Origin of the sequence: Bacillus sp. SJS (genome assembly GCF_000732485.2) — a bacterium.
Classification (GTDB): Bacteria; Bacillota; Bacilli; order Bacillales; family Bacillaceae; genus Metabacillus_B; species Metabacillus_B sediminis.
In genome coordinates, this window is the sequence record NZ_JAQV02000025.1 from 1 (window position 1) to 56239 (window position 56239).

Sequence of the window (56239 nt, forward strand, 5' to 3'; positions counted from 1 at the left end):
GCATTGACAAATAAGCGATAATTGACCTATACTTTTACTCACGGTTGAGCTCCTTTTCGTAGAGTTGGGAACAAGTATGGTCCCTTCTACATTAGGAGCTTTTTTGCGTTCTGTAAAGGATCTTTCTGTTTATTATCCATAATTTTCAAGTGGTGCATCGCTAGTGTGCCTGTCCCCATGTTCTCTACTGCGTGAAAGCTTCGGCACCGCTTCTCCAAACCGTTGAGGGGCAAGGGATTGGGCCGTTTGTTCTCTGTCCCCGTTTGCGGTGAAGGAGCAGGGGACTGGCACGGTGCCTGTCCCCGAATTCTCTACTGTATGAAAGCTCCGGCACCAGAACTCAAAACTGTTGAGGGACATGGGATTGAGGCAGCCTCCCTCTGTCCCCTCATACGGTGAAGCAGCAGGGGTCAGGCGCCTGCCTTTGTCTGCAGTAAAGCAACCTGACTGACACCTGCTCGCAGCTCAAAATCCAAAAAAGCGGCGATCCCCCAAAGGACCGCCGCTTTCTTTTTTTTACTTCCTGTGCATTTTAAATTCCAGAAACAATTCGTTATAATGAGCCAGCATTTTTTTGCCGAGGTTATCGTACACTTCAAGCTTTTCTGTTGTTTCAGTATCGGGATAGAAGCGCTCATCACCGGAGATTTCTTCCGGCAAAATAGCGAGTCCTTTTTTATTCGGAGTGGAGTAGCCGACATATTCGACGTTTTGAGCGGCTACGTCCGGTTCAAGCATAAAGTTGATGAATTGATGGGCTGCTTCCCGGTTGGCTGCCGTTTTTGGAATGACCATGTTATCAAACCACAGGTTAGAGCCTTCTTCAGGAACAACGTAATCAAGCTTTTCATTTTCGCCCATGATTTCGGAGGCGTCTCCGGACCATACCACTCCGGCGGCGGCTTCTTCGTTGGCGAGAAGCATTTTGATTTCATCTCCTACGATCGCTTTGACGTTTGGAGTGATGGTATTCAGCTTCGCTTTTGCCTCCTGCAGATGTGCTTCATTCGTATCATTTAGAGAGTAGCCGAGGCTGTTCAACCCCATCCCCATCACTTCTCTCGCTCCATCTGCAAGAAGAATCTTATTTTTCATTTCCGGGTCCCACAAATCATTCCAACTCGTAATTTTCTTCCCATTCAGCATGTCAGGATTGTATACAATTCCAACGGTTCCCCAAAAGTAGGGGATCGAATATTGATTGCCCGGGTCAAAGGACAAATCCATGAATCTGGCATCAATATTTTTCAGATTCGGAAGCTTGGAATGGTCAAGCGGAATGAGCAGGCCGTCTTCTTTCATCTTGCTGATGGCATACTCAGAGGGCATGGCTACATCAAATGTAGTTCCCCCTTGAGAGATTTTCGTCATCATCGCTTCATTTGAATCGAAGGTTTGGTAAATGACTTTGATGCCTGTTTCTTTTTCAAAACGATCAATCAGCTCAGGATCTACGTAATCTCCCCAATTGTAGATGGTGAGTGTATTCCCGCCTGAATAGCCTTGGGAGCTGTTCAGCTGATTAATGGATACATACAAAATAACGGAAATGACAGCAATCGCGATAAAGGCGTTGAGCAGCTGTTTCATTTTCGGATTGCCACCCCTTTCACGCGGTTATTTCGCTGGGTAATAAAGTAATAGCCCACGACAAGCAGGATGGTCACAAGGAAAATCAGTGTGGACAGTGCATTAATCGTCAGGGAAATTCCTTGGCGTGCCAGCGAGTAAATTTCAACTGATAAAGTAGAGAACCCATTTCCCGTTACAAAGAACGTAACGGCAAAGTCATCAAGCGAGTAAGTCAGAGCCATAAAGAAGCCGGCAAAGATTCCCGGTGTGATGTATGGGAGGATTACTTTCGTGAGAACTTCCCATTTGCTTGCTCCAAGGTCTCTCGCTGCGTCCACAAGAGACGAGCTCATTTCCTCAAGCTTAGGCAGCACCATAATGACAACGATTGGTACGCTGAACGCAATGTGCGAAAGCAGCACCGAGGTGAAACCGAGCTTAATTCCAATCATCGTAAAAAGAATCAGGAAGGATGCGCCGATGATGACATCGGGACTGACAATCAGTACGTTGTTCATTGTAAGCAGCGTATTTTTCGTGCGTCTCTTTTTCACATACGTAATCGCTAATGCACCAAAAACTCCTAAAATTGTAGAAATGGCTGATGAAAGCAGGGCAATGATTAAGGTGTTAAGGACGATAATGAGCAGTCTTGTATCCTGAAAAACTTCCTTATACCAGTCTAGCGTGAATCCTTCAAATTCCCTCATGGTTCCCCCGCTGTTGAAGGAATAATACATCAGATAAAAGATTGGTGCATAAAGGATGGCGAAGACGAGAACTAGATAAAGATTGGAAAGCTTGCTGTTTTTTCTCATCTTGCGCTCCTCCTTTGGTTATTGGTTAGCAGGATAATGATCGCCATAGCGATGATCAGGAAGACCGCAATCGTTGCTCCCATTCCCCAGTCCTGTGTGACGAGGAAATGCTGCTCAATGGCAGTCCCAAGGGTAATGACCCGGTTTCCGGCAATCAAACGCGTGATCATAAACAGGGAAAGCGCCGGAATGAAAACGGCCTGACAGCCTGATTTCACACCAGAAACCGTAAGCGGAAAGATCACCTTTTTGAATGTCTCCCATTGAGAGGATCCAAGGTCTCTCGCTGCATCGATTAAAGAAGGATTCATTTCCTCAAGGGAGTTATAAATCGGCAAGATCATAAACGGTATGAAAATATAGACAGACACAAAGACAAAACTGAAGTCTGTGAATAGAATCTGCTGTCTTCCCGCTCCAAGCCATGCCAGCAGATTGTTCGCCGTACCGTATGTGCCGAAAATTCCAAGAAACGCGTAAGCTTTTAGCAAAAGATTAATCCAGGTCGGAAGGATGATCAGCAGCAGCCAGAGCTGTTTATGCTTCGTTTTCGTCAGTAAGTAAGCGGTCGGATAGGCAATCAGCAAGGAAAATGCTGTAATAAGGAATGCATACCAGAAGGAGCTCAGGGTCATCTGCATGTACACCGGTGTAAAGAACTTGGCATAGTTGGCGAGCGTCAGATTTCCTTCAATATCAAACAAAGAATAGTAAAATATGAGAACGATTGGTGCGGCTACGAAGAGCACCATCCAGAGTACGTACGGGATCAGATACAGATTGCGCGAATTAGTTTGCATGGCTTTCCCCAGCATAGGATTCCAGACGTTTATCGAATTCCTCTTCCGTTTCGTTAAATCTCATGACGTGGATCGCCTCCGGTTCAAAATCGAGCCCGATTTCATCTCCGACCGTTGCTTTTTTCGTAGAATGGACAAGCCACTCATTCCCTGCCTCATCATAGCAGCAGATTTCATAATGCACGCCTCTGAAAAGCTGGGAGTCTACCTTCACCTGAAGCTTTCCATTTTCCCTTTTTGCAATAACCAAATCTTCCGGCCTTACGATAATTTCTACAGACTCGCTTGGAAGAAACCCTTTATCCACGCACTCAAATTGCTGTCCGGCAAACTCCACTAAATAGTCTTTAACCATCGTTCCGGGAACAATGTTTGACTCGCCGATAAAGTCGGCAACAAACCGGTTAATCGGTTCATCGTAAATGTCTGTAGGGGTTCCGCTTTGCTGGATTTGCCCTTTATTCAATACGAAAATTTCATCAGACATAGCAAGTGCTTCTTCCTGGTCATGAGTAACAAAGATAAACGTTATACCGAGTCTGCGCTGCAGCTCTCTCAGCTCATACTGCATTTCCGTGCGAAGCTTTAGATCCAGTGCAGAAAGAGGCTCATCCAGTAAAATTACTTCAGGCTCATTGACGATCGCACGCGCAATCGCCACACGCTGCTTCTGCCCGCCGGACATTTCCGTGATTTCACGTGTTTCGTATCCTTCAAGATTGACAAAACGGAGTGCTTCTTTAACCTTCTCCTCAATCTGCCCTTTTTTCATTTTCTTAATGCGCAGGCCAAACGCAACGTTTTCAAAGACGTTTAAATGGGGAAACAATGCATAATCCTGGAAAACCGTATTCACCTGGCGCTTGTTGGCCGGTACATCATTGATTACTTTTCCGTTGAAATATATGCTTCCGTTTGACGGCTCCGTAAACCCGGCAATAAGACGGAGAATCGTCGTTTTTCCGCATCCTGATGGTCCAAGCAGCGTGTAGAATTTGCCGCGCTCGATTTCAAAGCTGACACTGTCCAGTACCGGTGCGGCTTCGTCATATTGCTTGGATACCCCTTCAAAACGGATAATGGTTTCGTTTTTCATAACAGCCTCCTGAATGATGATTTAAACAAACGTTTGATTATAAGTAGGAATTGGTAGCGACGAGGATAATCTCCGATGGTCCGTTGAAGTCATTTGTAATCTGGTGAGTATCTGCAGCAGAAAAATAAATTGATTGCCCTGCACTGGCACTGTAATATCTGGTGCCGATGCGAATAGCCACTCTTCCGCTCAAACAATACCCGTATGTTTCGGATGAGGAGGGTTCAAATTCTTTAAATTCCCCATTTTCCTTAAAAAGAAGACGGATCGGTTCCATTTCCTTCTCATTGGATTCAGGAACGAGCCAGTGAATTTCGTAGCCCTTCTCTTCATCTTTATACCCTGTTTGATCTTCTTCTGAATACACAACCTTCTGAATAGAATCTCCAGATTCAAAAAACTTTTCCGGGGTGCATCCCAGCACTTCCAGAATGCTGAAAAAGGTTTCCATAGACGGAGAGCTTAAATCCCGTTCAAGCTGAGATATGTAGCCTTTGCTTAAATCTGTGCGTTCGCCAAGTTCTTCCTGAGTCAGCCCGCTTTTCAGACGCAGATTTTTTATTTTTTTCCCTATTTGCATACATGACCCTTCATTCCTGTTTATAATAGGTAAACTTTCATGCGAAGAAGTTTTGTCTTACATTACTAAAAGTTTACTTTAAGCATTTTCAATTATAATACGGCCGCTCTGATTTTCAATACTAAAAGCTGAATTTCCATAAAAAAGCACACCGTTTGAAAACGGTGTGCGGAATACCATTATACTTTTTCCAAAAAATGCACGTCTCTCGTCTCAATGAGATCAGCGATTGCCTCGCGGTAAGCCTGATAGTGGGCGGATTGCATATGGGCATCAACTGCAGCCTGGTCCTTCCAGTTTTCATAAAAAACGAAGACTCCCGGATCCTCTTTTGAACGATGAAGATCATAGCTGATGCAGCCTTCCTCCGCTCTTGAAGGAGCGAGCGCCTTTTTCATTTCACCAAAGAGCTGTTCTTCTTTCCCGGGTTTCGCTTTCATAATGGCATTGATTGTAATTTGAGACATGTCCATTCCTCCTTTTTCTGTGCTTATACTATAGACCAAAACTTCCCTGAGGGATAAACATTTGCCTGCACATGCATATGTTTAGTCTCTCCCAAACAAGGTAATGCAATAATATAGCCAAACCACACTCACTAAAGAAGGAGTTTTACACATGAATCGCTTTACTATACCAAGAGACATCTTTTTTGGAGAGAATGCGTTAGAAAAACTGAAAGAGCTTGAAGGCAGAAAAGCAGCTATTGTCATCGGCGGCGGGTCTGTCAAAGAAAATGGACACCTTGATAAAATTCTATCTTACCTTTCTGAAAAAGACATTGAAACAAAGGTAATTGAAGGCATAACCGAGGAGCCGACAATCGAAACTGCACAGGAACAGGCCCAGCATCTCCGTGATTTTGAACCGGATTGGATTATCGGAGTGGGCGGCGGATCCCCTATGGATGCGGCAAAAGCCATGTGGATCTTTTATGAATATCCTGAGATTACATTTGAAGAGACCATCAAACTGTTCAATCTGCCTCCCCTTCGCAAGAAAGCTAAATTTATCGGCATTCCGACTACAAGCGGGACGGCTTCCGAGATTTCCAACCTATCGGTCATAACAGACGGGAAAACGGGAATTAAATATCCGATTGCAAGCTTTGAGCTGACACCGGATATCGCGATTATCGATCCGGTTATGGTAGAGGATCTACCTCAAAAGTTGATTGCATACAGCGGCATGGATGCTGTTACCCATAGTATTGAGTCATACGTAGCGAAGCCAAGAACGGTCTTTACAGATTCGCTTGCCATTGAAGCGGCGGAAATTCTAAAGGATCACCTTGTTTCTTCTTATAAAGGCAGCAAAGAATCGAGAGAACAAGTGCATTACGCACAGGCGATGGCAGGCATGGCCTTCTCCAATGCGGTGCTCGGAAACGTTCATAGCATGGCCCACAAGAGCGGTCCAGCGTTTGAAATACCTCATGGCTGTGCGAACGGTATCTATTTGCCGTATGTGATCCAGTTCAACCGCAACGTATCGGCTGACCGTTTTGCTGCTATTGCGAAGCGTCTTGGCTTGAAGGGCGAAAACAGCGAGGAGCTGACCGATTCACTTGTTGAGTGGGTACGCTCTTTGAACAAAGAAATGAATGTACCAAATTCCTTGAAGGAGTATGGAATTTCAGATGAGCTGTTTGAAAAGCATGTGGATGAAATGGCCAAAAACGCCATTGAAGACCCGTGCACATCAACGAATCCCCGTGAAACCTCCGAGGATGAGATGCGAAAATTATTCCATGCTGCCTACAACGGAGAAGATGTTACGTTTTAACCTGAATCCCAAGAGCCCCGGCTCTTGGGTTTTTTACTCTTCCTCTTTAAAAAGCTCAGCCAAGAGCCTTTCCCTGTTCTGGAGAAAATATTTAGTCAGACTGTAATGTTCCGTATTTTCATATTCTGTTTCTACAATCTCTCCCTCTTCAAATAACCGGATGGATGCACCGGGGTACCCAAGCAAAATGGGGGAATGGGTCGCAATAATAAACTGCGCACCCCCTTCCTTTGTCAGATCATATATCACTCTGAGAAGGGCAAGCTGCCTTTGCGGGGATAACGCTGCCTCCGGTTCATCGAGAAGATAAATGGCCCTTCCGTTCAGCCTGTTGGTAAACAGCGACAAAAAGGATTCTCCATGTGATTGGTGATGAAGGGATTTCCCGCCGTAGCTTTTAAATTCATCCTCATCTATTTCGTCAATATGGCTTGCAAACTGGTAAAAGGATTCGGCCCTGAAAAAAAACCCGTCCTGCGCTCTTGGGAGCCATGAAAGCTGTAGATGCTCTCCAAGATCCGAATTCGATGCATGAACCTCGTAGCGGTTATGGCGGCTGCCTCCTGCAGTGTGAAACCCGCATTGAAAGGCAATCGCTTCAAGCAGGGTTGATTTTCCTGAACCATTTTCTCCGCAGAAAAAAGTCACATCACTGTGAAACGAAAGTTCTGTTAAATTTTGTATTGCCGGTATGCTGAATGGGTAATAATCAGGCATAGCTCCGCTGATTGGCTTAAGCCGGATGCTTCGTAAAAACAAACCGTCCCCTCCTTTTTTGCTTCATTATATCGCAGGGGGAGCATTATTTTTTAGGAACTGGTCTTGTTTTTTCAATAATCGGGTAAAGAACCTTATAGGATAAGAGTGACAATAAAAAGAACTCATAGATAGAAAGAGGAGGAACCTGCATGTTTACATCCAGGCAAGAATTCATTGAGGAATGGAAACAAGAATCACAAGCGACTGAAAAAATCCTTCAGACACTGACAGATGAATCGCTTAGTCAGGAAATTGCACCGGGATACAATTATCTTGGCGGCCTTGGGTGGCATATCACAGTTGCCCTTCACACCATGCTTGCTCAAACCGGATTGAATTTCCAGCACCCTCCCCATGTTGAAACCATTCCTGAATCTGCATCAGAGATTGCATCTGATTACAGGAACACAAGTGACTCTATGCTTAAAGCAATCCAGGAACAATGGACGGAAGAAACGTTGAATGAAACTCGCGAATTTTTTGGAAATGAAGTACCTGTTCATGCTGTTCTGAGAACGCTGATCCAGCATCAGGCTCACCATCGCGGACAAATGACGGTATTGATGCGCCAGGCCGGGCTGAACGTACCGGGTGTATACGGCCCGAGCAAAGAGGAATGGGCGAACATGCACTCCTTGGGCTAAACCTTTAGGCTGACAGCAATACCTGTCAGCTTTTTTTCTTTCATCCGGAGGTTTGTGGTATTCTTTAGCCATACAATACAGGCGGTGATGAAGGTGAAGATTGTTGTGCTCTCCGATACCCATGTTCCTAAAAGAGCCAAATCCTTTCCGCCCCGGCTTTTAGTTGAACTTCAAACGGCTGATGCCATCATCCATGCCGGAGATCTTCTAAACACTGCTGCTTACCGCGAGTTGTGCACGTTCGGAACCGTTCATGCGGTATACGGAAACGCGGATGAGGAGGAGCTGAAACACCTGCTTCCCCGCCGTCTGCTCCTGGACATGAACAGCTTTAAAATCGGTGTTGTCCACGGCCATGAAGGAAAAGGGTCTTCAACTGAAAGGCGGGCTCTGAATGCCTTCAAAGACGAACATCTAGACTGTCTGATCTTTGGCCACTCTCATATTCCCGTCAAAAAACAGGACAAGGGGCTTCTCATCTTTAATCCGGGCTCCCCGACTGACAAAAGAAGGCAGCCCCGCTTCTCCTTCGGGCTCATCAACATTGGAGAGACGCTTCAGGCCGAACACGTTTTTTTCAAAAAAGGGTCATACTAAACACGTACATAATTCTGAGGAGGAGTACAAATGGAGACTTTTACAGTAGCATTTCATAAAGAAGACGAAACAGAGGACATGACGGTCTATAAGCTGTCTGAAGAGGATTTTGCAGCCAAAACGGAAGGCGGGACCCGCCATTTATTCGAGCTTGATACAAATGTAGGCTACTTTGTATTTTTCGATGCCGAGGATAAAAACCGCAACGAATCCTATCTTGTTCTGCAGTATGAGGAAAACGAGGAAGATCCGGTTGCATGCTATGGATTTGAATTGAAAGATTTCTACCAGTTTACAGCACTTTACTTAAATGACCTTGAATTCAGCGAAGAACAGCAGGCATCAGAAGGCGACGAGGAAGTGTACGGTCCCATTCATCACCTTGCCCACCTCATGTTCCATATCGCGGAAGCCGGAAATAAAACGGCATAAGAAAAAGGCTGCTGTCCGGCAGCCTTTTCTTATTCTTCTTCCTTTTCCTCAGGCAAATGCTCAAGGCAATAAGAGGCAACCATTGCTTCCTCTTCCTCATCCAAACCAAAGTCAAAGCTCTGTTCTGTCTCTTTTTCATAAAATTGATATTGAGTAATCCGCGCCTGCTCATTCTCCAGCAGGAAAATCACCCGCAAGTAAATTCCGTTCTCAGAATAAAGTTCATCATCCTCCGGAACATCCAAATCCAATAAAAATTCATAGCGGTCACCAGGCAAAATCCCAAACGGATCTTCAAGCAGTTCCGCTTCGTGGCTAGTAATTGTCAGCATCCTAACACCGTCCTTCCATTAATCACTTCACTCGGATTATACACAACTTGTTCCTTCAAAGAAATAAAACTGTGTAAGATAACGAAAAATCGGGAATGGACAAGTAGGTGCATCAAAAAGATGCATCCACATCGAAAGGAGCGATTCAGCTTGAGCACCAAACTAACCGAAATGGCAGCAGAGGTAGCAGGCAAATCATTCGATCCGGCCGAAAAGGAGAAAGAACATACAACAACTGGTCTTGAAGTGACACACGAGCAAATTGGCGATCATTATGCAGCAGGAACCATTGATCAAAGCATAAAAGCTAAAAACGGTGAATAAGAAAAAACGAGGGCTTCCGGCTCTCGTTTTTATATTTGAAATCGTAAGTTGTCTAAAAGGTCCTTAGGCTCCCTGTAGGATTGTCCATTATTGGGATCATGAACATCCTCAGTACTTTTCAGCAGATCAACCGCATCAGCATAGCGCAGCCATGTCTCAATACTTGAAACGACGATTCTTGCCTCTACTGTAATTAATTCAATCCCCAAAACTGAAATTCGCGCAAAAACATCGATGACAATTCCTTTATCCAATATGCGGTCCACGACTTCTACAAGGCTCGATCCATCCCTGCATTTTTCCAGCATCATCTTTACCCCCTCCTTATTTTTTACTGTGTTCTCCTAACGGGCTTTCCAATGACAAATCCGCTTACCTGATCAAGCCTGCCTCTCCAAAGTGCAGAAACGGGCGCTTTTTCCCCTTCGATGTACACATTTTTCAAATGAATGAACGCAGCGGTCCCATGGTCTCCCGCCCCTTTGCTTGCTTCATAAAAACGCTCACTCAATTTGGCCGAATGCTCATCGGTCCGCTGCTCAAATAAACTCCCAAATCCTTCTAAATAGTCGGTAGCCGAAATAAGACTCCCGGTTACTGCCTTGCCATCCACAGTTAATATCAAATCCAGCTCAAAATCGTGGCGATTGGCTGTAATCACAAGCGTTTCCAGAATGGAATCCCGTCTATAGGATTCCCGAGAATCGTCACCCATACGGACTGCCTCCCTTTAAATTAATCTCTTCAAATCAAGTGCATCAAGCAGGCCGGTATGCTCTTTCCTTGGCCGTTCTTCAATTGGGTCTGCCTTTGAGCTTAAATAAGGATCTCTCTCCCACCAGTCCAGTCCGATTTCCTTCGCTTTATCGACAGACGCCACAATCAGTCGGATTTTTATGGTCAGAAGCTCTACATCCGCGAGGTTAATCCGAATATCCCCGGCGATGACGACACCTTTATCAAGTATCCGTTCCAGTACATCGACAATTGAACTCGTTTGTTCAGACAGCACACCCTTGCCTCCCTTATACAGACTCATCATCCAGCAGCTTGCTCCACTGCCGTCTTTCCATGTCTTTAGCGCATTCATATCTTCTAATCCATTCTTCATACTGCTGCCTGTACTTATCTTCGTGAATTTCATTTTTTTCATGCCGGAGTTCAAGCATCAGCAGGTTTTTCTGGATGATTCCAACGTCATACAATTCTTTATCCGCTTCTTCCTTTACTTTTTCAGCAGCGAGCAGGAACAGCTTCAGCGGCAAAAACAGGACAGGCATCATGAGCTTTTCTCTGCTTTCAAATGAATGTTAATGAAGTTATATGGCGGCCATGGACCCGTATAGACAAACTCAGCCTGAGCCTTGAATGTTTCGTAAAGCTCTGATACAAGCTCATCAAATGAAGTCTCTTGCTCTCTTCTAATGAGATACGATCCGTTCAGCAGCATCGTTTCTGTCAAAATGTCATTCTGCCTGGAATCATCCGCAGCATCATGAAGCTTTTGATGAATGCTCTCGTCAAATTGCTTTCTTATAGAAAGAAAAAAACGTTCGGCAAGCTCTCCCTGTTTAATCCGGTCTTTATAAAGGGTGCTTTTATTGGGCTTCACTTTTTTATCGTATTCCTGCGACAGCCATTCTTTTTTTCCAATCACCTTCAGACCGACCTCTATTCTTCCTTTAAGGGATGGGAGAATTCCCTGAAGCTCGGGATAAAGGCGTTTTAGCAGACCTTCCGCCTCATTCAAGGAATGAACAATGTGCCCGAAGCTGAACGGAAAGACAGCCTCGCTGCCATCCATAAAGGAGGTGATGATCTTTTGATGCAGAAGCAGATTTTCTTTTGATGGCCTTAACAGCAGCGGAACCTCAGCGGCTGCCAGGAACAGATCCTTATATGGAATAATCAGCAATTCACGGTCCATTCCGTCAAAATAAACGCTTCTGTCCGCTTCACCGCCCGGCCCTGCCGCTATGCAAAAAACGTAAAGTCCAGCATCAGAAGTCAATCCCATTGGCCCGTCTCCCCACGATGCTTCAAATATTTTCGCGAATACGAGATGACCTCGTTTTGACTGTTTAATTTCACATCGTACACGCCCACCATCTCATCCCGCGCATACTTTCTCATATACTCTTTTTCTTCAATGATCTCCACCAATGCGCGGAACCCCTCATCATCAGGTTCAACAGAAGGAATCTTATGTGGCGGCGTAAGATATTCACTAAAAAACTGTTCAATGGCTTCAAGCGTGTTTTTCAAGTGGACCCAACCCTTTCATTTCTTCCTGTTTTTGTTAGATTTACCTGAACGCTGATTTTTATGAATTCAGTGAAGACGAAAAAAAAAAGCTTCCGCTGGACAGGAAACCTTTTACACACAAAAAAAACAGCCTTCATAATTAGGCTGTCCTTTTACTTGTCGTTATTCTGCAGGCTTAAATGTCTGGCAATCTGTTTCATGACTGGTTTCGGCTTTCGTTCCCTTATGACTGACTACGTAGATTTGCGCCGCGCCGCACTTTCTGCCTTTTTCATTGTAGACACAGTTGCCCACATCACATAACACGTCCTGAGCCACAGTTCACACCTCCCAAGCCATTTTTAAAAGGTATCATTTGTTTAGTACAACTATACCCGCTTCCGTCGATTGCAAACAAAAAACACCAGGAAGCGGCTGCTCCCTGGCTCTCCTTTTAAATCGAACGAATGGCTTCTTCTATGGATGTGTCCCCGCTGATCAGATCAAAAGACTTCTTAAACGTGTGATTCTCTGCAAGCGATGCCGCAATCACCTTCGCTACATCCTCTCTCGGAATCGAACCGCGATCAAGGTTTTCTGCTGCTGAAACCTTTCCCGTTCCCGGCTCATTCAGCAATCCGCCTGGACGGACAATCGTATAATCCAAACCGCTCCGTTCAAGCTCCTTATCCGCATAGTGCTTCGCTGCATAATACGGAAGCAGCTGCTCATTCCAATTTTCCCGGTTATGAGCCTGAAGCGCACTCACCATCACAAACCGCTGAACCCCAGTCTGTTTTGCGGCTTCAATCAGCTTTCCTGCACCATCCAAATCAATGAGGAGCGTTTTATCCGAACCTGTACTTCCACCGGAACCTGCGGTGAATACAATCGCATCACTGCCCTTCACCGCATTTTCAAGATCGGAAACCGTTCCCTCCAAATCAGCCAGTACCGTTTCAATCCCCTTCTCAGCAAAAGCATCCGCCTGCTCCTGCTTTCTCACCATGGCAATCGGAGTGTGCTCCCCGCTGTTTTGAAGAAGCTCCACCACCTGCTTCCCAATCTGACCGTTGGCACCTGCTATGATTACTTTCATCTTGCATCTCTCCTTTCAGCTGTTCTTATCATGTCCATATTGTTTCAAAAACGAGAATCCATTTCAAACATGCTGTTTGGGAGGTGTGTTAATTAAACGTTTGTTTAAGGGGTGGAGGGGTGGTTTGTCTGACGATTTTGTCTGACGAACTCACTGCTTCCCCCTTTTGTCTGACGATTTTGTCTGACAAACTCACTCTTCTCCCGTTTGTCTGACGATTTTGTCTGACGAACTCACTCTGCCCCCGTTTGTCTGACGATTTTGTCTGACGAACTCACTCTCCCCCCGTTTGTCTGACGATTTTGTCTGACAAACTCACTCTGCCCCCGTTTGTCTGACGATTTTGTCTGACAAACTCACTCTTCTCCCGTTTGTCTGACAAACTCACTCTACTCAAATCACCTGACGATTTTTGAGCTCTCCATCCAACGATGGATGACGGAAGGAATGACCTGGGATAAAATAGGATCAGAGAATAGAAAGGAAGTTTTTTACATGAACACATTGCGTATGGTTCACCCTATTGCCTGGAATATCATTATCGGAACGTTGTTCAGCCGGATGGCGACTTCGATGAGTATTCCTTTTCTGGCCATATATTTAACTAGTGAAATGGGGGTTTCAGCCTCTGTAACAGGAGCAATTATTGCAGCGAGTTCACTTGTGGGGATTGCCGCGAGCTTTTATGGGGGGTATTTGTCTGACCGGTTCGGACAAAAGCCGGTTCTGCTTATATCCATTTTCGCTTGGAGTCTCGTTTTTATCGGTTTTGCCCAGTCCTCCGCTGTTTGGATGTTTTTTGTGATGAATATGTTGAACGGTCTTTGCTGGGCCGTTTTTGAGCCTACATCCAGAGCGATTCTTTCGGACGTGACGGAGGAGAAAAACCGGCTGGTTCTTTTCAATCTCCGCTATACAGCGATCAATGTCGGTGTCGTGTTTGGGCCGATTATCGGCCTTCAGCTTGGTTCTTCTACCTCCCTTGCTCCGTTCTATTATGCAGCGGGGGCCAGTCTGCTTTATGGATTGTCGCTTGTATACATGCTTTCCGTTCATAAAATCGGAACACCTTCCACTGCGAAACCTATTGTAACGGTGAGGGAGGCATTCGGCGTGCTGAGAAAGGATACCATTTTTCTGCTGGGGCTGGTCGGTATTGTATTGTCTGTTGCGGGGTATTCCCAATTTAGTTCGACGCTGCCTCAGTACTTTGCGATGTCTCCGAAAATCGAGAATGGGGCCCAGTTTTTCTCCTTGATGCTAACGTTAAACGCAATTGTTGTGATTATGTTTCAGTATCCGCTCATTCAGTTTGGAAAAAAGTACAGTCCTATTCTTTCGATTTTGGCTGGGAATCTGCTTGTTTCAATCAGCCTGCTGACTTTTAGTCTGACGGACAGTTTATTCGGGATTCTGGGAATCGTGGTCTTGTTCACGGTTGGGGAAGTTTTGATGTTTTGCATGACGGATATGTTTGTAGATCAGCTTGCCAAACCGGGTTTGAAGGGCTCGTATTTCGGCGCCATGGGCTTCACGGGGATTGGGAGCGTTATTGGTCCATTTGCAGGGGGCATTCTGCTTGACTCCTTTGGAACGACACAGCCCATTCTTCTTTTCGGGTCTCTCGCTCTGTTGACAGCGCTTGGCATTCCTATGCTGATAAAAGTACATATATTAAGCAGACGAAAAGAAGCTGCCACTCCAATCCATGAATCGAAAGGTTATTAAAAAAAAGCCGCCCGGCAATCGCTGAGGCGGCTTCTCTAATTATTCCCCTTCAAAAACAGCCTCAAGTTCCTTTTTTTCGGCATGCATTTGAAAGTATCTTTCTGCGATGTTTCCAGAGGAAAAGCTTGTACCCTCTTGTACAAACCCTTTTATGGTCAGCGTTCCAACATATATTCCTTTCGGTTCAAGTTCCTGGCTCAGGCTATAGGCTAAATTCCGGATGCCCGCTTTCCCTATTGCCAGTGAGGAATAATCCGCATATGGATGGAGAGCAAGTCCTCCTCCTGTTAATAGGATCGATCCCCCGCCTGTTTTCTCCATGGCAGGAAGGACAGCTTTCACACTGGTTAATGCACCGCCAACGCTTACGCTGAAGTCGCGTGTCAAATCGTCGGCAGTTAAGCTTGTCGGCTTTCCAGGTGTTCCTGCGGCTGCATTATAGAGGAGGACATGGACGCTGCCAAACATTTCGATCGCAGCGGAAATTGCTTCTGATAAACTGTTCTCATCAGAAGCATCCCCCTGGAACCCTTTTGCTTCTACTCCATCTTCAGTAAGTTCGGATACGTATTGGTCAAGTGCCTCTTTACGCCGGGCAATAAGGGCTACAGAGTATCCCTCTTTTCCAAATTTTTTTGCGGCTGCCATGCTGATTCCTTCACCGGCTCCAACAATGATCATCGTTTTATTCACTGATTCCGCCCTCCTTATTTGTATATACAACCATAACGTTTGTATGTACAAATTAACACGCGGAAAAAAGGATGTCAACTGCCCACCCTTTTCCAGCTCAGTTTTTTTCAATAACGATAAAGCAAGTGCTGTCCGGAAGCCTGACAGGATTACCTGTTTCATTCGTTAGCTCTATTTTCTTCAGCAAATGCTCTTCATAGCCTTCTTGCAGATAATGTTCGAAGAGCAGAATTTCGGCTTCGCTTCCGAGAGCAGTCTTTATAAACTCTTTAAAAACCGTGGGGGTAAAGTAGCCAAACTGTTCCTGAACTTCATGCGGATAGGCTTCTTCTCCCCATGTATACGTGTAGAGGAATTCCATTGCATCGTTTACATTCAGAAGAACGGCATCCTCTCCTGCTAATGTGCAGTCGATTGCTCTCCCCTCAAAATCCTGTACATACCTTTTGAAAAAAGAAAGGCCCTTTGGATCTTTAAACCGAATGATTCTTTTTTGCTCCGCAGGTTCTGTCATAATGCCGTCCCGAATAATGATTCTCCCTTTTGGACGAAGGGCTTTCAGGGAGCTTTTTAATGCTTGAGCGATGACGAGATGATTAAACTTTTTGCCTTTGTAAGGAATATAGGAAAACATTTCATGAAGGATGGAAGAAAATACAATCGTATCTGCGCTTTCTTTTCCCACATACTGCTCGAGCTGCAAGGCATCCCCTTGCATGACTTCCCATGAGGCCTGCTCTCTTTGCTTTTTCCTTTTCAGCTCTTCTACCACATTTACAGCAATATCAATTCCAATTATTTTAGCCTCTGGATGGTACTGGGTTAACAGATCGAGCATCACCCCGCCTCCCGGACCAATATCAATCATGGTTTCTCCTATTGCGTAATCGACAATTTTTTTCTTGAAATCCTGGGAGCTGTTCATATCGCTTAAATACGTTTGTTCGTTATTCAGCCGGTCATATCCATCTTTTCTGAAATTGAACAAATCATATAAAAGCACGATTGCCCGGTCATAGAGCGGAGATTTTTCTGCCTCCTGGCAAAACTCGATCAGCTTTTCAGCTGCGGCTGAAAAGGAGAAATAAATACCCGCCATCTCCTCATGCTCGTTCAAAGCTGCGGAAATTAACTGGACATGTTCATTCTCCGGCTGCTTTCCCATCAGTAGCTCTTCAATCGAATATTCCTCAAGATAGGATTCTATTATTCTTTTTTTATATACATTAACAGTCTTTTTTCCTTTATAGTCGTAATACAGCTCCTTCATCATCGGTTCAAAGGAAATCTGGCTAAGAGCAGAATCCTGCGCCTGCTTCTCTGTTATCAAGAATATCTTGATAAACTCCTCAAAACTGAAATTATAAAGCGCGGCTTCCACATACCACATGTCAATCCTATGAAAAAAAGCATTCAGCCGGGGTTCAGCTAGAGGAATTTCCTTCACAAATTCTTTATAGACGGCTGCAAAATCCTCTCCGGAAACGGATGCATTGGTTCTAAGCCTTCTCATCCTCTCATAAAGGGTTTGCTCCCTGCTCGTTTCACCCGCGCAGATCCAAGTGATCACTTCTTTCATTTCCTCTTCAACAGATCTCCAGATACCGGGAGACACGCCTTCGATGATGCACTGGTTTAAAGCATATAAAATCGAGAACAAGTCATCCCTGCTTCCATGTGTTAGATGGATGAGAGAGGCATACCGGACTTCTCCTCTTATGTATTGTCCCGCTAATCCGTGAGTCAGGATGAGAAGGTATATGAACTCTTCCCGCTTACGATCCCTTTTTGATTTCGGCAGCTTTTCCATCTCAGAAGCATAAATTTGTGCAGATCCAATATTGTGTATGGCAAGCTGATAGCCCTTTTTCAGCCATTCACGTCTTTGGTGGGAAAGGCCGCACTTGGCTGTTTCACTCCAGATAAGCACTTCTTCCACTGCTTGTTTTTGGTATTCCGGAAGATGCAATCCATGTAGTGTAATGAGCGTTCTTTCCACATACTCCAGTACAGGGTTTTCTGTCATTTGCTCCAGCGATTCAATTTGCTCAAGATTTACATTTTTCTCTTTCGTCAGGGTTAGGTATTTCAGCCACTTGTGCTCCCGAAGCAGCAGAGTGTTTCCTGATTTAAGCTGGCTGATCGCGTTTAATGATGAAAGCACGGAATCCGCTCCTCTTTTCTATTTTTTCACCACTCTATCATACTCTAAATATTCCAATACCCGGAAATGGAATGTCCTTACGCCTATGCTCATAGACTGAGAGTATACGAAGGGAGCTGGTCCGGATGCTTGAATGGAGTGCGGCTATTGCTGCGGTGGCCTTTACGATTCTTGTTGTCTTTTTGATTATGACGCTGCGCAAGGTTATGGTTACTCTCGCTGAGACCAAAAAAACGTTAACGGATGCCAGGAGTGCTGTGAATGGCCTTACGGAGGAAGCGGAGGAACTGATTCACACCGCTAATCAAATTTCAGTTGATGTAAAAGGGAAGGTCAAAGCGGTCGATCCTCTGATTGAGTCGGTGCATGATGTTGGCGAGGTTATTCAGAACGTTACGAGTTCCGTAAAAAGAGCGACCGCTCAAAATGCGAAGCCAAAGACGATTCATATGCAGGAAAGCAAGCCTGTTCAAATTAAATTAAAGTAAGCAAAAGAGGCCGGAATTAGACGGCCTCTTTCTTGTGATCATCCGTTCTCTTTAGAAATATGTCTTTTATGTGAAAATATTCACATAGTGTTGCATTTTCAATCGGACGGAGTATACTGAAGGTAAGATATGTGAAACACTTCACATATACTTGTGAATTACTTCACAAAACATATTAGGAGGTCTTTTCTAATGAAAGTTATTGTTATTGGATGTACACATGCTGGTACTGCAGCCGTTTCAAATATGAAAAAACAATACCCTGAAGCAGAGATTACCGTCTACGAGAAAAATGATAATGTGTCCTTCCTTTCATGCGGAATCGCGCTGTATGTAGGCGGAGTGGTAGAAAAAGCGGAGAGTTTATTCTACTCATCACCAGAACAGCTAGCCGATCAGGGAATTCATATGAAATTAAAACACGAAGTAACCAATATCGATCGTCATGGAAAAGAAATCACAGTAACCGATATGAAAACGGGTGAATCCTTTAAGGATTCCTACGATAAACTTGTTGTCACAACCGGTTCATGGCCGGTCGTTCCTCCGCTGGAAGGCATTCAGCTAAATAACATTCAGCTTTGCAAAAATTACTCCCATGCTAAAACAATCATTGAGAAATCAAGGGATGCCAAGAACATCACCGTTGTCGGTGCAGGCTACATTGGAATCGAGCTTGTGGAGGCATTTGAGCATTATGGAAAAAATGTGACGCTGATTGACGGGGAAGAACGGATTTTAAACAAGTACCTGGATCCCGAATATACGGATCAGATTGAGAGTACGCTTGCTGCGAAAGATATAACTCTTGCCCTTGGACAAACCGTAACGCGGTTCGAAGGTACTGACGGCAGCGTTTCGAAAGTCATTACTTCCAAAGGCGAGTACGAGGCAGATCTTGTCATCCTCTGCATCGGCTTCAAACCAAATACCGGTTTATTAAAAGGCGAAGTTAACATGCTTCCTAACGGGGCGATTATTGTGGATGAGTATATGAGAACGAGTGATGAAAGCATCTTTGCTGCAGGTGACAGCTGTGCCATCCGCTACAACCCGACAAAGCAGCCTGCTTACATTCCGCTTGCGACCAACGCAGTCCGAATGGGCACTCTAGTTGCGAAAAATATTATGAAGCCGACGGTCCGCTATATGGGAACACAAGGTACATCAGGGATTAAAATTTATGACCTGAACATCGCATCCACGGGTGTAACCGAAACAGCGGCCTCTCATTTGAATATGAATGTGAAATCCATCACAATTAAAGAGAATGATAAGCCTGAATTCATGCCTGAGTATGATGAAATTATGCTGAAAGTAGTATATGAGGAAGATACGAACCGCATTGTCGGCGCTCAAGTTATGTCAAAGACCGATGTAACCCAAGCCGTCAACACCCTCTCTGTCTGCATCCAAAATGAGATGACGATTGATGAACTCGGCTTCGTCGACTTCTTCTTTCAGCCTCACTATAACAAGCCCTGGAACTTTTTAAACCAGGCAGGACTTCAAGCGATTGGCTAAGCCAGGGGAATCCCTGGCTTTTTTTATTCCCTGCATAAGCTTACTATGGAGGCATTTTTATTTTGCTTCCTTTAACTCTTCCCTATCTCTTATAACGGCAGGACGGATCCAGGCCACATTTTCATGGACACCGGTTTGATCTTTTAACTTCTGCTGGATTGCCTGTATGTGCTCCTTAATGGTGGAGGCCGTCATCTCGAGTTCCATTAAATGCGATTGCTGCTCCATCGTAATCTCAGCAGATCCCTCAGTCCTCATGCTTAACTTTTCCGTTAGTTCCAGAATCTCATTCATCCGGTCGATTAGAAGCTGATTCTCCGTTTCCACTTCGGCTGAGTCTCTTTTCACTTCGTTTGACTGATCGGCCAAATGATTAACAGCGGTCATGACTTCTTTAAATATCCCATTCATTTCCTGGCCTTTTTGTTTTCCATCCTGAAGAATCTCCTGATTCAAATCAAAGGCCGTCTCCTGTGACAGGATGCTTTTGTGCACATCTTCTACGATCAATTCGATGGCAATCGCACTTTCCTTGACCTGAGCCGAAAGTTTGCGGATTTCATCTGCTACAATCCCGAAACCCGCTCCATGTTTCCCTGCTCTTGCCGCTTCAATCGCTGCATTCAGTGCAAGAAGGTTCGTTTGATTGGCTATATAATCAATTGAACTCAATGCCTTGGTTACTTCTCTCATTTTTACAACAAGCGACTGATTATAGGCTGCAAATTCATCCGAAATCTCCACAATCCTTGAGAAAACCAGGCTAAAATCCGCAGCTTTTTGCATCCCGCTTTTTGATAGTACGGTGACATCCGCTGCTGTGTGGGAGGTCACTTCAATAATTGAATCCAAATTTTGAATCATCCCGTTAATTTTCCCTAAGCGGTCCCCGAATACTTGGATAATCTCCTTCTGAGAATCAATGTCCTTGACCATCTCCATAAGCTGTGTACCCACCTGTTCTGAAGACTCACTCAGCTGAGCGTTCATCAATTGAAGATGTCCGCCGTGAGCTTCCAGGTGCCTTAATTCCTCCAATGAATCCACAAAAGCAGCTTCCGCCACCGGTTCTTCCGCTTCTTTGGCAGGGACTGACTTTTTTCTGAAAAGGAAGACCAACAGCAAACTGGTCATGACCGCCGTACCCACCAAGGATGCAGCGAAAGACATCACAAAATAATGATAAAACGTAAGAACTATAGCAAAGAGGGATCCTCCTGCGATCAACGGTATCCTTGATTGAATCATATTGCAACGCTCCTTTTTTGCAGAATCCGAACAAGCTTGAAGGTAAACGGAATGCCAATCAGGTAGACCATTGAGATTTTTATGAGGTTAAAGGGCAGAATGACGAACAGCACCGCCGTCCTCATATCTTTTACCATTGGATTGAACTGGGCAAAAGAAGCTGTATACTCTTCCATACTTAAACCAAGAAGACTCATGATGGACGGCAGAATAAAATAGTAGTTAAGTGCGTACATCGCCGCTAAAAAAATAAGTGTGGAGATGCCATAGCTCGTCCAATCCAGTTTTTTACGGTAGAAATAAAACCATCCGATCAATCCCGCAATTAGAGATCCGGATATGAAATTGGCAAATTGACCCACAGGAAAACCTACATAGCTGCCATGCAGCACATACTCCACAATGTTCTTTACAAACTGAACCAAAATCCCTGCCAATGGCCCCATTGTAATTGCGCCAATCAGCGCCGGAATATCACTCAAGTCGAGAGTAAGAAAGGGCGGGAAAAATGGAAGTGGAATTTTAAAATAATACAATAGCATACTGCATGAAGCCAGAATGGCAATGGAGGTCATTCTTTGTGTTTTGGACATGGATTTATGCTCCTTTAATTTAGGAAAAGACAGCTTCATAAGCTGTCTTCTCTATCATTTATACGGTCGTCGTTTTTTTAACATGAGGTGCAAGGAGACTGACTGCCTGTTTGACAACAGCAGGGCTTGAGCTTTTAATTCCTTTGAATTTTCGGCCCTCCTCTACTTCATGAACCCCGAAGCCTTCCATATCAAATGCTACCATCATCGACTTAAACATCGGTGAATCAATGACAAGGAACCATTCTCTCATTAATTCGCTTTTAGGAGGCAGTGCAATATAATCAATTCCATCTGCCGGGTCCATGTCTGCATCGTTTTCCCCGAATATATGAACCTGAGAAAATTCCGTCATCGCTTGAAAACGATCGAGTACATTTTTTGCACGGGAAAACTTTTGAAAGCCCGCGTATACATTTCCTTTAAGCTTTTTGGTCAAAACCATATTTTCCATCATTAAGCACATGTACTCAAGTTGCGGTACACTCGTTTCGTATTTTAAGGATTGAGCATTGAGCCTTGACAGAGGGGCATTTTCCAGCCGTTCTGTTTCGCCCTCTACCGCTCCGAAACATTCTTGGAAAAGAGACAATTTTTGCAATGCCATCATTATATTCCTCCTCAAATTTACCCTTTTAGGTCTATGTATCTAATTAAATAGTATTATAAACTATAAAAATTATTATATCCACTTCTAACGTTCTGGTCTTTTAGTTCTATTTTTAGCAGCTTGCAAAAAGCATTCAAAACTATTAAGGAAAATAGCCCCCACTTCCTAAGACCAAGTTTGGTTTCGCCTTGCAGGGGAATGAGTTAAAGTGGAAGAGGAAGTATGGTAAGGAGGGCATTGGGTGAAAAAGAAAGCAGGGCTTGTGATTTTGGGCGTTTCCATTCTTTTTTTGCTTATTACGATCATGCAAAAGGATGATGAAAAAAACACGGATTTCATCAATGTAAAAGAGTATGGAGCCGCAGGTGACGGAATCAAGGATGATACAAAAGCCATTCAGAAGGCATTGAAGGCCGGACCTCATAAAAAAGTGTTTTTTCCAAAAGGAAAGTATAAGGTGAGCGATGACTTGACCGTAAAAGGATATACAGAGGTTTACGGAGATCACGCTGGAATCTTTGCTGACTCCGGGTTAGCATCCGTTATCCGCATAAAAGGAGATCACGTCCATATTCACGATCTGACAGTGGATGGCAAGGCGAAGGCCCTTAGAGGCATTACTGTTGAGGCAGGTTCTTCTTATGCTCATATTTCGAAAAGCGTACTCCAAAACTTCAACCAGCCGGAGGAACCTAAGAAGCTTTCCCGGCAAACGGTAAGTGCTGTCAGGATTGAGGGCGGGACAAATCATACGACAGTAGATAAAAGCAGGATTTTCAATGTGATGGCCCGCAACCCGATTGAGGGCTGGAATCACCAAGTATCCCGCGGTATTCTGATCAGCCCGTCTTCAAAGGAGCAGACAGCAGCGAAAAATGTGACGATTTCCAACTCCTCATTCTCAAGCATTGGACCAAAGGATGACGGAGATGGCATTGTCGTTCAAGGATTTAAAGAAAAAGTGAACGTGAACATCCTTGCCAACACATTTACCAATATCCATAAAAGAGCCATTAAAATACAGTCTCCCGGAGCTATCATCAAAAAGAATATCATTTACAACAGCTTCCGGAAAAACAACTATTATACGACCTACTACGATCCGAAAAAATATGATATGTGGGCGGCCATTTCGATTTACGCCGACCACACCGTAATTCAGCAGAACTCCATCAGCGGTGCCGGTGACTATGGAAGAATCATCGATGTCGCCAATGCAAGCCATGTTAAAATCGATTCGAATTACATTCAAAATGGCAGCAGGGCCAACTACAGCGACTCCTCTGTGGTATCGATTACATCCGAGAAAAAACGTGATGCCGCATACATCACTGTTTCCAACAATACTCTTGCAAATGGACGCTACGGAATCTTTGCCGGCAAAAACATAAAAGGCATTAAGGTCTTAAACAATCGTCCGATCAATGTAGCGGACTATCAGAATAAAGCATTGAAGGAAACATTGAAGGAAAGCTAACAAGACAGCATGAGGGCTGTCTTGTTTTGTTGCAATTATAATCTGGTCTACTAAGTCTTACACACTTTAATTTTGAAAAAATCAAGACAGAAGCAGCAACCCAATCCACGTCACAGACTAGAATTAATAAACTCATTTACATATTTGCTCATTTCTCTATACTGAGTCCAATGAAGATAATGATGTCCTTGTAATGAAACTACTTTACTCGAAGAACTCTTACTTAATTGAGTTTGATAAAATGCTACCTTAGATTTACCTTCTTCCCTTCTTTTATCTTCTTCCCTGGCAAAAAATAAAACTGGCATCTTCGTTGAAAATTTCAGCTCTTTCGTTTTATTTATGTTACTTCTAATTTCATTTGTTTCATCTACAACATTTCTGTTGTAGCCTTTCCAAGCAAAAATCGCTTTTGTTATTTTTAAATTCTCTTCAGAATATGTACCCTTCTCTGCTAATGGAAGGAAGTCAATCGGAATCACATTTACAGCTAACCTTGCAGCTCCCGCTTGAGCAGCATATTTCAAATATTCGGGCATGGCTGGAGCGGATTCGCCAAAATAATCTAAAGCCTTAGGTAACGTAGCATCAATACCAATAACAGCTTTAACTTCAGCTGGATATTTATCAGCATAATACATACTGTAAATTCCGGAGATAGAGTGAGGCATTAATATATAGGGACCTTCTACATTTGCTTTTTTTAGAGCTGTTCTAATTTCTTCCACTATATTTTCCACTGTACGGGCTTTATTTGTAAAATCACTCCATCCATATCCAAATGTTTCTACTACTGCCACCCTGTTATTTTTAGCTAACTCGTTTATTAACGGTTCAAAGTCTAAAGCAGGAGCAGCAGTTCCCAATCCGCTTAGTAAAACGATTGTGTCCCGCCCTGCCCCTTTCGAATAGACGTGCATATTCTCACCATTTACTTTTACTAATTTGCCAGCCTCAGGAAACTTTTTTTGTTCATATAAGTTCATTCCTTGATGGCAAAATACCCAAATAAACATGGCTGCTGTCAAAAACAACAGGGTGTTCCTGAACATAATCCAAAACCTGAATTTTTTTTAATACTCATTCTTACCTCCCATCCCCATCAATACGAGCAAAGTTTAAGACCACCGTTAAGGGCAGTATTAATAGCTCACTGCCGGCTCTCTGGCCTCCTCTTCCATCTGAGAAAGAACCTTAATAATCTTCTTATAAAACTGCTCCTTGCTTTCCCCCCTCTTCAATTCGTTATGAAGCTTTCCGTCCTTGATGAAAACGATGCGGTCGCAGTAGCTTGCGGCGGAAGCATCGTGTGTAACCATCATCATGGTAGCTCCTGCTTCTTTATTGATTGATTCCATGATTTCAAGGACATCTCTTGCTGATTTCGAATCCAAATTCCCTGTTGGTTCATCTGCCAAAATCAGTTTTGGCTGATAGATAATCGCCCGTGCGATTGCCGTTCTTTGTGCCTGTCCGCCGGAAATTTCATAAGTTCGTTTATCTAATATAGGAGCAATACCGAGTTTTTCTGCAATCCTCTCAGCTTTTTCATTCATTTCGTTCACTTTCATGCCATCGAGTGTGAGACTCAGGACGATGTTTTCCTTCACAGTGAGAGTTGGCAGCAGATTAAAATGCTGAAAGATAAATCCGAGCTCCCGTCTCCGGAACAGCGCCAGCTCTTTAGACGATAAACGGTTTGGATTCTTCCCATCAATTAAAATCTCGCCGTCTGTCGGGGAATCGATGGTTGATACCATATTCAAAAGCGTTGTTTTCCCGCTTCCCGATGGACCCATCACCCCAACGAACTCTCCCTGCTGAACGGTCAAATCAATTTTGGAAAGCGCCCGGTAGGAAACCTTCCCTTCGTACACCTTTGAAACATTTTTCACTTCAAGCATATTAGCTCCTCCTTTAGATGGCTTGCTTCACTTTATTTACATAACCAACGCGAATGATGAGGAAATAAACGAGCTGGATCAGCATGAAGCTTCCAAGCACCATCGCAATTTCCGTCCAAATTCTTGTGCCAAACATATTGCCAAGCGCAATCAGCGCGATAAATCCGTGTGCAGCTGCTACCCCTACAGGAACAAAAAATAAGAGAGACATTTGAACGGTTACAATTTTCTTCATCTCTTTATCTGTCAAACCGATTTTTGAAATCGCCTGATACTTTTTCACATCCCCTTCGAAATCGGCATAAAGACGGAAATAAAGGAAGCTTCCGGCAGCTGCGAAGAAAACAAATCCGATAAACAGCCCGACGAATAAGAAAATATTAATCGACTGTTTCACTTGATCGATTTTGACCGCTGATGATGTAAAAAGAAAGGCTGGATCCGCTTTCTGACTGAAGGCATATTCAAGCTTTTTCCCTGCAGCAAGTGTAGAAGAGGCGTTTTCTGTCCGATACGCCGTGTAGGATTTCTCCTCTGCTTTGATTGCAGCAAACTGTGGATCCGGCAGGATGACCAAGTCCCCGGTAAACAAACTCATGGAGAAAAGCAGTTTATCCAATACTTTCGGTTTCATTGTTTTCTCAGGAAGCCCGTTTATATGAATTGGCTCCGGCTCATTCCCTTGTGTCAAACCGCGGGGATATAAAAGGTCCTCCTGCATCATAGCGGCCTCTCCTTTTTCAAGGGACAGCTTCGGTTCTTTCCATAAAGCAGCCGCGCGATTGTAATCTGTCTCGCTCATGATCGTATAAGCCTTGTTCTCATCGGTCAGCTTCTTATAGGAAACACTCAGTTTTTCATAATCCGTCCCACTCAACGCATCCTCAATCTGGCTGATTCGCTCATCTTTTTTCTGATCGTTCGGTGCAGCCTGATACACAAACGTATAAGGCTCCTGCAGTTCCACACTGTTTGTCATCATTGCACGGAAACCAACAAGTGTACCAATCGCGGCAAAGGCAACAGTTGAAACAATCGAGACAATAAAAAACATCCGCGCGTTGTCCTTCATTCGAAAGGAAAGGTCTGAAAAAGTGACGATATTGGTCCGGTTTAAATAGATGCGCTCATTCGTTTTCAGTTTTGAAATGATCCAGACGCTTGCTTGCGTAAAGAGAAAATATGTACCGATGACGACAACGATTGTAACGGGAATCATCGCGGACACAACCATCACTCCCTTCACAGCAATAGCGGCTGCGTATCCCCCAAGAAGCAGAACCGCGGCAAGCACTGTCCGGATCCTGGATGCCTTCGGTTCAGGTCTCGGCTTCTCAGTGCCTGTCAGCAAATCAATCAGCTTATTTCCTTTCAGGACGGCAGCAGTGAATGATGAGATGACAAAAAATAATACCGTAAAGGCCGTAAAGGTCAGAATCATAGCACTTTGAGGGAAATAAAACGGCAGTGCCGGGTTCATTCCGATCACCTTTGATCCAAGAATGAGCAAACCCTGGGACGCTAGCAGCCCGGCTCCTATTCCAAACAAAATGGATAGCAGGCCAATGACCATGTTTTCCAGGAAAACAAGCTTCCTCAGCTGCAGGCTTGTCATCCCATGCAGGATGAACAAACCGAATTCTTTTTTTCTTGTTTTAAGGAACGTGCTCATTGAATAGAGGATAAAAAAGAATGTAAATACATAGATGATGGACTCTGCAAAGTGCATGCCTGTTGAAGCATCTTTCAAAGTACCCGCTGTGAGTGCAGGGTGAAAGGCAAAGACGGCATAAACGAAGAAAACAAAAACAGAAAATGCACTGCTTAAGAAATAGGCTGCATACGTCCTCCAATTCCGAAGAACGTTATTGAGAGCCAGCTTGCGAAAGGTCAAAATGAACACTCCTTTTAATCTTATACGAATTAGGTGTATTACTACAATTAGTACACTTAATACATTATGATATTTTCCTTTTGTTGTCAATATAGAAAATTTAATACCGGATGATATGGCCCTTCACTTCGATTTGTGAGTTTACCGGTGTCGCTCGCATCGGTTTTCCGGCTGAACTCCCTGCTTTTCCGGCCGTTCCCGCTTGCTTTCCAGCCAAACTTCTTTTTCCAGCCGATTCTTTGCCTTTTCCGGCTGCTCGCATCGGTTTTCCAGCCGCACTCCCTGCTTTTCCGGCCGTTCACGATTGCATTCCAGCCAAACTTTTTCAGCCCCCTAAATAGTGCTAAGCCTGTGTCTATTACCGAATATCCATAAATGAGAAAATGACTATCCTCTTCCATATTTCACCTAATTGTCATAGATTTGTGTCTGTTGTTTTAAAGATGTATTTACAATATTGTTTTAATCCGTTTACAAGAGTACTTTTAAGATGTATTAAAAATACTTGTTTATGAAGGAGAGCAGAATCTTATGCTAAGCGAAAAAACCAAGAGTATTGTTCAATCTACCGTACCTGTTTTAATCCAGCATGGAACAGCCATTACATCCTGCTTTTATAAAAACCTGTTCACCGATCATCCTGAGCTTTTAAACTTATTCAATCAATCGAATCAAAAGCAGGGAAGACAGCAGGAAGCACTTGCTCGAGCTGTACTTGCAGCGGCAGCGAACATCGACAATCTTGAGGTGATTTTTCCCATCGTTAAGCAGGTTGGACATAAGCACAGGAGTCTCGGTGTAAAGAAAGAACATTACCCGATTGTAGGAAAATACTTATTAGAAGCAATGAAAGAGGTTTTGGGCAATCAAGCGACAGACGAAGTCATTACTGCATGGGGAGAGGCTTATGGAGTTATTGCTGGGGTTTTCATTGGAGAGGAAGAGAAAATGTATCACCAAGCTGAAAATCAATGTGGTGGCTGGAGCGGCTTTAAGAGTTTTAAGCTTGCAGATAAGGTGGTAGAAAGCGACGTTATTACTTCCTTCTACTTAACCCCAGCTGACCACCAATCGCTGCCGGATTTTCTGCCGGGACAGTATATCTCAGTCAGAGTCAAACCGGATGGAGATGCTTTCTGGCATAACCGGCAGTATAGTTTATCCAATGCACCCGGTACAGGAATCTTTAGAATATCAGTTAAAAAAGAACAGCCAGGAACGGTATCCGGCTTCCTCCATAATCAATTGAACATTGGGGATTTCATTGAGGTCAGTGCACCTGCTGGAGATTTTACCCTCATTGATAACGGTCCGGAGCCCATTACCTTTTTAAGCGGCGGAATAGGAGTGACTCCATTCATTAGCATGCTGAACGATCTTGCAAAGAGAAACCCTGAATGGAATGTGCAGTTTATCCATTCAGCCCAAAACGAGCAGGTTCATGCTTTTAAAAAGGAAGTCAATCACCTCATCCAAAGCATGCCAAATGCGGAAGCTGTTTTTTTCTACGAGAATACGGATGGAAGACTTTCATTTGAAGAGCTCCAGCGAATCCTTCTTACCAAGAAAGGAAATTTCTATGTGTGCGGGCCTGTTCCTTTTTTAAAGGCGATGCTTAAAGCATTATCTCTCCTCGATATTGAAAAGAACCGAATTCATTATGAGTTTTTTGGGCCGGCTGTACATTTGAACGAGCCGCAGACAGTATGAAAATAAAACCGGAGATCCATTTCTCCGGTTCTTCATTATTGTACTGATTGAATTTTTTCCCTGTCTTCGCTGACTCTTCCGCGCACCTGCCACTTATAAACCGCAATCCCCGCCATCATGATTAAAATTCCAGCAAGCTTATTCAATGAAAAAGGAATCACTGTTGCTTCAAATAATCCGAATGAGTCAATGATTAGAGCAAGGGTAAGCTGCACAACAATGACAATCGATACGGAAAAAGCAGGTCCGAGCTCCTGAATTCCTTTCATCACACTAAATACAATCCCCACTCCAAAAAGACCGCTGAGCAGATAGAATGGGTTCAAGTCTCCGATATCGAACAGATTCCCTCCATCAATAAGAAAAAAAAGAACCAGAGATGAGACGAGCCCCAGTCCGAGAACGCCCATTGTCGTCAGCCATGCTCCGGCTTTGCTGCTCACCCTGGCGTTAAATACGGTTTGCAGGCTGATGAGCAGTCCTGCCATCGCCGCAAGAATCATTCCTATCATATGATCCCTTCCTTTCTATTCATATATATTGCCGCTGGCGAGCTCTCTAAGTTTCGCAGCGTCTTTTATACGTAAGTTTCCGTTTCTTCGCTCAATCATCTCTTCCGCTGCCAGCTTCTGAATGACACGGTTTAAATGGCGGTAGCTCGTGCCAATCAAGTCAGCAATCTCCTGCAGGCTCGAGGTTTTCATCTCCTTGTAAAACATAGAGCCTTCTCCATCAGAAGAAATGGAAAGAAGATAGCTCGCAAGCCGGACTTCCACCGGATACAGCATATTTAAACTGGAGGAATGGGATTCTGTATAGAATTTATGGGTAACTTCCTCCAGCAGGAAACGGAGAAATGCCGGATCGGAATCGGCAAACTCAGAGATCTCCTGAAAACTTACACCTGCCATGATACCTTCCGTCACTGCTTCTACCGTATTAAACACGTCCCTTTTTTTGATGTATTCAATGTCCCCAATCACAGCCATTGGGGTTTTAAAGCGGACAATCAGTGTTTTGCCTTCCGGCGAGATCGTATAAATTTTTACCTTTCCGCTTAACAGGAAGTACATATGCTCAAGCTTATCGCCTTTTGAACAAAGATTTTCACCTTGTTCAAAGCAGTAAAGGCTCATGTTTTCTGCGAGCTTCTCAGGGAAAACACCTTGAAGTCCAGCTTCAGCGAGCATACGTGTAAGCTGTTCCGGATGATCATATTTTTTCAACTTGCCTTCCCCCTTTTACATTTTAAAAATAAAGACTCCAAGGATCATTATCCCGATTCCTATCCAATGCCGCTTCTTGACTCTTTCTTTAACCGCACCAAATAATCCTTTAGAGTCAATGATAAATGCACAAAGCAGCTGGGCAATTAAAAGAACTGAAACGGCAAACGCGACTCCAAGCTCATTGATGGCAGACATTTCCCCAAATACAATCAAGCCTCCGAACAGCCCGCCGATTAAATAAAAAGGAGGGACTTCCTTCAGTCCGCTCACCCGTCCGTCCCGGATGAAACTGTAAACGACGATTGATAACGTAAATCCTATAAGATGAATAAGGGCATTCGTCCGCCACACTCCGAGATCCTCACTCATCCTTGAGTTAAACACCCCTTGAAGCGTGATGAAGATTCCGCCCATTATTGAAAAAATGATTCCTTTCATACCATTGCCTCCCTGCTCTTTTTTCACTCCTCTTATTAAATGACAGGAAGGAGCGGTTTTAAAAGGACATATGTCCTTCCCTTTTGGAGCATAAAAAAGACCCCTTGCTGTGCAAGAGGTCTTTTATTCTTCTTAGCTCAATTGTTTAATAACTTCTTTTGCCGCGCTGATTGTGGACTGCGGATTTTGGCCTGTAATCAGGTTTCCGTCCGCTTGAAGATGATCCGTCCAATTCTCTTTTGTCACAACGTCCGCACCAAGCTCGCGAAGGCGTGTTTCAAGCAGGAACGGCATGTATTGATCAAGCGTTGTTGCTCTTTCTTCTTCATCTGTGAATGCTGTTACCGTTTTGCCGGCTACAAGCGGAGTGCCGTCAGAAAGCTTTACTCCTACAAGACCCGCTGGTCCGTGGCAAACAGCAGCGACAATTTTATCCGCTTCGTACATATCGCGGACGATTTCATGAAGCTTGATGTTATCCGGAAGGTCGAACATGGTACCGTGTCCGCCAGGCATGAAGACCGCATCATAGATGGAAAGATCCTCAATATCTTCAAGCTTTAATGTATTTTCCAGATATTTCGCTGTATCCAGAATTTCCTGCGGAGTTTCTCCGCCTTCCAAACTGCGGTCGTCAACCGGAGCTTTTCCTCCAAGCGGACTTGCTACTGTTACGTCATATCCAAGTTTTTTGAACTCAACGTAAGCCTCTCCGAACTCAGAAAGCCACAATCCTGTTTCGTGACCATTGTTCATTTTATCAGCCGTCGTTACGACCATTAATATATGTTTCGCCATGATTTGGTTCCTCCTCATGTGAATGATTGAATTTGTTTTACAGACCCTATTCTAGTCCCATCTGAGCCATAATACAAATTAGAAAATTGCAGCGTATGTATAAGGATATTTATTGATATGTTCATATAAAAAAAGCCCATTCAGAGCCTACGTTTCAATCACAATTTCCCCTTCATCTGAAGGGACTTCAAAACCTTTTAAAAAAGCAGATAAAATCTCTTCCGTAATCGGAAAGGCTGCGTTGGCATCAAAGCGCTTGCTTCGTATCTTCAGCCTTTTTCTCAGTTCATCCGGGTGCACCTTCAAATAAATGAGCTTCCACTCACCGCCTGCTTCTTCAATCAGCTGTTTATACGTATTTCTTCTCGCACGCTGCCAAAAACTGAAGTCTATGACAACGGATTTCCGGTTTCGTATTAGTTCTTCCAATTGTTTCTGAAGCTTTGTTTCTGCTTCCTCTTTGAACTTCTCGTACTCTTCTTCACGGTAGTCAATTCCAAATCGACCATGAACGGCCCATATTTCTTCATCAATGGAGAGCCTGGTAAAACCCTCCTTTTCGAGCTGCTGGGCAAAGGTTGTCTTTCCTGAGCCCGCGACCCCGCACATCATAACTGCTAATGGTCCGCTATGCTTTAAGAGGTCCTCTATTATTGTGCTCATTGTTTTTTCTCCAGATTCAGCTGCCATGAGACACCATATTTGTCCTCCACCCAGCCGAACTTTTCGCTCACGGGTGATGAGGCAAGCGGCATCAGCACTTGTCCATGATCGGATAGCCTTTGAAAAATGGTCTCGATTTCTTCATCAGATTCGCAGGCCACAAACAATGACAGAGCCGGGGTAAAGGCATGATGGTCGCCATTCGTGTTGTCGATGCACCTGAACGTTTGACCCTTAAGTGTGAAAATAGCATACATCACTTTGCCATCTTCATGATGAAAAATCTGCTGAATATTCGAATCATCAAAGATGGAGAGGTAGTGGTTCATCGCCTCCTCTGCCTGGCCGGAAAACATGAGGAATGGTGTAATTGGATTGGACATGCACATACACTCCTTTCATGTTTAATCATTTCAAGATTGGCTTCCCAAAGTCCTTTTAAAAAAGTAATTCTCTTCTCTAGCCAATACTAAAGGCCTCGCTCAGCCAGTACATCAGCGAGGCATCGGTTTTTACGTATGTGTGCCTGACCCGCAGTCTGCTAATGAATGAAAACTCCGGCACCGACTCTTGTAGCCATTGGTACACAAGGCTTCCATGACTTAGGCCTCTGTCCCCTTCTGCGGTGAAGGAGTTGGGGACTGGCACCATGCCTGACCCGCTGTGTGCTAGCGAACGAACGCTCCGGCACCTGCTCTTCAAACCGTTGGCAGACAAGGCTTCAGTGACCTAGGCCTCTCTCCCCTTCTGGGGTGAAGGAGTTGGAGACTGACCCCAATCCTAATCCCACCCGCTACTTTACAAAAAAAATGAAACCGCACCGTACAAAACAACCGTTATCCCGGCAGCAATGAGAGCCGGCTTCAGCTTATATCTTGCATACTTCAGCACGGATAAATTAAGAATTCGGGCGATGGTATTGGTATCGTCGCTCAAAGGCGAGGCAAACGCTCCAAACGTTCCGCTCGCAAACACGGTTCCAATGACTAGAGGTAGCGATAGATCGGAGGCAATCGCAATGGAAACGCCGAGCGGCATAAGAATTCCCCATGTTCCCCAGGCAGAGCCAATGAAATAGGAGACCGCTGCTCCAAACATAAAGAGAATCGGAACAAGCAGGGATGGCGGAATCCATTGCGAGTGGCTAGTGACAAAACGGGAAAACCCTAGCTCCTCACTCGCAGACGAAAGCCCCCAAACGAAGGAAAGCAGCACAATGACCGACATTAAATCATTTCCGCCAAGGATAAAGTTATTCAGCAGTTCCCCCGTTTTGATTTTCTGAATTCTGAAAAACAGGAACGTTAAAATTAATGCGACAAGGAGCGCCGTCAGCATAGCTGTGAGGACGTCTGCTTTAATAAAGGCTGTAAAGAAGCCCCCTCCTTTTTGATGTCCATCCCACCATGTGAACAGAAAGGTCAGGCCAATGACGAGGATAAGCGGTACAAATAAATTCCACGGCCGCTCCGGGAGATCCTTTCCTACCGATGGATCACAATTGTGCCAGTCGTCTTCACCGGATTCGTCGCCGATCTCTTCCGGATCGCTCTCCTCTGTCGATTTTGAATGATGGAAAAAACTCAAATAAATACCCACTAAAATCAGGATATAGGAAAAGAAATTAAATGGGATGCTTTGGAGAAACAATTGATAGGAGTCCGCCTTGATTTTTTCGTTTTCAAGGGCAAGGTCGATGAGTGAGGTCATGTAACCGACAAATGCAGTCGCAATCGGAATGAGGACAATAATCGGGGTAGCCGTCGTTTCAATTACAAACCCCAATTCCTGAGTTGACATCTTCACTTTTTTCAAAAGCGCCCGCATAATCGGAGCAATGGTGACAAACCGGAAGCTCGGTGCCGCGAACGTTCCAATCGTTGATATGTATGTGAGAAAAAGAGCCTGTTTCTTAGTTTGAACCTTTGCAGATGCCGCTTCTACGAATCCGCGAATCCCGCCGGCTATTTTAATCATTCCAATTAAGCCCGTAAAGGCGTACAAAAACATAAAAATTTTGATGTTCCCCGGATCAATGATTCCCTTTACGAGAATTTCAATCATTTTTGTGAGCCCTCCCACTAAAGAAGGCTGCAATAAATAAGACCCTGCGAGCAAGCCGGCAAACAGGCCAGGCAGCACCTGCTTCGTTTTGATGGCAATGGGAATAGCAATTAAAAATGGGATAACCGAAAACCAATCGTTTTGCATGACGTCTCACCCTATCCGTTTTTCATCCATTTTTAGATTGCGGAAGAGTGAGGCGTTTTATCCTGATTTTGTTTTTGTCAGAAAATCAATAGAACCGATAAGAGAATGTTGCGCTCACTCAGAAACAATTTCTCTTTGGACTTTCTTCGGCAGCTTGTCAAAAACCAATTGATAGGAATGTTCGATTAAGCTTTCGGCAAAATCATTCGGCAAAGAGGCATCAAGGTAGATGGAATTCCAATGGGTTTTGTTCATGTAATAGCCCGGTATAATGCCCTCATATTCTTCCCTTAATTCTTCAGCCCGAACTGGATCGCACTTTAATGTGATAATCGGCTTTCCCTTTGCATCGCTTCCAAGCATAGCAAACATTTTTCCTCCAACATGATAGCGGTCTGCCTGCCAATCCGGCTGGTAATCATGGAAAGCGCCTTTCCGAGCTTTGCACAATGCATCAAGGTGGTCCTTATTCATTGTATTGCCTCCTTTGCTTCTGCTGATTTTTAGGTGACTCTGCTTCTATTATAGAAAAAGGAGAGAACATCGTCTTTATAAAAAAACCGCTTCCTCCAATTTCTCTGGAAGAAGCGGCAAAGCCTGCTGTTTATTTTTTCAGCTGTTCATACTGAGCAGCGATCTCTTTCACTAATGAGCTATTCGGATCAAGCTTGCTTACCTCAGTCAGAACGTGCTCGACACCATGCTCGCTGATCATCTTCTGCAGTTCAACGGATTCGGAATCATCCTTCACATCAAAAAGAAGAGCCGCAGCAATGGCTTTCGCCAGGTTTTCAGTTGGCAATCCGAAACGGGCAGACTCTCTTGCCGGTTTGACAAGGCGGTCTTCTGATCCAAGCTTGCGGAGCGGGGAACGTCCAACCCTTGATACGCCATCATGAAGGTAAGGATTTTGAAAGCGGCCGATGATTTTTTCGATATACTTGCCGTGCTCGCCCTGGTCCAGGCCGTATGTTTTTACTAAGTATGCGCCTGTCTCGTTCAGCGTGTTTTTGACCTGTACGGAAATGGTTTCGTCATTGAGAGCTTCATCAATGGTTTCTTTCCCGGCAAGCCACCCAAAATAGGCGGTAACAGCATGTCCGGTGTTTACAGTGAAGAGCTTTCTTTCGATGAATGGAGCAAGGTCCGGAACGGTAATCATCCCATCTACATTCGGAATTTCCTGATCCGTCTCAACGACCCACTCATAATACGTTTCTACGAGGACATCAAGTGAGCCCTGGTTGTTTTGAATCGGAACAATTCGGTCCACAGCGGAATTGAAGAAAAATACCCGGCCTTCAAGCTTTCCCTTCGTCTCTTCATCCAGCTGCTCAAGGATATGTCCTTTTAAAATATCAGTTGCACCAATTTGGTTCTCACAGGCAATGATGTAAAGAGGCGCTTCATTTTCTTTTAAGCGCTTCACGATCCCCTTTGCAATCAGCGGGGCGATTCTCGGAAGAATATTCGGGCCGATCGCCGTTGTGACATATTCAGCCTGTCCAATCGCTTCAATTACTTCATCTTCCTGCTTCATATTGTTCAAACCGGAAACATTTGTGATTTCCAGCACTTCCTGTGGATCTGCCGCTGTTTTTACCTTATAGCTAGTTTCCTCATTCAGCTTGCTAATGATGTCATCTGCAATATCCACAAATGTTACGTGGTAGCCTGATTGAGAGAATAGAGCCCCGATAAAGCCTCTGCCTATGTTTCCTGCGCCAAAATGAATCGTGTTTTTCATCTTCATCATTCCTTTATCCGTTTATTTTGTACGTAAGCGTAAAACGTTTCTTCTAATTTCCGGCGGATCATCTGTCCATTCGAGGAAGAAAAGATGAGCATATTTTCTTTGCTTTCTACAATGGCGGTACTAATTAAGCTGACAATTTCAAGCTGACTGGGCCGTAAATTCATCGGAGCTAAGAGAAGCAGGATGCTTCTCGCTTGCATATCCTTTCGGTCCATCCCTTTGATTTGATAAGGCTCATCGAGATGGACAACCCGGAAGATGAGCTCTTTGACCCCATCATGCCTGGCATGAAAAAGCGCCATGTTTGTATCCGGAATCCCAAGACCCGCTTGCCGCTCCCGTGCCAGCAGCTGTTCCCCTACTGCCTTCGCTCCTGTCAGCAGACCCTCTGCTTCGCATTCGAATGCCATTTCCTCCAAAAGATGATGATGACTATCGGCCTTTTTCCGGTCAGTAACCGCTAAATTCTTTAAGATCATCCGAATCGAGGTGTGGATATCCTCCATCTCCTGCAAAAGGACCTCAAGGGAAGAAGATGATTCCATCGTTTCCTGAAAAGCCTTCGGCGAATTTTGGTCCGCATAATGCTGCTTGCTTGTGAACGTTTGAATATGTTCGCCTAAGAAGTGCCGAACCGATTCAATATCCTCATCTGTCAGCAATGGGTTGACCAGCACGTAGCTCTGCTGAAAAAACGGAAGCCGTACGGTCGATATGACTAAATCAAATTTCTGCAAATCGATTTCCTGAATTTCTTTTAGGGAGGCAACCTCAATGGATGAAATCTCTGCCATTTCCTTCTTGATCCGGCTGGCGAGCATCTTGGATGTTCCAATGCCGGTCGGGCATACAACGAGGGCCCGAATGGACAACTCCTCTTTTCTTAGCTCAAGCGCCGATCCAAAGTGCAGAACAATATACGCTATTTCATCGGGTGGAAACTTGATGTCGCCAAACTCTAATTCAAGACTTTTCTCCACTGCCATATAAAGAACCGGATACTTCTTTTTAATATCGTCTGTCAAAGGATTAAAGGATGCCAGTCCTTGCTGAATCCGGAATAGCGACGGTTCCATATGGGCGAATAATCCTTGAAACAAAGAGAAATCCGAGGTTAAATCGATGTTCAATTTTTGAGAAACATGCTGAATGGTTCTCTTAATGGAACGGCCAATCACGACGCTGTCATAGAAAACCTCTTCGGCTTCCTGGACTCGGGATCCTCTCCAGATGACAGATAGAAAATGAATTTCCGGCTCATCCAAAACGATCGAAAAAGCATTCTCTATCCCGTTGCTGACCTCTTTCATCCTCTTATACTCTTCATATTCATGGATGTAAGAGTCTTCTTCTCCCTCAGGCAGCCGGAACCCGCCTTCATGCCTTTGGACCGTGATGCAAATATGGACAATGAGGGCGATATAAGCGCTATCCGCGAGCTTTAAATAGCCATTGTTCTGAACGCTTAATTGTTCATCTACCGCTCTTAAGTGCGCCGCGTTAAAGTAATGAAGCACCTTTTGATCCTTATTTTCCGTCTGACTCAGGCGAAAAACATTTTCAATCAGTTCTTCATTAAAATACATAAGGAAAAAGCTGGCCAGCGCTTTTCGTTTGGAATCCTCACGCGCAATAAGCTCCACCCCTACTCCTTTTTTTCTGGATAGCTCGATTCCGAAGCTGCTGAGCCAGCCTGAAAGCTCGTCCATATAGGTGACAAGGGTCGTGACGCTGATTCCAAGATCATTCGCGAGCGGAGCAAGCTTAATGGCCTCTTTCTCTTCCATTAATTCAATCAAAATGAGTAATTTTCTTTCTTCAGCTGTCAGATCGACAAGCTTGATATTCACCATCATCTGAACAAGCTTGAAGATATTCTCATTCTTTCCGGTAATGGAAAGGCCTTTGTCCTGTGACTTCGAAAGGGAAAGATCAAACCGGTTCAGAATCGGTTCAATGTTTTTCAAATCCCGCTGCACGGTTCTGACACTGACATGAAGAAAAGCAGCAATGGAATGAGCGGTATGTTTGCCTGACGTCTTAATAATGAGCTCTATTATTGCTTTTTCCCTGGAGGTAACAAACATAACATCCCTCATTTCAAGCGGACAATTTTTATGTAAAACAGGAATAGAAAGGTGGATTCCACCTTTCTATTCCCTTCTATTATTTATTTAGTCCTCCGATTACATCCATCAATTCTCCCTTCGTGGATGCGGATGCCATTTTTTCAATGTTCTCCATATCCGAGCAGGTTACAGCAATTCCTGAGAGAATTTCAAGGTGTGTTCCATCTTTTCCGGCGATTCCGAATAGAAGACGTACCTTTTGTCCTCCGAAATCAACGCCATCCGGAATTTGAAGAATGGTCACACCGGATTTGATCACATCTTTCTTAGCGTCCTCTGTACCATGAGGAATCGCCACATCATTCCCCATATAGGTAGATGTCATTTCATCCCTTGCAATCATAGCCTCAATATAGGATTCCTTCACATAGCCACCATCCACTAAAACACGGCCGGCAAAACGAATCGCTTCGTCTTTGTCCGTAAAACGCTGATTTAGGAAGATGTTTTCTTTTAGTAGGACATCTGAATCGGAAGCTGGCTCTTCAACAGGAGCTGAAGCAGGAGCTTCTTCAACCGGAGCCTCTTCATTGGATCCATTTTTCAAACGGTCTACCAATTTATCGTATTCAGGACTCGCAAGGAAGCTGTCGACTGAAATGTGATACGCATTGGGAACCTTATTTTTCGCTCTCGGAGTCAATTCTTCCTGTGTAATCACAATTTCAGCATCACTAGGAAGATTGGAAATCGCCGAGTTTACAGAGGTAATGCTTAATCCCGCTTCTTTAAATTTCTTTCTCAAAATCGATGCACCCATCGCACTTGAGCCCATTCCGGCATCACATGCGAAGATAACTTTGTTTACATTCTGCGGGAATTCGCCGGCTGGAGCAGAAGAAGCAAATGTGCTTGCAACACTGCTTTTCTTGCCTTTCATTTCCTGCATTTTGTTTGCTGCATCTTCAATGCTTGTCTCTTTGTCTTTGATTGTTTTCAAGACTAGAGCAGAAACGATGAAAGAAACGGCTGCAGCGACGAGGACTCCTAAAATATTAGCAATGTATGTTCCGCCGTCCTTTGGTGTTGCAAGCAAAATCGCGATAATGCTTCCCGGTGATGCTGGAGCAGAAAGACCTCCGCCAAATAGGACAAGGGTGAACACACCACTCATACCGCCAAGAATTGCGGCTACAAAAAGCATTGGTTTCATTAAAATATAAGGGAAATAAATTTCATGTATTCCGCCCAGGAATTGAATGATGGCAGCTCCCGGTGCAGATTGTTTAGCCGAGCCTTTGCCAAAGAACGTATAGGCAAGAAGGATTCCAAGTCCCGGACCAGGATTCGCTTCAAGCAGGAACAGAACGGATTGTCCATGCTGCTTTGCCTGCTCCAATGCAATCGGAGACAATACCCCGTGGTTAATTGCGTTATTTAAGAAAAGAACTTTTGCCGGTTCAATCAGAATGCTGGTCAGAGGAAGAATTCCCAGTCCTACCATCAAGTCTACTCCTGCTACCAGAATTCCTGTGAACGCTGATACCGCAGGTCCTACACCTACTAAAGAGAGCAGTGCTAGAATACCGCCGATAATTCCGACAGAGAAGTTATTCACCAGCATTTCAAAGCCGGCTTTTACCTTTCCTTCAACCCACTGATCAAATTTCTTAATCGCGTAACCGCCAAGAGGTCCCATAATCATGGCACCGAGGAACATCGGAATGCCTGATCCTACAATGACACCCATTGTGGCGATCGCACCGACTACGCCTCCGCGCTGATCATGAATCAGCTTACCTCCAGTGTAACCGATAAGCAATGGAAGCAAATACGTAACCATTGGATCTACAAGCTTGGCGAACCCTTCATTCGGCAGCCAGCCGGTAGGAATAAATAATGCCGTAATCAAACCCCAGGCGATAAATGCACCGATATTCGGCATTACCATTGAGCTTAGGAAGTTGCCGAACTTCTGAACGCCAACTTTTATATTATTTTGAGCCATATGCGCTCTTCCTTTCTATTATATATCTTGATTTAAGTGTACTTTATAAAACGCTTTCATTTAAACGATTAGGAAATATGACTTTGTCGCAGCATAGCGTGTCAAAACTTTTGTTCAGGAACCAATCTGGGCGAATGTACATATTCTGCCTTCAAAGAGGTTTTGTCAGGAGGGGACAGATGATGTACGAGAGCCAGGCTTCAATGCAGTTTGCGTTTGACATGCGCAATAGCTTCCTTTTTAAAAAGAACGATGAAAACTACATTACCATTATGGGATCTAAACAGCTGAACACCGTTAAGACGTCCCTGCTTGATATCTTCTTGAGCAAAGGGAACCTCGTAGAACCGCACTACCACCAAAATGCAGCGGAACTCGTCTACTGCATATCAGGCTCTGCTGACGTTTCCATTTTAAACCCCTTTACAAAACAGCTCCTTACCTACCGAATCTCCCCCCAGCAGGTCGCTAATGTCCCCCAAGGATGGTGGCACTATGAAAAAGCTATAGAGGATCACACACATCTTCTTGCCATCTTTAACGCATCGAACCCCGAAGTGGTCCTCGGCTCCGACATCCTGAAATTCACTCCGGCAAGCATCATGTCACAAACGTATTGTATCAGCGAAAACGAATGGAAGCAGGTAACAGAGCCCGTCAGGCCCAGTACGTATATCGGACCTTATGAAGACTGTACAGGAGAGGAAAGAACTCCCCCGGCGCTGCAGCCGAACGCTTCGATTGACCATTTTCAGCCTCCTCATTATTGGGGTGCCAGATAAAACTTGTTCAAACAAAAGACTGCCTTCGTGCAGTCTTTTTTCTGCTTCCACTAAATCTCCCTGAATTTACAGGACCTTCCTGCCAAAACAAAGGACTTTTCACTCATATTTTATTAAAGTATTGGGAATACCTCTTTTATTGGTTTATGTTCCTGGCATTGGGGAAACTCTTTTTCAGGAGGCGATATATATGAGTCCGAAATTCAAGTTATTCCATAATGACGAACATTTAAAAGAATCCATTGATAAAATTCGCAAAGACGGGGTGCGCGATGAGGATATTTATATCCTTTCCCATGACAATGACCATGTAAGACGTTCAAGAAAGGAAACAGACGCCAATAAGGTAGGCGTAAAGGTGACCGGTCTTGGAACGGCTACAAAAAATATATTCAGAAGCAAAGACGACAAACTCGTCGTTAAGATGCAAAAAATCGGCTTTGACACAAAAAAGGCCGAGGAGCTGGAAGAAGAATTGGATAAAGGAAAAGTACTATTAATCGTAACTAATCAGGATGAAGTTTCGTTCTAAGAGGTCTTGGAAAAAGACCTTCTCTTTTGAATAAATGATTTACCTAATAGCTCACGGAGGCGAAAAACAATGAATAAATCAAAACTTGCAAAAGATATGTTCAAAGGCGGTACGGTGAAACGCACAGTGGCCGGGGGAATCTTAGGAGCAACAGTCGGCTATTTTGCCACACCTGAACGCAGCAAAAAACTTCTGTCTCTTATGGGAAATGAAGCGCTTAAAAATGCCGGTATCAACGCAGACATGGAAGATGTGACAAGCAAGCTTGACCGCTTCAAAGGCGTTGGAGAAAAATCCAAAAAGGCCATCGGCAAACTGAATTTCATGAAAAAACGCAAAAAAGAGGACAACGAATTCCCTGAAAATGAAGATGAACAGGAAATGAGCTCAGAGGATGAAGAGTACGACGAAAGTGATTATGAAGAGAACACAAATGATCAGGATGATAACAGCTACGATTCTGATGACGAAAACGAAGATGAGGAAAACGAAGATTACAATTCATTAAAAGAAGAAAAGAAGAGACTGCAGGAGCAAATGAAAGAGCTTGAAGCAAAAATGAGCAAGTATGAAGACGAAGATGAAGACGAGGAAGAAGAAGAATACACGGGCCGTGAAAAAAACAGCAGCGCTTCTGATGAGGAAGAAGAAGAAAAAGATACGGTTCTATCGAGCAATGATGATACATCTGCAGTGAAAAATTAAGACACCTGATACGGCCTGATCCATCCTGATCAGGTTTTTTTATTTGGATAAGCAGGCAAATTCGATTGTCCGCTCAAATCGCCTGCTCGAATATTTCCACGCAATTTCTCCCATTTCTTTTGGCTGCATACAGAGCGCCATCTGCTTCCCGCACCAGCTCTTTTATGGATCCCCCCGGCATTGCTTGAAGCGAAGAAATTCCGAAGCTAGATGTTACACGAATTTCCTTATCACCAGCCTTTATACCGCACTCCGATACTTTTTCCCGAATGGTATTGGCAAGATGATAGGCATCCTCAAGAGAGGCATCCGGTATACAAATAATAAATTCTTCTCCCCCATAACGGCCCGCTATTTCCTTGTCTCCCAAGATTCCTTTTACCACACCAGCCACACTCGTTAATACCTCATCCCCTGCTTCGTGCCCATATGTATCATTCACTTTTTTAAAATAATCAATATCGAACATGATGACGGAAATCAGTCTCCAGCTCGGTATTAGAGAGTCCAAAAGAGCTTGGGCATTTTTCATAAAGAATGCCCGGTTATAAACCTGAGTTAATCCGTCCATGCTTGCTAAATGCTCAAGCTTTTCCTGCAAGCAGACTCTTTCCGTGACATCTGCGAACGTAATGATCTGCCCTACCAGAACCTTTCTTTTATTTTGAACAGGCGAGAATCGAATATGCCAGTGTGAAGTCTTTCCGTTTATAACCAATTTATAGTCACACTCCTGCTCTCTTCTTATGAGGTAAGCAAGCTCAGGATTTCCAGCCAGCAGCGCTTGGATTGGTCTTCCGATAGGATGATTGGAGAGCATAGGAAGGGTATCCCTCATCCTCTCATTAAAATCGACAAGTATTCCATTGTTATTTAGAATCAGAATCCCGTCTTTCATACTCTCAAAAGCCACCTCCCGGGCAATGGGGGCTACATTGAACATTTGAAAAAACAGAAGAGCGGCCCCATGCAGGAGAAAGGAAACACTCATGGATACAGGTCCGAGGTCTATGCCTTCCGGACTTAGGCCATTTAAGTAAAAATGGTTCGCAACAATCGGCATAATCAGACCTGCTACCATCAGCAAAATTTGAATCTGGTACCTTAGGATGGATTTCGGAAGCTGCATGAGCAAAATGATACTGCTCATCATCAGGCATATAAAAAGAAAGATGGAGTGAACGTAAAAAAACGGGCCCCATTCAAGCTTTAGAATTGGATAGGAAATATCACTTCTCAGCCCCATCGACCTGTAATACAAGTGATGAAGATCATTTGTATTATGCATAAAGATCGTGATAACGGGGATAAGTAAAAGCGCATAATACATCCATGGTTTAACCCTTTGTCCTGCATATTCAAAGCACATATGCAGCAGAAAGACAGGAATGAACAGAATTGCCAGGTATTCGATATTCACCCATAATTTAATCTGCTCCAAGGAAGGACTGGACAATTCAAAAGCATATGAATAGGTGAACATCGCCGAGAATAAGGTAACGAAGACATAATACCTTGCACCAGGTGCACCCTTGAGCTTGAATAAGGCATATAAACCTAAAAACAAACTTAATGTCCCTGCCAGGATGACGGCGAGCAAGTACATGACTATTTCTTGTGGCATATCAATTTACTCCATATTTTTCTAAATATTTTTCAATTTATTATATAGCAGAATCATTGACAGTGACTAGAGGATCATGAAGATTTCCCTTTCTTTCTGCTTGGGCCCCTCAGTGAATAGAGATTAGACTCTACATAAAAAAGGCCCGGAAAACCGGACCCATTTTCAGGATTCCATCAATTACAAATGCTTTTACTAATAGATTTAATTCGTAATCAGCTTATATTTCTGCAAAATGCTTCTCGTTATCTTTTTTGCTTCCGCTGAGGTTCCATCAATATGGGCTGCAAACGTATAGGTACTCTTTCCAGATTCGATGATTCCCGCATACCAGCCCTTTCCTGCCCCTTGTCCGGTTTTTGCATAAATCGTGTAATGCTTACCTTCTTCCTGAACCATCATCCGTTTTACTGTATTCATCACGGCAGCATCGAAAGGCAGTTCTTCCTTGTACAGCGATTCCATAAATTCAGTCTGCTCCAGCGGTGATATTTTAAGAGTGCTGTTCAGCCAGAACTGGTCAATTCCACCGCTTATATCCTTATTACCGTAAGAGATTTTGTCTACCCACTCTTTCATCCTTTGCTCTCCGATATCCCGGGCCATCGCCTGATAGTACCACACCACCGAATATCTCATTCCTGAACCTAATGTATGATCCTGATTCCATACAGGAATCTCCCGTTCCACTCCATCCCAGTATTTGATGTCGTACTCATCCTCAACGGCTTTCGTTTGAAGGCCAATCAGAGCGTTCGGAACCTTAAAAGTAGATTCTGGTGCCGTTCTTTCCTTTGCACGACTTTCGTTGAAAACAAAAGTCCGGTCTTTTTTTACATCGTGAAGAACAAATGCCCCCGGATGAGAGGCAAAAAACTCTTCTGCCTCAAGCTTTCTGATCTCCACCTTGCCTGCAAGTGCTTCTGCGTCAGGCTTCACCCATATTGCCAGAATCACTGCTGCTGCCAAAGCAGCAAAAATCATTTGCTTTCTGAACTTTTTCATTCTCCTCTTCCTCCTCTTATGTTTTTACAGCCTCATTCTATCAGCCGGAAATCTGTAAAAACATAGAAAGAAAGTAGAATTTATCTAATAACATTCTTAATTTTCAGTTAATTATTTTTCAAGCATATACCCTGCTCCTGGTGCCGTAACAATCTTTTTGCCGAATTTGCCGAGCTTTTTACGGAGCCGGTAAACGAGCGCACTCAGCTCTTCCTGCCCAACCTCATGAAGCATCCCGCTGTTATCTGAAAATCTTTCAGGCCAAATTCGTTTTTTTATTTCATCATAACTGACCACTTTATCACAATGTTCCTCCAGAAAAAGCAGCAGCTCCATATACTTTCCGTTAAGCCGCAGCGGTTGCCCCTGGATCAGGACTAAGCGCTTTTCTCTGCATATCTTAAACACCTGCCGATCAGGGCAGATCAGGTCCTTTGTTGTTTCAAGCCCGTCTTCACACTGATTAATAAAGGTCAGCTTTACTGCCCCTTTCGCAAGGGAGATGAAGTCCTGATTCCCCAGCGGAATCTGCTGAAGCGGCTCCAGGGAAAGACCGTTCACTTCTACACCGTGCTTGCTTTTTAGGTTGGTAATGGTATAGGTTCCATTTTCGCATTGAATGACCGCATGTTTTCTGGATATGTACGGATTGGAAAAATGCACGTCCAGATGATTTCCTTCAGAGGACCGTCCAATCAGCATTCTATTTCGCTTAAACGGGATGAAGGCGCCCTGAGCAAAACCGTGCCCTTCTTCCACTCTAAGACATGCTCGAAGCAAAAAAACAACCTCCTCACTTTCCTTTTGTTCTTTTCATTATAACAGCAGTTATAAAAAAGAAGGGCGAACAAAAAGAAGACCTGGATTGAACTCCAGGCCTTCCTCTGTCTTGCCGATTTCCAATCCTGCTATCACAACGCTATTTCCTTACCAGCGATGGGCTTTGGCATTGCTTCGCAGAATGATGTTGGTCTGCGACATCTCGGTATGACCGCACACCTGAGATTTCGAACGCTTTGGCCTTGTCCAATTATGATGAAACTGGGCTGAATGCTGGTCTAACTGGTCTCGGTAACTCATTCGCTAATCACCTCGTAGTTAGGATCTAGTGCCTTGATATTCGGAGGAATATCTTGTATAGGTTATGTCTTTTGCGGAAAATTATTAGCGGCGGAAATATTTTAGCCTGAATTACTTTAAAGCGTACGCAGCAAAACGAATTTAAACAAACGCTTGTTTTAAAAAACAGGACTGAGGAAAAGTTTATGATAAAGTTTTGTCCATCCTGCAAGTCCATATTGCCCGAGAAGTTAATACAAAACCCAGCTGCCTATTTGATTTGTACATCATGCTGATAAATAATTATGATCTGCATAAGAAAGTATTTCCTCATCATGGGTAAACAAAAAAAAGAGAGCTCTGACCGCTCCCCCTTCGCTTTGTATTCAACTTTATTACTCCGCCGCCACCGCTGCTTCACATGGATTCAGACTTCTTTGAAGCCTCGCGATCCCCCGGGTGGAGCGTCTTAATTTTATAAATAAAATAATAATGTTTATATAAAGCAAGAACAATCAGCAAAATTCTCACTAAAAGAATGTCCACATATAACACAGAAACCAATATAAAAAAATCCGCTATCACATTGATCCTGATTTTCTCCGCCAGGCTCATCCCTTTTTTCTGCAGGAATGCCAGAACGTATTTTTTATAAACCCAGGTATCCTTAAACCAGCGGTCAATTCTCTTTGAACTTTTCGCAAAGCAAAAGGCAGCGATTAAGTAAAAAGGACCTCCTGGCAGAACAGGAAGGAACGTTCCTGCAATCCCAATCACCAAGGCTATTGATCCGATTAAAACCAATAGGATCATTTTAATCATTTTAATCGTGTTCATGGAATCTCCCCTGCAGCTTGATCATAATCTTTCTCTTCACTTTATCAAAGAAATACGAAACCTCCAAAGCTTATACCTGATTAAAAATATGGAAATTCAATTTTGTATATGTTTATGCCAGTCCTTTTATTTCAGGAACTAAAAAAGAACGAATCATAAAGACCCGTTCCATTGATCTGGGATTACTTATCAGCATCCTCTATCATTTCCACTATTGGTTCACCTTTCTCATCAAGCAGGGGGGTGAGTCCGCTGCCCTGTGGGTTCCATGTATGCAAATAGTTTACTCCTGTTTGACGGTCAACGAGAATATAAATCAGGCCATGCTGATAATTTTGGACCATCTTTTCATCGAAACGCTTTTCCGTTTTTTTACCAAACATGAATAATCACCTCCTTTAATGATCATTTCCGCAAAAACAAGCAGTACCTTAACGATCCAACCCGTTTTTCTTATAGGCGTAAACAAAAATCCCTAATGCAGCAGCCAGCCAGCCGATGAGGACACTAATGTCGGTGGCATTCCATATATAGCCGCTCTCAGAAACGATACCGTTCACATAGTTTGTCAGCACCCCTGTGTAGGTAAAGTCCAATATGGCGGACAAATCCTCCTGGAAAAGCTTCACTGCAGGTACGGAAGTCAAAAGCAAGGTGATCGGCATGCTCAATAAGGAAGCCTGCGCCTGGTTTTTTGAGAAAATTCCAATAATATACCCTATAATCAGGCTGATCAGGCTCGCTGCAGTTGTCATGATGAAGAAGGTTCCAAATGGGATTTCCCCAAATGAAGACCCGCTCACAGGAATCATCAGCAGATTGACCAGGATTAACAGCAGAAAAGGAGGCAGCAGTGTCCCTATCAAGTACTCCAGGCCATTTACAGAGGACGTCATGAGTACTCTCAATGTGTTCTTTTCCTTTTCTTCTGCTAATGGAGCACTGCTCATAGAGATTCCAGCTATGGCGATGTTGAAAATAATCCCGAAGCTCAGGGCGAATGCATTCGTTGAAAAGGATACTCCTTCATTGTTTACATCTACATCCGGCATAATATTTTTAATGACAAACACAAATCCCAAAGCGAGAATCGGCCCTAACATGACTCCCGTATTATTCAGCAGCGTCTGAAATTTCATAGCCGTGATGGCTCTGACTTTTTTTACTGAAATCCTCAAAGCAATTCCCTCCCCGTCAGTTCCAGGAACACTTTTTCTAATGTCGGTTCATTGGAATGAATCGTAACAAGCTCGCCAGCGGCTATCCACTGCTGGATCTTTTCCCCTGTTTCCTCAGAGTGAGGCAGCATAAATTCCCGCTCGTCCTCTAATCGGATCTGATACTGTTTATTCCGATTGTACTTGAGCTCCATGCTCTACAATTATCCCATCATGAAGAAGAGCAATTTGATCACATAGTTTAGCCGCCTCGTCCATGTTGTGGGTCGTAAGGAAAATGGCCGTCCCCGATTCTTTCAGCTCCAGCAGCAATTCGTGTACAGATGTAGCTGTACTCGGGTCTAAACCGCTCGTCGGTTCATCCAAGAAGAGCACCTTTGGCTCATGCAAGATGGCTCTGGCCAGAACCAGCCGCTGTGTCATTCCCTTCGAAAGCTTACCGGCAATTTTATTTTTATGCCCGAACAGCCCCACTCTTTTCAGAAGAACATCAATCCGTTCCATCTCTACTCCTAAAATCCTGGCGAACAGCTTCAAGTTGCTGTAAACGGTCATTCTTTCATATAATCCACTGTTATCTGTAACAATGCCGACTTGTTCGTAAATGCTTTCGTTTATTTGTTCGATGGGTTTTCCTAATACCGTTGCTTTTCCTGAAGTTTGCGCCAATTGTCCGGTTAGTATTTTAATCGTGGTTGTTTTCCCTGATCCAGAGGGGCCCAGAAATCCAAATATTTCACCAGATCGGACTGAGAAACTAAGTTTTTTTAATGCCGGTTCGTTTTTGAACTGCTTGGATAACTGTTCAGCATCAATCACTGTATGTCTTTCCATATACTCCACTCCCTTAAAAAAAGTTGGGGGTTTGATGAAGCTTCCCATCTGTTTTACAGTTTAGTACTGATCAAGGGGAAAGTCGTAAAAGTCCGCTGAACAGTACTGTAAGAAGCTCAAATGCAACAAAAAAAGGCTGAAATGTACTCATTTCTGCCTCACCTGTACGCTAAAAATCAAGTAATTGCTTCATTTCTTCTAAACGGGTTCTGGAAAGAGGAACCTTTACATTTGGATGACCTTTTAAAATCAGCGTGTAGCTGTTCTTTGAATAGCTAATCAATTCTGAAACCCGCTGCAGGTTCACTAAATATGACCGGTGGCATCTGAAAAAACCGAATGTATGTAGTTTCTCTTCGAGGTCATTCATAGTCAAGTCTGTAGGGAAGTATTCCTCATTAATGCGCAAATGGCTGACACTGTTGATGCTTTCAATATAATCGATCTCATCCGGACTGAAAAAAATGGTCTTATCCGCTAATTTACATGTTACTTTGAAAACACGGTTCGGCTTAAATACTTCACTCTCTTTCTTTTGCATGAGTATGTCATCCGTCTCTTCGGCGGAAAGATCGGTTTTTTCCAGACCCGCTGCTTGATTATAGCGGTAGATCTCGCTGGTTAACAGCAATAAATCTTCGATTGAATTAGAGGTGATGACCGTTGCCGTGATACCGGAGCGGACATGTTCAACCGCTTTTAAATAAAGCTCAATTCCTTCACCCGATAAGTTATCTAACGGATTTTCAATTAGCAGCACATCAGGAGAAAACAAAGACATTCGAAATAAGCTGACCCTTCTTTTCTGGTCATCTGTCAATTTTTTGATTTTCGTACCCCACACATCCAGCAGAGAAAAGGCAGCAATGGATTCCTCCAAAGGGTCCGGATAATCTGCAAGCTCCTTAAAAAATTTCAGGTAGCTTTGAACGGTTAGCGAATCATATAAGCCCTCATCTTTCATTTGCGAAAAAATCGATTCTGTCTCTCTATGGATATGGCCGCTGGAAGGAGGAATTCTCCCTGTTATCAAATCAAACAGCATGACACTTTCTTCATTGGACATCTTTATCCCGATATGCGAGGACTCACCAATAACTAAATCTACATTCTTTAAGATAATCCGGTGAGCTTCTTCTTTCATTACTTGATCTAAAGAATCAAAAGTCATGGTATACTCACTTTCTTTGTTTATTTATGTACTGGTTATCCTATCAGCTCTGGATGACTGGCGATCACTCACTCTTTTCATCCATATTCCCGTTTTTGCACTCGTTTTAAGCGTGGCCATAAAAAAGTATTTACTGTTTAGTGCCGGCCAAATATCTCATTTCCTGGCTCTTCGTATTTTCCATACATCTGACTCTTTTAAGGGACGCAGATAAAAACACCCTTTTAGATAACTATAATCTAAAAGGGTGAGCCTTTGCTTTGATTCTGATCATTTAAAATAAAGTTTGATTATAAATAGAAAATCCCCATACATTTTGATAAGAATTAATCAAAATGTATGGGGGTTGTTTTTCATGGATTATCTTTGCCAGCTATTATTCAACCGTCACACTCTTCGCCAAGTTACGCGGCTTATCCACGTCACAGCCTCTATGCAGAGCAGCATAGTAAGCGATCAGCTGAAGCGGAATAACGGAAGCAAGCGGTGAAAGGGCTTCATGTACTTCTGGAAGGACGAAACGGTCGTCTTCCTGCTCAAGTCCTTTTCCGGAAATGATGCAAGGGTTTGCTCCACGGGCAGCAACTTCCTTCACGTTTCCGCGGATGCTCAAGTTCACGTGTTCCTGTGTAGCTAGAGCGATAACCGGTGTGCCTTGTTCGATCAATGCGATTGTTCCGTGTTTAAGCTCTCCACCGGCAAAACCTTCTGCCTGGATGTAGGAGATTTCTTTCAGTTTCAATGCGCCTTCAAGACCTACATAGTAGTCAACTGCACGGCCGATGAAGAAGGCGTTGCGTGTTGTAGACAGGTACTCGCGTGCGATGTACTCCATCTCTTCTTTTTGGTCGCAAAGGGCTTCCATTGCGTTAGCAGCGATACCAAGCTCCTTCACAAGATCAAGCTCAAGTTCGTGGCCTTTCATTTCTGCTGTAACAGCAGCTGTAATGGCTAGAACCGCCAGCTGGGCTGTGTATGCTTTTGTAGAAGCTACTGCAATTTCAGGGCCTGCATGGAGAAGAAGGGTGAAATCAGCTTCACGGGAAAGCGTAGAGCCTTGTACGTTTGTCAGCGTCAATGCTTTGTAGCCAAGTTCTTTGATTTGCACAAGAACGGCACGGCTGTCCGCTGTTTCTCCGCTTTGGGAGATGAAAAGGAATAGCGGCTTTTCGGAAAGCAAAGGCATGTTGTAAGAGAATTCGCTTGCCACATGCACTTCTACTGGTGTTTTTGCCCATCTTTCAATGAACTGTTTTCCAACAAGACCTGCATGGTAGCTTGTTCCGCATGCCACAATATAAATACGGTCAGCTTCGTCGATTGCATCAACGATGTTTTGATCGATTGTCAGCTTGCCGTCTTCATTTTGATATTTTTGAACGATTTTCCGCAATACAAGCGGCTGCTCGTCGGTTTCTTTCAACATGTAGTGAGGGTATGTTCCTTTTTCTATATCGCTTGCGTCGATTTCTGCTGTGTAAGGAGCACGTTCAACGACTTCGCCAGTTAACGTTTTAATGACTGCCTGCTCACGAGTCACGATAACCATTTCTTTATCCATAAGCTCAACATACTGGTTTGTCACTTGAAGCATCGCCATTGCATCAGAAGCAATAACATTGAAGTCTTCTCCAAGTCCAACTAGAAGCGGGCTTTTGTTTTTTGCTACATAAATTGTATTTGGATCTTGGTTATCAAGCAATCCGATAGCGTAAGATCCTTTTAGAACGGAAAGAGTCTGGCGGAAAGCTTCTTCCACGCTTGCGCCTTTTTCCATCATTTTTTCGATCACCTGTACGACTACCTCAGTGTCTGTTTCACTTTGAAGCTCCACATCCTGAAGGTAATCTTTTTTAAGCTGAACGTAGTTTTCAATTACTCCGTTATGAACCAAAGTCAGACGTGAAGATGCACTTTGGTGCGGATGCGCGTTTACACGGCTCGGTTCACCATGTGTAGCCCAGCGTGTGTGACCGATTCCAACCGGTGCAATCACACTTGAATCCACGATGGAACGAAGATCTGCGATACGTCCTTTTTCCTTAAATACCGTTACGCCTTCTTCGTTGGAAAGAGCGATTCCTGCAGAATCGTATCCCCGGTACTCAAGCTTTTCCAAACCTTTAAGCAAAATTTCTTTCGAGTCATTCAGTCCAATGTAACCTACAATACCACACATAATCGTTTTCCTCCCGCTTCTGCGAAGGGGACAGGAACGCCGCAACTTTGGGGACCTTCACTGTCCCCTCACACATGTTAGATGTTTTATTCTATAGGATTCGATTAGTGTCCCTCTCTTTGTCCAACGGGTTGCCCCGCTGTTTTAAAGAAAGACTTGCGGCTGCTATCGTACAGCCGGGAGGTATCCGCCGATTCATCGATAAACCTCCTCCTCGTCAACTAAGCGATGGGTCGTCCGTGCTTAGTTCAGGCGCTTTGTGCTGCTCCGTATTTCACTTTACTCATTGCCCGGGTTCATAAAGCGAAACACAAGGTTTATATTACAATACATCGGAGAAAACCGTCAATCCTAATATTTCCCCACGGCTTGCTCTTTACCCTCCGACCCCTTTAGTATATGTTGCTAAAGGATGTCTTGTTAAGGACAGATGCAAGATGACATTTACCCTGTTTGAAAGATTTTCTAACCAATATCTCTAAAAAAGATGGATTTCCCATACTTCTTTTTTCCTTTTCAAGGGAAAATCATCACAGCCGGAAGAAAAAATTAAATGCTCAAATCATCACATAAAGGTCATTATAAATATAAAAAAAAGAGGCCCCTAAGGCCCCGTTTTCCTCGAATTCTATGTAAGTTATTCGATACCCATTTCATCTTTAACAACGGCTACGATGCGTTCTACGTATTGACGGCAAAGCTCTTCAGTCGGTGCTTCTGCCATTACGCGGACTAGAGGCTCTGTTCCGGAAGGACGAACAAGTATTCTTCCGTTTCCATCCATTTCCTTCTCTACGTCTTCAATAACAGCTTTTACTTTTGCATTATCTGTTACGTGATGCTTATCTGATACTCTGACATTGATCAGAAGCTGAGGGAATTTCGTCATTTCATCAGCAAGCTCAGAAAGGGTTTTGCCGGTTGATTTCAAAATATTCACTAGCTGAATAGCTGTGAGAAGACCATCCCCTGTTGTGTTGTAGTCAAGGAAGATAATATGGCCTGATTGCTCTCCGCCCAAATTAAACTGATTCTTCTTCATTTCTTCTACTACATAACGATCGCCAACAGCCGTTTGGATACTTTGAATTCCTGCTGCTTCCAGGCCTTTATAGAAACCAAGGTTACTCATAACGGTCGATACAACGGTATCCTGATTCAGCTGACCTTGATCTTTCAAATATTTGGCACAGATAAACATGATCTGATCGCCATCCACGATATTTCCTTTTTCATCTACTGCAATTAAACGGTCTCCGTCTCCATCGAATGCAAGTCCGATATCAGCACCTTTTTCCAGAACAAAAGCAGCCATGGCTTCAGGGTGTGTAGAGCCTACACCATCGTTTATGTTCAATCCATTTGGAGAAGTTCCCATCGTTGAAACATCCGCTTCAAGATCAGCAAACAAATGAGTTGCAAGGGATGAGGTTGCACCATGTGCGCAATCCAGAGCTACATGGATGCCGGCAAATTCTTCATCAACCGTCTGTTTAAGGAATTGAAGGTACTTCTGACCGCCTTCGAAATAGTCGTTAACCTGTCCAAGTTCCGCTCCCACAGGTCTTGGAAGGTGATCCTCCGCCTGATCCATGAGCCCTTCAATTTCAAGCTCCTGTTCATCCACAAGCTTAAAGCCGTCTGGTCCAAAAAACTTGATTCCGTTATCCTGAACCGGATTGTGAGAGGCAGAAATCATAACACCCGCCTGAGCTCCTAAAGCTTTGGTTAAATAAGAAACACCTGGAGTAGAAATAACGCCCAAACGCATAACCTCTGCTCCAATGGAAAGAAGTCCGGCAACAAGTGCTCCTTCCAGCATATGTCCGGATACACGTGTATCACGGCCAATTAATACCTTTGGACGATCTTTATCCTTAGTAAGGACATATCCGCCAAAACGGCCGATTTTAAAAGCCAGTTCCGGCGTCAGCTCGCTGTTCGCTACTCCTCTTACTCCATCTGTTCCAAAATACTTACCCATGTTAGAATCGCTCCTTTTTTCTGTTCCTCAAGATTGAGTTCCCGAAATTCGAATTGTTGCTTCCTCTTGGGGTAATGACCATTTCACATCATTCGGTCCCTTTACCTCAACCTTAATTGTTTGCTCCCCATCCTCCAGACCGGATGCATTGACCACCAGCTGAAAATCCTTGGAGGATACCTTTTTCAGCTGTTCTTCCAGTCCTGTTACCGTAATATCAAATGCTTGTGCCGATGGGTCAAGGTATTCAATTGACTTTCCTTCATCCAGTCCCGCTGTTTCAATAGGGATGCCTTTCAGCACTTTCTCCCCTTCTTTATCTACATCTATTTTTACTTGTACCTTCTGCTGTGAAAGTTCTTTTACTCCTTCGGGCAGCGGAAGACCCAATTCAACCACACTGTCTTCTTTGATCTTGGTTAAATCCAAATCAGGACCCTTAATTTCCTTTAAACCCTCTAAAATATTTTCAGGTCCGTATGCCGTTACCTCACTGGGAGAAATGCTGATCGAGCGAATGGTCACGCCCTCCGGCGGTTCCCCAGTCTGATTCAGCTCCACGGGCAGTGTTTTGCTTGGGCTCTGAATTGGAACGGAAACTTCGATGGTCCTTGGCAGAGCTTCAACCGGCAGAATATTGCCTGCCTTGTCATACACGATGACTTGGGCCTGCTGCTTTAGATCCTGATCTGCATCCTGCAGGTTCACCCTGGCTCGTACATACGAAATTTGCTTGATAACAGCTTTTGAGGCTGTTACTTTAACCGTTTTCGGATTTAAAACAGGCTCACCCGGCTTATAGCCTTCTGCGATCTGTTCCTCATTTATAAAAGAAGCTTCTACTGGAAACTCTTTTGTTGTTTTTTCATCAATCTTTACTTTCACAGATCCTGGATTAATTCCAACTTTTAACGAACTGTCCAGGTTTCTGTATTTCAAATCCACTTCATGCTCCCCTGGTTCAAAGCCGCTTAAATCTGCATAAACCTCAACATTTCTGCGCTGTTTCGCAATTGTGACCTGGCTCGTCGGACCTGTAATGTCAACGGAAACAGTATCAGGTAGACCGGACACTACATAATTGTCATTGCCTGTTTCTGCTTTCAGCTCAACATTCTCAAGGGTAGCGGAAGATTCATTAGGCGCTGGCTGATTATTATTATTCGTACCAGGCGGCTTCGGGAAAATTTGACTGCTTTGCGGTTCATCATTGCTGACCCGATTCGTGTTTCTCGAAGTATCCGGATTAACAGAAAGATAAATCATCAGTGCAATTAATAGAGCGATGATTCTCATAAACCATGTGTTATTCATCAGTTTATCCATTCTTCTTCCCCCTCCATTGCCAGCGGCTTGAGGAAGCAGAGCGGGTCCGCGCTTGCTTGTTTGAGTTAGAAGATAAAATGTTTTTCAGCGCATCCTCATCCAGGTTCCGATGAAGCTCGCCATTTCGTGCTGCCGAAATACTGCCGGTTTCTTCAGAAACAATGATCGTGATACTGTCTGTAACCTCACTGATGCCAACAGCTGCCCGGTGCCTTGTTCCAAGTTCCTTTGAAATGAGCGGGCTTTCTGATAGCGGAAGATAGCAGGCAGCTGCTGCTATCTGGCTGCCTCTAATAATCACGGCACCATCATGAAGCGGGGTATTCGGAATAAACACGTTGATTAGCAGTTCAGATGAAACATTGGCATTCATAGGAATTCCCGTTTCAATATAATCACCCATTCCTGTTTCCCGTTCGATGGTCATGAGTGCTCCAATACGGCGCTTCGCCATATAAGAAGTAGCTTTGGTTATGTCGTCTGTAAGTTTAACTCCTTCATCCTCTTCAGGAAAAGCACTCTTTGAGAACAGCCTTCCTCGTCCGAGCTGTTCCAGCGCTCTCCTAAGCTCAGGCTGAAAAATGACAATGATCGCGATAAATCCCCATGATATAGCTTGATCCATTAACCAGAAGATTGTATTGAGTCCCAAAAATCCGCTTATTGTTTTAACTAGCAGAATCACAATAATCCCTTTAAGAAGCTGGACGGCTTTTGTTCCTCTAATTACCATAAT

General features: G+C 44.0%; 63 protein-coding genes (1 of these 63 cut by a window edge). 13 read left to right on the forward strand and 50 right to left on the reverse strand.

The genetic code is table 11. The annotated features are described in order from the left end of the window. Nucleotides 1-516: 516 nt before the first annotated feature. The 6 genes from AS29_RS15740 to AS29_RS15765 form a co-directional block, all read right to left on the reverse strand. Nucleotides 517-1590 carry an ABC transporter substrate-binding protein gene (locus AS29_RS15740; protein WP_035410007.1) on the reverse strand — a complete coding sequence of 358 codons (1074 nt, stop codon included), beginning with the start codon at nucleotides 1588-1590 and terminating at the stop codon, nucleotides 517-519. Further along, complete coding sequence (locus tag AS29_RS15745) at nucleotides 1587-2390, reverse strand: ABC transporter permease (protein WP_035410010.1); 804 nt, start codon at nucleotides 2388-2390, stop codon at nucleotides 1587-1589. The genes AS29_RS15740 and AS29_RS15745 overlap by 4 nt, the downstream gene beginning before the upstream one ends. Then, the gene (locus AS29_RS15750; RefSeq protein WP_035410152.1) at nucleotides 2387-3190 is read right to left on the reverse strand and encodes an ABC transporter permease; all 804 of its coding nucleotides are present in this window, start codon (nucleotides 3188-3190) and stop codon (nucleotides 2387-2389) included. Before AS29_RS15750 ends, AS29_RS15745 begins: the two co-directional genes overlap by 4 nt. Then, nucleotides 3180-4286, reverse strand: a complete 1107-nt coding sequence (locus AS29_RS15755) for an ABC transporter ATP-binding protein (RefSeq protein WP_035410013.1) — start codon at nucleotides 4284-4286, stop codon at nucleotides 3180-3182. Before AS29_RS15755 ends, AS29_RS15750 begins: the two co-directional genes overlap by 11 nt. A gap of 37 nt (nucleotides 4287-4323) precedes the next feature. Continuing rightward, nucleotides 4324-4866: a helix-turn-helix domain-containing protein gene (locus tag AS29_RS15760; RefSeq protein WP_035410017.1), complete on the reverse strand. Its 543-nt coding sequence runs from the start codon at nucleotides 4864-4866 to the stop codon at nucleotides 4324-4326. 179 nt (nucleotides 4867-5045) lie between these two features. Further along, complete coding sequence (locus AS29_RS15765; RefSeq protein ID WP_035410019.1) at nucleotides 5046-5333, reverse strand: putative quinol monooxygenase; 288 nt, start codon at nucleotides 5331-5333, stop codon at nucleotides 5046-5048. Between the two features lie 151 nt (nucleotides 5334-5484). Here AS29_RS15765 and AS29_RS15770 point away from each other — a divergent pair, with 151 nt between their 5' ends. Further along, the gene (locus tag AS29_RS15770) at nucleotides 5485-6651 is read left to right on the forward strand and encodes an iron-containing alcohol dehydrogenase (protein ID WP_035410022.1); all 1167 of its coding nucleotides are present in this window, start codon (nucleotides 5485-5487) and stop codon (nucleotides 6649-6651) included. A gap of 33 nt (nucleotides 6652-6684) precedes the next feature. Here the strand turns inward: AS29_RS15770 and AS29_RS15775 are convergent, their stop codons facing one another. Further along, entirely contained in the window at nucleotides 6685-7410 is a 726-nt protein-coding gene (locus AS29_RS15775) for an AAA family ATPase (RefSeq protein ID WP_035410025.1), read from the reverse strand. Between the two features lie 149 nt (nucleotides 7411-7559). Between AS29_RS15775 and AS29_RS15780 the strand changes: the two genes are divergently transcribed. The 3 genes from AS29_RS15780 (at nucleotide 7560) to AS29_RS15790 (ending at nucleotide 9083) form a co-directional block, all read left to right on the forward strand. After that, the gene (locus tag AS29_RS15780; RefSeq protein ID WP_035410028.1) at nucleotides 7560-8054 is read left to right on the forward strand and encodes a DinB family protein; all 495 of its coding nucleotides are present in this window, start codon (nucleotides 7560-7562) and stop codon (nucleotides 8052-8054) included. An 87-nt stretch (nucleotides 8055-8141) separates the two neighbouring features. Continuing rightward, on the forward strand, nucleotides 8142-8651 hold the full coding sequence (locus AS29_RS15785; RefSeq protein ID WP_331712032.1) for a metallophosphoesterase family protein: 510 nt from the start codon (nucleotides 8142-8144) through the stop codon (nucleotides 8649-8651). Nucleotides 8652-8681: 30 nt separating this feature from the next. Next, nucleotides 8682-9083 (forward strand): hypothetical protein, encoded by a 402-nt coding sequence (locus tag AS29_RS15790; RefSeq protein WP_035410034.1) that lies wholly within the window; start codon nucleotides 8682-8684, stop codon nucleotides 9081-9083. A gap of 29 nt (nucleotides 9084-9112) precedes the next feature. Here the strand turns inward: AS29_RS15790 and AS29_RS15795 are convergent, their stop codons facing one another. Continuing rightward, complete coding sequence (locus AS29_RS15795; protein ID WP_035410037.1) at nucleotides 9113-9415, reverse strand: DUF6509 family protein; 303 nt, start codon at nucleotides 9413-9415, stop codon at nucleotides 9113-9115. Between the two features lie 150 nt (nucleotides 9416-9565). On the opposite strand from AS29_RS15795, the gene AS29_RS21115 reads away from it, so the two are divergent. Further along, complete coding sequence (locus tag AS29_RS21115; RefSeq protein ID WP_197491622.1) at nucleotides 9566-9739, forward strand: YozQ family protein; 174 nt, start codon at nucleotides 9566-9568, stop codon at nucleotides 9737-9739. Between the two features lie 29 nt (nucleotides 9740-9768). Here the strand turns inward: AS29_RS21115 and gvpA are convergent, their stop codons facing one another. From gvpA to AS29_RS15835, 8 genes are all read right to left on the reverse strand, one after another. Then, on the reverse strand, nucleotides 9769-10050 hold the full coding sequence (gene gvpA, locus AS29_RS15800) for a gas vesicle structural protein GvpA (protein WP_035410040.1): 282 nt from the start codon (nucleotides 10048-10050) through the stop codon (nucleotides 9769-9771). A 20-nt stretch (nucleotides 10051-10070) separates the two neighbouring features. Continuing rightward, nucleotides 10071-10454 (reverse strand): gas vesicle accessory protein GvpU, encoded by a 384-nt coding sequence (gene gvpU, locus AS29_RS15805; RefSeq protein WP_035410042.1) that lies wholly within the window; start codon nucleotides 10452-10454, stop codon nucleotides 10071-10073. 15 nt (nucleotides 10455-10469) lie between these two features. Next, nucleotides 10470-10751: a gas vesicle protein gene (locus tag AS29_RS15810; protein ID WP_231889966.1), complete on the reverse strand. Its 282-nt coding sequence runs from the start codon at nucleotides 10749-10751 to the stop codon at nucleotides 10470-10472. A 13-nt stretch (nucleotides 10752-10764) separates the two neighbouring features. Continuing rightward, nucleotides 10765-11022, reverse strand: a complete 258-nt coding sequence (locus AS29_RS15815) for a gas vesicle protein GvpG (RefSeq protein ID WP_035410045.1) — start codon at nucleotides 11020-11022, stop codon at nucleotides 10765-10767. Continuing rightward, a complete protein-coding gene (locus AS29_RS15820) occupies nucleotides 11019-11756 on the reverse strand; it encodes a GvpL/GvpF family gas vesicle protein (protein WP_035410050.1) in 738 nt (245 codons plus the stop codon). The genes AS29_RS15815 and AS29_RS15820 overlap by 4 nt, the downstream gene beginning before the upstream one ends. After that, complete coding sequence (gene gvpO, locus AS29_RS15825) at nucleotides 11747-12004, reverse strand: gas vesicle protein GvpO (RefSeq protein WP_035410052.1); 258 nt, start codon at nucleotides 12002-12004, stop codon at nucleotides 11747-11749. The genes AS29_RS15820 and gvpO overlap by 10 nt, the downstream gene beginning before the upstream one ends. Nucleotides 12005-12166: 162 nt before the next feature. After that, nucleotides 12167-12322, reverse strand: a complete 156-nt coding sequence (locus AS29_RS15830) for a DUF1540 domain-containing protein (RefSeq protein ID WP_066099080.1) — start codon at nucleotides 12320-12322, stop codon at nucleotides 12167-12169. A gap of 115 nt (nucleotides 12323-12437) precedes the next feature. Continuing rightward, nucleotides 12438-13082 carry an SDR family oxidoreductase gene (locus AS29_RS15835; protein ID WP_035410056.1) on the reverse strand — a complete coding sequence of 215 codons (645 nt, stop codon included), beginning with the start codon at nucleotides 13080-13082 and terminating at the stop codon, nucleotides 12438-12440. 495 nt (nucleotides 13083-13577) lie between these two features. Between AS29_RS15835 and AS29_RS15840 the strand changes: the two genes are divergently transcribed. Then, a complete protein-coding gene (locus AS29_RS15840) occupies nucleotides 13578-14810 on the forward strand; it encodes an MDR family MFS transporter (RefSeq protein WP_035410157.1) in 1233 nt (410 codons plus the stop codon). A 39-nt stretch (nucleotides 14811-14849) separates the two neighbouring features. Here AS29_RS15840 and AS29_RS15845 read toward each other — a convergent pair whose 3' ends face one another. Then, nucleotides 14850-15503 (reverse strand): SDR family NAD(P)-dependent oxidoreductase, encoded by a 654-nt coding sequence (locus AS29_RS15845; RefSeq protein ID WP_231889967.1) that lies wholly within the window; start codon nucleotides 15501-15503, stop codon nucleotides 14850-14852. 97 nt (nucleotides 15504-15600) lie between these two features. Next, nucleotides 15601-17667, reverse strand: coding sequence for a class I SAM-dependent methyltransferase (locus tag AS29_RS15850; protein WP_035410059.1), 2067 nt, complete (start codon nucleotides 17665-17667; stop codon nucleotides 15601-15603). Nucleotides 17668-17792: 125 nt separating this feature from the next. Between AS29_RS15850 and AS29_RS15855 the strand changes: the two genes are divergently transcribed. Beyond that, a complete protein-coding gene (locus AS29_RS15855) occupies nucleotides 17793-18155 on the forward strand; it encodes a DUF948 domain-containing protein (protein WP_051860769.1) in 363 nt (120 codons plus the stop codon). A 192-nt stretch (nucleotides 18156-18347) separates the two neighbouring features. Next, nucleotides 18348-19679 (forward strand): FAD-dependent oxidoreductase, encoded by a 1332-nt coding sequence (locus AS29_RS15860; protein WP_035410062.1) that lies wholly within the window; start codon nucleotides 18348-18350, stop codon nucleotides 19677-19679. 57 nt (nucleotides 19680-19736) lie between these two features. Here the strand turns inward: AS29_RS15860 and AS29_RS15865 are convergent, their stop codons facing one another. Genes AS29_RS15865 through AS29_RS15875 form a run of 3 tightly spaced genes read right to left on the reverse strand, consistent with a single transcriptional unit; the run spans nucleotide 19737 to nucleotide 22130 of the window. After that, nucleotides 19737-20927: a methyl-accepting chemotaxis protein gene (locus tag AS29_RS15865; protein ID WP_035410065.1), complete on the reverse strand. Its 1191-nt coding sequence runs from the start codon at nucleotides 20925-20927 to the stop codon at nucleotides 19737-19739. Next, nucleotides 20924-21559, reverse strand: a complete 636-nt coding sequence (locus AS29_RS15870; RefSeq protein ID WP_082883882.1) for an ECF transporter S component — start codon at nucleotides 21557-21559, stop codon at nucleotides 20924-20926. The genes AS29_RS15865 and AS29_RS15870 overlap by 4 nt, the downstream gene beginning before the upstream one ends. A 19-nt stretch (nucleotides 21560-21578) precedes the next feature. Continuing rightward, nucleotides 21579-22130, reverse strand: coding sequence for a DICT sensory domain-containing protein (locus AS29_RS15875; RefSeq protein WP_231889969.1), 552 nt, complete (start codon nucleotides 22128-22130; stop codon nucleotides 21579-21581). Nucleotides 22131-22371: 241 nt separating this feature from the next. Here AS29_RS15875 and AS29_RS15880 point away from each other — a divergent pair, with 241 nt between their 5' ends. Next, nucleotides 22372-23607 (forward strand): right-handed parallel beta-helix repeat-containing protein, encoded by a 1236-nt coding sequence (locus AS29_RS15880; RefSeq protein ID WP_035410068.1) that lies wholly within the window; start codon nucleotides 22372-22374, stop codon nucleotides 23605-23607. A 110-nt stretch (nucleotides 23608-23717) separates the two neighbouring features. Here AS29_RS15880 and AS29_RS15885 read toward each other — a convergent pair whose 3' ends face one another. From AS29_RS15885 to AS29_RS15900, 4 genes are all read right to left on the reverse strand, one after another. Then, nucleotides 23718-24635 (reverse strand): alpha/beta fold hydrolase, encoded by a 918-nt coding sequence (locus tag AS29_RS15885; RefSeq protein WP_331712028.1) that lies wholly within the window; start codon nucleotides 24633-24635, stop codon nucleotides 23718-23720. A gap of 114 nt (nucleotides 24636-24749) precedes the next feature. Continuing rightward, nucleotides 24750-25511, reverse strand: a complete 762-nt coding sequence (locus AS29_RS15890; RefSeq protein ID WP_035410071.1) for an ABC transporter ATP-binding protein — start codon at nucleotides 25509-25511, stop codon at nucleotides 24750-24752. A 13-nt stretch (nucleotides 25512-25524) separates the two neighbouring features. Beyond that, nucleotides 25525-27405, reverse strand: coding sequence for an FtsX-like permease family protein (locus tag AS29_RS15895; RefSeq protein WP_035410074.1), 1881 nt, complete (start codon nucleotides 27403-27405; stop codon nucleotides 25525-25527). Nucleotides 27406-27491: 86 nt separating this feature from the next. Continuing rightward, nucleotides 27492-27806 carry a hypothetical protein gene (locus tag AS29_RS15900; protein ID WP_035410077.1) on the reverse strand — a complete coding sequence of 105 codons (315 nt, stop codon included), beginning with the start codon at nucleotides 27804-27806 and terminating at the stop codon, nucleotides 27492-27494. Between the two features lie 130 nt (nucleotides 27807-27936). Here AS29_RS15900 and hmpA point away from each other — a divergent pair, with 130 nt between their 5' ends. Then, nucleotides 27937-29115, forward strand: a complete 1179-nt coding sequence (gene hmpA, locus AS29_RS15905) for an NO-inducible flavohemoprotein (protein ID WP_035410081.1) — start codon at nucleotides 27937-27939, stop codon at nucleotides 29113-29115. A gap of 35 nt (nucleotides 29116-29150) precedes the next feature. Here the strand turns inward: hmpA and AS29_RS15910 are convergent, their stop codons facing one another. From AS29_RS15910 to AS29_RS15960, 11 genes are all read right to left on the reverse strand, one after another. Further along, on the reverse strand, nucleotides 29151-29627 hold the full coding sequence (locus tag AS29_RS15910; protein WP_035410083.1) for a DMT family transporter: 477 nt from the start codon (nucleotides 29625-29627) through the stop codon (nucleotides 29151-29153). Between the two features lie 15 nt (nucleotides 29628-29642). Then, the gene (locus tag AS29_RS15915) at nucleotides 29643-30341 is read right to left on the reverse strand and encodes a Crp/Fnr family transcriptional regulator (protein WP_035410088.1); all 699 of its coding nucleotides are present in this window, start codon (nucleotides 30339-30341) and stop codon (nucleotides 29643-29645) included. Between the two features lie 15 nt (nucleotides 30342-30356). Next, nucleotides 30357-30782 (reverse strand): DMT family transporter, encoded by a 426-nt coding sequence (locus tag AS29_RS15920; RefSeq protein ID WP_035410091.1) that lies wholly within the window; start codon nucleotides 30780-30782, stop codon nucleotides 30357-30359. Nucleotides 30783-30914: 132 nt separating this feature from the next. Beyond that, nucleotides 30915-31580 (reverse strand): type 1 glutamine amidotransferase domain-containing protein, encoded by a 666-nt coding sequence (locus AS29_RS15925; RefSeq protein ID WP_035410094.1) that lies wholly within the window; start codon nucleotides 31578-31580, stop codon nucleotides 30915-30917. 147 nt (nucleotides 31581-31727) lie between these two features. After that, entirely contained in the window at nucleotides 31728-32243 is a 516-nt protein-coding gene (locus AS29_RS15930) for an AAA family ATPase (RefSeq protein ID WP_051860772.1), read from the reverse strand. Continuing rightward, entirely contained in the window at nucleotides 32240-32626 is a 387-nt protein-coding gene (locus tag AS29_RS15935; protein WP_082883883.1) for a VOC family protein, read from the reverse strand. The genes AS29_RS15930 and AS29_RS15935 overlap by 4 nt, the downstream gene beginning before the upstream one ends. Before the next feature lie 415 nt (nucleotides 32627-33041). Next, the gene (locus tag AS29_RS15940) at nucleotides 33042-34454 is read right to left on the reverse strand and encodes a Na+/H+ antiporter NhaC family protein (RefSeq protein ID WP_035410099.1); all 1413 of its coding nucleotides are present in this window, start codon (nucleotides 34452-34454) and stop codon (nucleotides 33042-33044) included. Between the two features lie 114 nt (nucleotides 34455-34568). After that, on the reverse strand, nucleotides 34569-34928 hold the full coding sequence (locus AS29_RS15945; protein WP_035410101.1) for an MmcQ/YjbR family DNA-binding protein: 360 nt from the start codon (nucleotides 34926-34928) through the stop codon (nucleotides 34569-34571). Nucleotides 34929-35058: 130 nt separating this feature from the next. Further along, complete coding sequence (locus AS29_RS15950; protein ID WP_035410104.1) at nucleotides 35059-36201, reverse strand: mannitol-1-phosphate 5-dehydrogenase; 1143 nt, start codon at nucleotides 36199-36201, stop codon at nucleotides 35059-35061. A gap of 5 nt (nucleotides 36202-36206) precedes the next feature. Next, nucleotides 36207-38297, reverse strand: coding sequence for a BglG family transcription antiterminator (locus AS29_RS15955; RefSeq protein WP_035410106.1), 2091 nt, complete (start codon nucleotides 38295-38297; stop codon nucleotides 36207-36209). Between the two features lie 79 nt (nucleotides 38298-38376). Next, nucleotides 38377-40287, reverse strand: coding sequence for a PTS mannitol transporter subunit IICBA (locus AS29_RS15960; RefSeq protein ID WP_035410109.1), 1911 nt, complete (start codon nucleotides 40285-40287; stop codon nucleotides 38377-38379). A 179-nt stretch (nucleotides 40288-40466) separates the two neighbouring features. Between AS29_RS15960 and AS29_RS15965 the strand changes: the two genes are divergently transcribed. From AS29_RS15965 to gvpT, 3 genes are all read left to right on the forward strand, one after another. Further along, nucleotides 40467-41069, forward strand: coding sequence for a cupin domain-containing protein (locus AS29_RS15965; protein ID WP_035410113.1), 603 nt, complete (start codon nucleotides 40467-40469; stop codon nucleotides 41067-41069). Nucleotides 41070-41259: 190 nt separating this feature from the next. Then, nucleotides 41260-41601, forward strand: a complete 342-nt coding sequence (locus tag AS29_RS15970; RefSeq protein ID WP_035410116.1) for a general stress protein — start codon at nucleotides 41260-41262, stop codon at nucleotides 41599-41601. Nucleotides 41602-41670: 69 nt separating this feature from the next. After that, nucleotides 41671-42306, forward strand: a complete 636-nt coding sequence (gene gvpT, locus AS29_RS15975) for a GvpT/GvpP family gas vesicle accessory protein (RefSeq protein WP_035410119.1) — start codon at nucleotides 41671-41673, stop codon at nucleotides 42304-42306. A gap of 73 nt (nucleotides 42307-42379) precedes the next feature. Here the strand turns inward: gvpT and AS29_RS15980 are convergent, their stop codons facing one another. The 14 genes from AS29_RS15980 to cdaA form a co-directional block, all read right to left on the reverse strand. After that, nucleotides 42380-43930 (reverse strand): histidine kinase N-terminal 7TM domain-containing diguanylate cyclase, encoded by a 1551-nt coding sequence (locus tag AS29_RS15980; protein ID WP_035410122.1) that lies wholly within the window; start codon nucleotides 43928-43930, stop codon nucleotides 42380-42382. Between the two features lie 204 nt (nucleotides 43931-44134). Then, nucleotides 44135-44935 (reverse strand): class D beta-lactamase, encoded by an 801-nt coding sequence (gene blaOXA, locus AS29_RS15985; protein WP_035410124.1) that lies wholly within the window; start codon nucleotides 44933-44935, stop codon nucleotides 44135-44137. A gap of 111 nt (nucleotides 44936-45046) precedes the next feature. After that, nucleotides 45047-45715 (reverse strand): FHA domain-containing protein, encoded by a 669-nt coding sequence (locus AS29_RS15990; protein ID WP_066099081.1) that lies wholly within the window; start codon nucleotides 45713-45715, stop codon nucleotides 45047-45049. A 147-nt stretch (nucleotides 45716-45862) separates the two neighbouring features. Further along, nucleotides 45863-46015: a YpzG family protein gene (locus AS29_RS21120; RefSeq protein ID WP_082883884.1), complete on the reverse strand. Its 153-nt coding sequence runs from the start codon at nucleotides 46013-46015 to the stop codon at nucleotides 45863-45865. A 396-nt stretch (nucleotides 46016-46411) separates the two neighbouring features. Next, nucleotides 46412-46831 carry a YbaN family protein gene (locus AS29_RS15995; protein ID WP_082883885.1) on the reverse strand — a complete coding sequence of 140 codons (420 nt, stop codon included), beginning with the start codon at nucleotides 46829-46831 and terminating at the stop codon, nucleotides 46412-46414. A 182-nt stretch (nucleotides 46832-47013) separates the two neighbouring features. Continuing rightward, entirely contained in the window at nucleotides 47014-47214 is a 201-nt protein-coding gene (locus AS29_RS16000; protein ID WP_035410127.1) for a DUF6440 family protein, read from the reverse strand. A gap of 48 nt (nucleotides 47215-47262) precedes the next feature. Next, a complete protein-coding gene (locus AS29_RS16005; protein WP_035410129.1) occupies nucleotides 47263-48009 on the reverse strand; it encodes an ABC transporter permease in 747 nt (248 codons plus the stop codon). Beyond that, nucleotides 48006-48203 carry a hypothetical protein gene (locus AS29_RS21975; RefSeq protein ID WP_331712029.1) on the reverse strand — a complete coding sequence of 66 codons (198 nt, stop codon included), beginning with the start codon at nucleotides 48201-48203 and terminating at the stop codon, nucleotides 48006-48008. The genes AS29_RS16005 and AS29_RS21975 overlap by 4 nt, the downstream gene beginning before the upstream one ends. After that, entirely contained in the window at nucleotides 48178-48843 is a 666-nt protein-coding gene (locus AS29_RS16010) for an ABC transporter ATP-binding protein (protein ID WP_331712030.1), read from the reverse strand. Before AS29_RS16010 ends, AS29_RS21975 begins: the two co-directional genes overlap by 26 nt. A gap of 169 nt (nucleotides 48844-49012) precedes the next feature. Then, nucleotides 49013-50014: a LytTR family transcriptional regulator DNA-binding domain-containing protein gene (locus tag AS29_RS16015; protein ID WP_035410132.1), complete on the reverse strand. Its 1002-nt coding sequence runs from the start codon at nucleotides 50012-50014 to the stop codon at nucleotides 49013-49015. A 376-nt stretch (nucleotides 50015-50390) separates the two neighbouring features. Continuing rightward, nucleotides 50391-52193 carry a glutamine--fructose-6-phosphate transaminase (isomerizing) gene (gene glmS / locus AS29_RS16020; protein ID WP_035410135.1) on the reverse strand — a complete coding sequence of 601 codons (1803 nt, stop codon included), beginning with the start codon at nucleotides 52191-52193 and terminating at the stop codon, nucleotides 50391-50393. A 637-nt stretch (nucleotides 52194-52830) separates the two neighbouring features. Next, nucleotides 52831-54177, reverse strand: coding sequence for a phosphoglucosamine mutase (gene glmM, locus AS29_RS16025; protein ID WP_035410138.1), 1347 nt, complete (start codon nucleotides 54175-54177; stop codon nucleotides 52831-52833). Nucleotides 54178-54204: 27 nt separating this feature from the next. Beyond that, nucleotides 54205-55503: a CdaR family protein gene (locus tag AS29_RS16030; RefSeq protein ID WP_035410181.1), complete on the reverse strand. Its 1299-nt coding sequence runs from the start codon at nucleotides 55501-55503 to the stop codon at nucleotides 54205-54207. Then, nucleotides 55496-56239: the 3' portion of a diadenylate cyclase CdaA gene (cdaA, locus tag AS29_RS16035; RefSeq protein ID WP_035410140.1), read on the reverse strand. It continues 84 nt past the right edge of the window; 744 of the gene's 828 nt are visible here — the last part of the coding sequence; its start codon lies off the right edge, out of view; its stop codon occupies nucleotides 55496-55498. The genes AS29_RS16030 and cdaA overlap by 8 nt, the downstream gene beginning before the upstream one ends.

What these genes read in the sequence shown, in the direction of transcription:
- AS29_RS15960 (WP_035410109.1), bottom strand. Translation starts at nt 40,287, where the DNA reads ATGGCTCAAAATAATATAAAAGTTGGCGTTCAGAAGTTCGGCAACTTC.
- AS29_RS15980 (WP_035410122.1), bottom strand. Translation starts at nt 43,930, where the DNA reads ATGCCACAAGAAATAGTCATGTACTTGCTCGCCGTCATCCTGGCAGGG.
- AS29_RS15770 (WP_035410022.1), top strand. Translation starts at nt 5,485, where the DNA reads ATGAATCGCTTTACTATACCAAGAGACATCTTTTTTGGAGAGAATGCG.
- gvpT (WP_035410119.1), top strand. Translation starts at nt 41,671, where the DNA reads ATGAATAAATCAAAACTTGCAAAAGATATGTTCAAAGGCGGTACGGTG.
- AS29_RS16015 (WP_035410132.1), bottom strand. Translation starts at nt 50,014, where the DNA reads ATGACTTTTGATTCTTTAGATCAAGTAATGAAAGAAGAAGCTCACCGG.
- AS29_RS15790 (WP_035410034.1), top strand. Translation starts at nt 8,682, where the DNA reads ATGGAGACTTTTACAGTAGCATTTCATAAAGAAGACGAAACAGAGGAC.
- AS29_RS15910 (WP_035410083.1), bottom strand. Translation starts at nt 29,627, where the DNA reads ATGATAGGAATGATTCTTGCGGCGATGGCAGGACTGCTCATCAGCCTG.
- AS29_RS15820 (WP_035410050.1), bottom strand. Translation starts at nt 11,756, where the DNA reads ATGGGATTGACTTCTGATGCTGGACTTTACGTTTTTTGCATAGCGGCA.
- AS29_RS16010 (WP_331712030.1), bottom strand. Translation starts at nt 48,843, where the DNA reads ATGGAAAGACATACAGTGATTGATGCTGAACAGTTATCCAAGCAGTTC.
- AS29_RS15925 (WP_035410094.1), bottom strand. Translation starts at nt 31,580, where the DNA reads ATGGCGAAACATATATTAATGGTCGTAACGACGGCTGATAAAATGAAC.
- AS29_RS15930 (WP_051860772.1), bottom strand. Translation starts at nt 32,243, where the DNA reads ATGAGCACAATAATAGAGGACCTCTTAAAGCATAGCGGACCATTAGCA.
- AS29_RS15970 (WP_035410116.1), top strand. Translation starts at nt 41,260, where the DNA reads ATGAGTCCGAAATTCAAGTTATTCCATAATGACGAACATTTAAAAGAA.
- AS29_RS16030 (WP_035410181.1), bottom strand. Translation starts at nt 55,503, where the DNA reads ATGGATAAACTGATGAATAACACATGGTTTATGAGAATCATCGCTCTA.
- AS29_RS15855 (WP_051860769.1), top strand. Translation starts at nt 17,793, where the DNA reads ATGCTTGAATGGAGTGCGGCTATTGCTGCGGTGGCCTTTACGATTCTT.
- AS29_RS15795 (WP_035410037.1), bottom strand. Translation starts at nt 9,415, where the DNA reads ATGCTGACAATTACTAGCCACGAAGCGGAACTGCTTGAAGATCCGTTT.
- hmpA (WP_035410081.1), top strand. Translation starts at nt 27,937, where the DNA reads ATGCTAAGCGAAAAAACCAAGAGTATTGTTCAATCTACCGTACCTGTT.
- AS29_RS15950 (WP_035410104.1), bottom strand. Translation starts at nt 36,201, where the DNA reads ATGAAAAACACGATTCATTTTGGCGCAGGAAACATAGGCAGAGGCTTT.
- AS29_RS15920 (WP_035410091.1), bottom strand. Translation starts at nt 30,782, where the DNA reads ATGAAAGGAATCATTTTTTCAATAATGGGCGGAATCTTCATCACGCTT.
- AS29_RS21120 (WP_082883884.1), bottom strand. Translation starts at nt 46,015, where the DNA reads ATGAGTTACCGAGACCAGTTAGACCAGCATTCAGCCCAGTTTCATCAT.
- AS29_RS15740 (WP_035410007.1), bottom strand. Translation starts at nt 1,590, where the DNA reads ATGAAACAGCTGCTCAACGCCTTTATCGCGATTGCTGTCATTTCCGTT.
- AS29_RS15955 (WP_035410106.1), bottom strand. Translation starts at nt 38,297, where the DNA reads ATGTTTGTTACCTCCAGGGAAAAAGCAATAATAGAGCTCATTATTAAG.
- AS29_RS16000 (WP_035410127.1), bottom strand. Translation starts at nt 47,214, where the DNA reads ATGTTTGGTAAAAAAACGGAAAAGCGTTTCGATGAAAAGATGGTCCAA.
- AS29_RS15875 (WP_231889969.1), bottom strand. Translation starts at nt 22,130, where the DNA reads ATGATGGCATTGCAAAAATTGTCTCTTTTCCAAGAATGTTTCGGAGCG.
- AS29_RS21975 (WP_331712029.1), bottom strand. Translation starts at nt 48,203, where the DNA reads ATGGAGCTCAAGTACAATCGGAATAAACAGTATCAGATCCGATTAGAG.
- AS29_RS15935 (WP_082883883.1), bottom strand. Translation starts at nt 32,626, where the DNA reads ATGTCCAATCCAATTACACCATTCCTCATGTTTTCCGGCCAGGCAGAG.
- AS29_RS15945 (WP_035410101.1), bottom strand. Translation starts at nt 34,928, where the DNA reads ATGAATAAGGACCACCTTGATGCATTGTGCAAAGCTCGGAAAGGCGCT.
- AS29_RS15750 (WP_035410152.1), bottom strand. Translation starts at nt 3,190, where the DNA reads ATGCAAACTAATTCGCGCAATCTGTATCTGATCCCGTACGTACTCTGG.
- AS29_RS15840 (WP_035410157.1), top strand. Translation starts at nt 13,578, where the DNA reads ATGAACACATTGCGTATGGTTCACCCTATTGCCTGGAATATCATTATC.
- AS29_RS15760 (WP_035410017.1), bottom strand. Translation starts at nt 4,866, where the DNA reads ATGCAAATAGGGAAAAAAATAAAAAATCTGCGTCTGAAAAGCGGGCTG.
- AS29_RS15890 (WP_035410071.1), bottom strand. Translation starts at nt 25,511, where the DNA reads ATGCTTGAAGTGAAAAATGTTTCAAAGGTGTACGAAGGGAAGGTTTCC.
- gvpU (WP_035410042.1), bottom strand. Translation starts at nt 10,454, where the DNA reads ATGGGTGACGATTCTCGGGAATCCTATAGACGGGATTCCATTCTGGAA.
- AS29_RS15965 (WP_035410113.1), top strand. Translation starts at nt 40,467, where the DNA reads ATGATGTACGAGAGCCAGGCTTCAATGCAGTTTGCGTTTGACATGCGC.
- AS29_RS15785 (WP_331712032.1), top strand. Translation starts at nt 8,142, where the DNA reads ATGAAGGTGAAGATTGTTGTGCTCTCCGATACCCATGTTCCTAAAAGA.
- AS29_RS15870 (WP_082883882.1), bottom strand. Translation starts at nt 21,559, where the DNA reads ATGAAGCTGTCTTTTCCTAAATTAAAGGAGCATAAATCCATGTCCAAA.
- AS29_RS15900 (WP_035410077.1), bottom strand. Translation starts at nt 27,806, where the DNA reads ATGGAAGAGGATAGTCATTTTCTCATTTATGGATATTCGGTAATAGAC.
- blaOXA (WP_035410124.1), bottom strand. Translation starts at nt 44,935, where the DNA reads ATGAAAAAGTTCAGAAAGCAAATGATTTTTGCTGCTTTGGCAGCAGCA.
- AS29_RS15780 (WP_035410028.1), top strand. Translation starts at nt 7,560, where the DNA reads ATGTTTACATCCAGGCAAGAATTCATTGAGGAATGGAAACAAGAATCA.
- AS29_RS15860 (WP_035410062.1), top strand. Translation starts at nt 18,348, where the DNA reads ATGAAAGTTATTGTTATTGGATGTACACATGCTGGTACTGCAGCCGTT.
- glmM (WP_035410138.1), bottom strand. Translation starts at nt 54,177, where the DNA reads ATGGGTAAGTATTTTGGAACAGATGGAGTAAGAGGAGTAGCGAACAGC.
- AS29_RS15835 (WP_035410056.1), bottom strand. Translation starts at nt 13,082, where the DNA reads ATGAAAGTAATCATAGCAGGTGCCAACGGTCAGATTGGGAAGCAGGTG.
- gvpA (WP_035410040.1), bottom strand. Translation starts at nt 10,050, where the DNA reads ATGATGCTGGAAAAATGCAGGGATGGATCGAGCCTTGTAGAAGTCGTG.
- AS29_RS15995 (WP_082883885.1), bottom strand. Translation starts at nt 46,831, where the DNA reads ATGAACACGATTAAAATGATTAAAATGATCCTATTGGTTTTAATCGGA.
- glmS (WP_035410135.1), bottom strand. Translation starts at nt 52,193, where the DNA reads ATGTGTGGTATTGTAGGTTACATTGGACTGAATGACTCGAAAGAAATT.
- AS29_RS15865 (WP_035410065.1), bottom strand. Translation starts at nt 20,927, where the DNA reads ATGATTCAATCAAGGATACCGTTGATCGCAGGAGGATCCCTCTTTGCT.
- AS29_RS15765 (WP_035410019.1), bottom strand. Translation starts at nt 5,333, where the DNA reads ATGTCTCAAATTACAATCAATGCCATTATGAAAGCGAAACCCGGGAAA.
- AS29_RS15745 (WP_035410010.1), bottom strand. Translation starts at nt 2,390, where the DNA reads ATGAGAAAAAACAGCAAGCTTTCCAATCTTTATCTAGTTCTCGTCTTC.
- AS29_RS15815 (WP_035410045.1), bottom strand. Translation starts at nt 11,022, where the DNA reads ATGATGCCTGTCCTGTTTTTGCCGCTGAAGCTGTTCCTGCTCGCTGCT.
- AS29_RS15755 (WP_035410013.1), bottom strand. Translation starts at nt 4,286, where the DNA reads ATGAAAAACGAAACCATTATCCGTTTTGAAGGGGTATCCAAGCAATAT.
- AS29_RS15940 (WP_035410099.1), bottom strand. Translation starts at nt 34,454, where the DNA reads ATGCAAAACGATTGGTTTTCGGTTATCCCATTTTTAATTGCTATTCCC.